The 55,458-nt window shown below is 63.0% G+C and carries 53 protein-coding genes, 3 tRNA genes and 1 pseudogene (1 of these 57 only partly in view); 26 read left to right on the top strand and 31 right to left on the bottom strand.

Annotated features, from left to right (window positions below; translation table 11 throughout):
- Both PVZ78_RS10400 and PVZ78_RS10395 read right to left on the bottom strand, forming a co-directional pair.
- A protein-coding gene (locus tag PVZ78_RS10400; protein ID WP_273828646.1) for a 1-aminocyclopropane-1-carboxylate deaminase/D-cysteine desulfhydrase crosses the window boundary here: on the bottom strand, positions 1-742 show its 5' portion. The gene continues 179 nt to the left of window position 1, outside the view; only the first 742 of its 921 coding nucleotides appear in the window; it begins with the start codon at positions 740-742; its stop codon lies off the left edge, out of view.
- 280 nt (positions 743-1,022) lie between these two features.
- Complete coding sequence (locus PVZ78_RS10395; protein WP_009049843.1) at positions 1,023-3,062, bottom strand: NADPH-dependent 2,4-dienoyl-CoA reductase; 2,040 nt, start codon at positions 3,060-3,062, stop codon at positions 1,023-1,025.
- A gap of 211 nt (positions 3,063-3,273) precedes the next feature.
- On the opposite strand from PVZ78_RS10395, the gene PVZ78_RS10390 reads away from it, so the two are divergent.
- Both PVZ78_RS10390 and PVZ78_RS10385 read left to right on the top strand, forming a co-directional pair.
- Entirely contained in the window at positions 3,274-4,404 is a 1,131-nt protein-coding gene (locus PVZ78_RS10390; protein WP_016701937.1) for a carbon-nitrogen hydrolase family protein, read from the top strand.
- A 4-nt stretch (positions 4,405-4,408) separates the two neighbouring features.
- Positions 4,409-5,446 (top strand): AraC family transcriptional regulator, encoded by a 1,038-nt coding sequence (locus PVZ78_RS10385; protein WP_053269488.1) that lies wholly within the window; start codon positions 4,409-4,411, stop codon positions 5,444-5,446.
- 354 nt (positions 5,447-5,800) lie between these two features.
- Here PVZ78_RS10385 and PVZ78_RS10380 read toward each other — a convergent pair whose 3' ends face one another.
- Positions 5,801-6,670 carry a DUF2242 domain-containing protein gene (locus PVZ78_RS10380; RefSeq protein ID WP_273828645.1) on the bottom strand — a complete coding sequence of 290 codons (870 nt, stop codon included), beginning with the start codon at positions 6,668-6,670 and terminating at the stop codon, positions 5,801-5,803.
- A gap of 91 nt (positions 6,671-6,761) precedes the next feature.
- Positions 6,762-7,661 (bottom strand): LysR family transcriptional regulator, encoded by a 900-nt coding sequence (locus PVZ78_RS10375; protein WP_038633698.1) that lies wholly within the window; start codon positions 7,659-7,661, stop codon positions 6,762-6,764.
- 125 nt (positions 7,662-7,786) lie between these two features.
- Between PVZ78_RS10375 and PVZ78_RS10370 the strand changes: the two genes are divergently transcribed.
- Positions 7,787-8,992, top strand: a complete 1,206-nt coding sequence (locus tag PVZ78_RS10370) for an MFS transporter (RefSeq protein WP_053269491.1) — start codon at positions 7,787-7,789, stop codon at positions 8,990-8,992.
- Positions 8,993-9,047: 55 nt separating this feature from the next.
- On the opposite strand, the gene PVZ78_RS10365 is transcribed toward PVZ78_RS10370, so the two are convergent.
- The 9 genes from PVZ78_RS10365 to PVZ78_RS10325 all read right to left on the bottom strand — a co-directional run bounded on the left by PVZ78_RS10365 (position 9,048) and on the right by PVZ78_RS10325 (position 18,329).
- Complete coding sequence (locus PVZ78_RS10365) at positions 9,048-10,919, bottom strand: SurA N-terminal domain-containing protein (RefSeq protein ID WP_273828644.1); 1,872 nt, start codon at positions 10,917-10,919, stop codon at positions 9,048-9,050.
- A gap of 233 nt (positions 10,920-11,152) precedes the next feature.
- A complete protein-coding gene (locus PVZ78_RS10360; protein ID WP_020296819.1) occupies positions 11,153-11,482 on the bottom strand; it encodes an HU family DNA-binding protein in 330 nt (109 codons plus the stop codon).
- Between the two features lie 93 nt (positions 11,483-11,575).
- Positions 11,576-13,972, bottom strand: coding sequence for an endopeptidase La (lon, locus tag PVZ78_RS10355; protein ID WP_016701944.1), 2,397 nt, complete (start codon positions 13,970-13,972; stop codon positions 11,576-11,578).
- A 163-nt stretch (positions 13,973-14,135) separates the two neighbouring features.
- Entirely contained in the window at positions 14,136-15,419 is a 1,284-nt protein-coding gene (gene clpX / locus PVZ78_RS10350; RefSeq protein ID WP_007927204.1) for an ATP-dependent Clp protease ATP-binding subunit ClpX, read from the bottom strand.
- Between the two features lie 106 nt (positions 15,420-15,525).
- Entirely contained in the window at positions 15,526-16,167 is a 642-nt protein-coding gene (gene clpP, locus PVZ78_RS10345) for an ATP-dependent Clp endopeptidase proteolytic subunit ClpP (RefSeq protein ID WP_007927205.1), read from the bottom strand.
- A gap of 93 nt (positions 16,168-16,260) precedes the next feature.
- Positions 16,261-17,571: a trigger factor gene (gene tig / locus PVZ78_RS10340; protein WP_009049851.1), complete on the bottom strand. Its 1,311-nt coding sequence runs from the start codon at positions 17,569-17,571 to the stop codon at positions 16,261-16,263.
- 424 nt (positions 17,572-17,995) lie between these two features.
- Positions 17,996-18,080, bottom strand: a tRNA-Leu gene (locus PVZ78_RS10335).
- Positions 18,081-18,136: 56 nt separating this feature from the next.
- Positions 18,137-18,212, bottom strand: a tRNA-His gene (locus PVZ78_RS10330).
- Between the two features lie 40 nt (positions 18,213-18,252).
- Positions 18,253-18,329 (bottom strand) — tRNA-Arg (locus PVZ78_RS10325).
- A gap of 280 nt (positions 18,330-18,609) precedes the next feature.
- Here PVZ78_RS10325 and folD point away from each other — a divergent pair.
- Together folD and pbpG are read left to right on the top strand one after the other, a co-directional pair.
- Positions 18,610-19,464 carry a bifunctional methylenetetrahydrofolate dehydrogenase/methenyltetrahydrofolate cyclohydrolase FolD gene (gene folD, locus PVZ78_RS10320; RefSeq protein ID WP_009049852.1) on the top strand — a complete coding sequence of 285 codons (855 nt, stop codon included), beginning with the start codon at positions 18,610-18,612 and terminating at the stop codon, positions 19,462-19,464.
- 283 nt (positions 19,465-19,747) lie between these two features.
- Entirely contained in the window at positions 19,748-20,686 is a 939-nt protein-coding gene (pbpG, locus tag PVZ78_RS10315) for a D-alanyl-D-alanine endopeptidase (protein WP_009049853.1), read from the top strand.
- Positions 20,687-20,776: 90 nt separating this feature from the next.
- On the opposite strand, the gene PVZ78_RS10310 is transcribed toward pbpG, so the two are convergent.
- Entirely contained in the window at positions 20,777-21,451 is a 675-nt protein-coding gene (locus PVZ78_RS10310; protein WP_273828643.1) for a PA2778 family cysteine peptidase, read from the bottom strand.
- Between the two features lie 222 nt (positions 21,452-21,673).
- On the opposite strand from PVZ78_RS10310, the gene PVZ78_RS10305 reads away from it, so the two are divergent.
- On the top strand, positions 21,674-21,841 hold the full coding sequence (locus tag PVZ78_RS10305) for a hypothetical protein (protein WP_009049855.1): 168 nt from the start codon (positions 21,674-21,676) through the stop codon (positions 21,839-21,841).
- Between the two features lie 79 nt (positions 21,842-21,920).
- Here PVZ78_RS10305 and PVZ78_RS10300 read toward each other — a convergent pair whose 3' ends face one another.
- Both PVZ78_RS10300 and PVZ78_RS10295 read right to left on the bottom strand, forming a co-directional pair.
- Positions 21,921-22,682 (bottom strand): TerC family protein, encoded by a 762-nt coding sequence (locus PVZ78_RS10300; RefSeq protein WP_009049856.1) that lies wholly within the window; start codon positions 22,680-22,682, stop codon positions 21,921-21,923.
- A gap of 31 nt (positions 22,683-22,713) precedes the next feature.
- Positions 22,714-22,962, bottom strand: a complete 249-nt coding sequence (locus PVZ78_RS10295) for a hypothetical protein (RefSeq protein WP_009044657.1) — start codon at positions 22,960-22,962, stop codon at positions 22,714-22,716.
- A 135-nt stretch (positions 22,963-23,097) separates the two neighbouring features.
- Between PVZ78_RS10295 and nhaR the strand changes: the two genes are divergently transcribed.
- On the top strand, positions 23,098-24,003 hold the full coding sequence (gene nhaR / locus PVZ78_RS10290; protein ID WP_009049858.1) for a transcriptional activator NhaR: 906 nt from the start codon (positions 23,098-23,100) through the stop codon (positions 24,001-24,003).
- A 6-nt stretch (positions 24,004-24,009) separates the two neighbouring features.
- On the opposite strand, the gene PVZ78_RS10285 is transcribed toward nhaR, so the two are convergent.
- A complete protein-coding gene (locus PVZ78_RS10285) occupies positions 24,010-25,164 on the bottom strand; it encodes an MFS transporter (protein ID WP_009049859.1) in 1,155 nt (384 codons plus the stop codon).
- A gap of 284 nt (positions 25,165-25,448) precedes the next feature.
- Between PVZ78_RS10285 and sstT the strand changes: the two genes are divergently transcribed.
- Entirely contained in the window at positions 25,449-26,681 is a 1,233-nt protein-coding gene (gene sstT, locus PVZ78_RS10280; protein WP_053269495.1) for a serine/threonine transporter SstT, read from the top strand.
- Positions 26,682-26,779: 98 nt separating this feature from the next.
- Here sstT and PVZ78_RS10275 read toward each other — a convergent pair whose 3' ends face one another.
- Positions 26,780-27,289: a DUF1993 domain-containing protein gene (locus PVZ78_RS10275; RefSeq protein ID WP_053269496.1), complete on the bottom strand. Its 510-nt coding sequence runs from the start codon at positions 27,287-27,289 to the stop codon at positions 26,780-26,782.
- A 137-nt stretch (positions 27,290-27,426) separates the two neighbouring features.
- Here PVZ78_RS10275 and PVZ78_RS10270 point away from each other — a divergent pair, with 137 nt between their 5' ends.
- Complete coding sequence (locus tag PVZ78_RS10270) at positions 27,427-28,077, top strand: YceH family protein (RefSeq protein WP_009049862.1); 651 nt, start codon at positions 27,427-27,429, stop codon at positions 28,075-28,077.
- A 75-nt stretch (positions 28,078-28,152) separates the two neighbouring features.
- On the opposite strand, the gene PVZ78_RS10265 is transcribed toward PVZ78_RS10270, so the two are convergent.
- The gene (locus tag PVZ78_RS10265; RefSeq protein WP_028682977.1) at positions 28,153-28,671 is read right to left on the bottom strand and encodes a cupin domain-containing protein; all 519 of its coding nucleotides are present in this window, start codon (positions 28,669-28,671) and stop codon (positions 28,153-28,155) included.
- Between the two features lie 108 nt (positions 28,672-28,779).
- Complete coding sequence (locus PVZ78_RS10260; RefSeq protein WP_038633703.1) at positions 28,780-29,598, bottom strand: shikimate 5-dehydrogenase; 819 nt, start codon at positions 29,596-29,598, stop codon at positions 28,780-28,782.
- 253 nt (positions 29,599-29,851) lie between these two features.
- On the opposite strand from PVZ78_RS10260, the gene PVZ78_RS10255 reads away from it, so the two are divergent.
- From PVZ78_RS10255 to PVZ78_RS10245, 3 genes are all read left to right on the top strand, one after another.
- A complete protein-coding gene (locus PVZ78_RS10255; protein ID WP_273828642.1) occupies positions 29,852-30,208 on the top strand; it encodes a hypothetical protein in 357 nt (118 codons plus the stop codon).
- A 249-nt stretch (positions 30,209-30,457) separates the two neighbouring features.
- Positions 30,458-30,652 (top strand): hypothetical protein, encoded by a 195-nt coding sequence (locus PVZ78_RS10250; protein ID WP_007927235.1) that lies wholly within the window; start codon positions 30,458-30,460, stop codon positions 30,650-30,652.
- A 108-nt stretch (positions 30,653-30,760) separates the two neighbouring features.
- Positions 30,761-30,943, top strand: coding sequence for a hypothetical protein (locus PVZ78_RS10245; RefSeq protein ID WP_007927236.1), 183 nt, complete (start codon positions 30,761-30,763; stop codon positions 30,941-30,943).
- Here PVZ78_RS10245 and PVZ78_RS10240 read toward each other — a convergent pair.
- Complete coding sequence (locus tag PVZ78_RS10240; RefSeq protein WP_009049865.1) at positions 30,940-32,007, bottom strand: AI-2E family transporter; 1,068 nt, start codon at positions 32,005-32,007, stop codon at positions 30,940-30,942. The two genes, PVZ78_RS10245 and PVZ78_RS10240, sit on opposite strands and share 4 nt — an antisense overlap.
- A 168-nt stretch (positions 32,008-32,175) precedes the next feature.
- Between PVZ78_RS10240 and trhP the strand changes: the two genes are divergently transcribed.
- Positions 32,176-33,513 carry a prephenate-dependent tRNA uridine(34) hydroxylase TrhP gene (gene trhP, locus PVZ78_RS10235; protein ID WP_273828641.1) on the top strand — a complete coding sequence of 446 codons (1,338 nt, stop codon included), beginning with the start codon at positions 32,176-32,178 and terminating at the stop codon, positions 33,511-33,513.
- Positions 33,514-33,618: 105 nt separating this feature from the next.
- Here the strand turns inward: trhP and PVZ78_RS10230 are convergent, their stop codons facing one another.
- Both PVZ78_RS10230 and PVZ78_RS10225 read right to left on the bottom strand, forming a co-directional pair.
- Positions 33,619-35,298, bottom strand: a complete 1,680-nt coding sequence (locus PVZ78_RS10230; protein ID WP_009049867.1) for a methyl-accepting chemotaxis protein — start codon at positions 35,296-35,298, stop codon at positions 33,619-33,621.
- Positions 35,299-35,511: 213 nt separating this feature from the next.
- Positions 35,512-36,828, bottom strand: coding sequence for a Na+/H+ antiporter family protein (locus PVZ78_RS10225; RefSeq protein WP_162096424.1), 1,317 nt, complete (start codon positions 36,826-36,828; stop codon positions 35,512-35,514).
- 404 nt (positions 36,829-37,232) lie between these two features.
- On the opposite strand from PVZ78_RS10225, the pseudogene PVZ78_RS31795 reads away from it, so the two are divergent.
- Positions 37,233-38,522: pseudogene (locus tag PVZ78_RS31795) on the top strand (HAMP domain-containing protein); the annotation flags it as partial.
- A 102-nt stretch (positions 38,523-38,624) separates the two neighbouring features.
- On the top strand, positions 38,625-39,380 hold the full coding sequence (locus tag PVZ78_RS31790) for a methyl-accepting chemotaxis protein (RefSeq protein WP_375538567.1): 756 nt from the start codon (positions 38,625-38,627) through the stop codon (positions 39,378-39,380).
- A 110-nt stretch (positions 39,381-39,490) separates the two neighbouring features.
- Here PVZ78_RS31790 and PVZ78_RS10215 read toward each other — a convergent pair whose 3' ends face one another.
- The 4 genes from PVZ78_RS10215 to PVZ78_RS10200 are packed head-to-tail and all read right to left on the bottom strand — an operon-like array spanning position 39,491 to position 42,094.
- A complete protein-coding gene (locus tag PVZ78_RS10215) occupies positions 39,491-40,807 on the bottom strand; it encodes a sensor histidine kinase (RefSeq protein ID WP_028682973.1) in 1,317 nt (438 codons plus the stop codon).
- Complete coding sequence (locus PVZ78_RS10210; RefSeq protein WP_016701954.1) at positions 40,804-41,472, bottom strand: response regulator transcription factor; 669 nt, start codon at positions 41,470-41,472, stop codon at positions 40,804-40,806. Before PVZ78_RS10210 ends, PVZ78_RS10215 begins: the two co-directional genes overlap by 4 nt.
- Positions 41,472-41,786 (bottom strand): PepSY domain-containing protein, encoded by a 315-nt coding sequence (locus tag PVZ78_RS10205; protein WP_016701955.1) that lies wholly within the window; start codon positions 41,784-41,786, stop codon positions 41,472-41,474. The genes PVZ78_RS10210 and PVZ78_RS10205 overlap by 1 nt, the downstream gene beginning before the upstream one ends.
- The gene (locus tag PVZ78_RS10200) at positions 41,786-42,094 is read right to left on the bottom strand and encodes a PepSY domain-containing protein (RefSeq protein WP_007930566.1); all 309 of its coding nucleotides are present in this window, start codon (positions 42,092-42,094) and stop codon (positions 41,786-41,788) included. The genes PVZ78_RS10205 and PVZ78_RS10200 overlap by 1 nt, the downstream gene beginning before the upstream one ends.
- A 160-nt stretch (positions 42,095-42,254) precedes the next feature.
- On the opposite strand from PVZ78_RS10200, the gene PVZ78_RS10195 reads away from it, so the two are divergent.
- From PVZ78_RS10195 to codA, 9 genes are all read left to right on the top strand, one after another.
- The gene (locus tag PVZ78_RS10195; protein WP_273828640.1) at positions 42,255-43,334 is read left to right on the top strand and encodes a patatin-like phospholipase family protein; all 1,080 of its coding nucleotides are present in this window, start codon (positions 42,255-42,257) and stop codon (positions 43,332-43,334) included.
- Positions 43,335-43,431: 97 nt separating this feature from the next.
- Positions 43,432-43,788: a 6-carboxytetrahydropterin synthase QueD gene (queD, locus tag PVZ78_RS10190; protein ID WP_063432120.1), complete on the top strand. Its 357-nt coding sequence runs from the start codon at positions 43,432-43,434 to the stop codon at positions 43,786-43,788.
- A gap of 98 nt (positions 43,789-43,886) precedes the next feature.
- Positions 43,887-44,021, top strand: a complete 135-nt coding sequence (locus PVZ78_RS10185; RefSeq protein ID WP_273828639.1) for a hypothetical protein — start codon at positions 43,887-43,889, stop codon at positions 44,019-44,021.
- A complete protein-coding gene (locus PVZ78_RS10180; protein ID WP_257373198.1) occupies positions 44,018-44,122 on the top strand; it encodes an acetyltransferase in 105 nt (34 codons plus the stop codon). Before PVZ78_RS10185 ends, PVZ78_RS10180 begins: the two co-directional genes overlap by 4 nt.
- Before the next feature lie 21 nt (positions 44,123-44,143).
- Entirely contained in the window at positions 44,144-44,980 is an 837-nt protein-coding gene (locus PVZ78_RS10175) for an alpha/beta fold hydrolase (protein ID WP_038633716.1), read from the top strand.
- Positions 44,977-45,489, top strand: a complete 513-nt coding sequence (locus tag PVZ78_RS10170; RefSeq protein WP_273828638.1) for a nucleoside 2-deoxyribosyltransferase — start codon at positions 44,977-44,979, stop codon at positions 45,487-45,489. Before PVZ78_RS10175 ends, PVZ78_RS10170 begins: the two co-directional genes overlap by 4 nt.
- A gap of 119 nt (positions 45,490-45,608) precedes the next feature.
- Entirely contained in the window at positions 45,609-46,232 is a 624-nt protein-coding gene (locus tag PVZ78_RS10165; RefSeq protein ID WP_273828637.1) for an NUDIX hydrolase, read from the top strand.
- Positions 46,233-46,459: 227 nt separating this feature from the next.
- Complete coding sequence (gene codB, locus PVZ78_RS10160) at positions 46,460-47,731, top strand: cytosine permease (RefSeq protein ID WP_041986367.1); 1,272 nt, start codon at positions 46,460-46,462, stop codon at positions 47,729-47,731.
- Between the two features lie 78 nt (positions 47,732-47,809).
- Positions 47,810-49,063, top strand: coding sequence for a cytosine deaminase (gene codA, locus PVZ78_RS10155; protein WP_016701963.1), 1,254 nt, complete (start codon positions 47,810-47,812; stop codon positions 49,061-49,063).
- A gap of 181 nt (positions 49,064-49,244) precedes the next feature.
- Here the strand turns inward: codA and PVZ78_RS10150 are convergent, their stop codons facing one another.
- From PVZ78_RS10150 to PVZ78_RS10140, 3 genes are all read right to left on the bottom strand, one after another.
- Complete coding sequence (locus PVZ78_RS10150; RefSeq protein WP_016701964.1) at positions 49,245-50,240, bottom strand: diaminopimelate epimerase; 996 nt, start codon at positions 50,238-50,240, stop codon at positions 49,245-49,247.
- 98 nt (positions 50,241-50,338) lie between these two features.
- Entirely contained in the window at positions 50,339-51,694 is a 1,356-nt protein-coding gene (gene gudD, locus PVZ78_RS10145) for a glucarate dehydratase (protein ID WP_016701965.1), read from the bottom strand.
- A gap of 23 nt (positions 51,695-51,717) precedes the next feature.
- Positions 51,718-53,070: an MFS transporter gene (locus PVZ78_RS10140; protein WP_009049882.1), complete on the bottom strand. Its 1,353-nt coding sequence runs from the start codon at positions 53,068-53,070 to the stop codon at positions 51,718-51,720.
- 352 nt (positions 53,071-53,422) lie between these two features.
- On the opposite strand from PVZ78_RS10140, the gene PVZ78_RS10135 reads away from it, so the two are divergent.
- Positions 53,423-54,139, top strand: a complete 717-nt coding sequence (locus PVZ78_RS10135; RefSeq protein WP_273828636.1) for a FadR/GntR family transcriptional regulator — start codon at positions 53,423-53,425, stop codon at positions 54,137-54,139.
- A gap of 32 nt (positions 54,140-54,171) precedes the next feature.
- Here the strand turns inward: PVZ78_RS10135 and PVZ78_RS10130 are convergent, their stop codons facing one another.
- Positions 54,172-54,957 (bottom strand): AraC family transcriptional regulator, encoded by a 786-nt coding sequence (locus tag PVZ78_RS10130; protein WP_028682961.1) that lies wholly within the window; start codon positions 54,955-54,957, stop codon positions 54,172-54,174.
- Positions 54,958-55,049: 92 nt separating this feature from the next.
- Here PVZ78_RS10130 and PVZ78_RS10125 point away from each other — a divergent pair, with 92 nt between their 5' ends.
- Positions 55,050-55,301, top strand: coding sequence for a hypothetical protein (locus tag PVZ78_RS10125; RefSeq protein ID WP_016701968.1), 252 nt, complete (start codon positions 55,050-55,052; stop codon positions 55,299-55,301).
- The last annotated feature ends 157 nt before the right edge of the window (positions 55,302-55,458 follow it).

The raw sequence follows: 55,458 nt of genomic DNA, 5'->3' as shown, positions 1-55,458 counted from the left end.
GCAGCGGATCGACCTTGGCGAAACCGCCGCGACTGCTGTCGAACAGCTCATAACCCCCGTCCTGCAAGCCCGCCTCCCGCACAATAGCCGCCACCTGTTGCGCGACACCGTGATCGTCCGGCACTGCCAGGGCGCCATACACCGGGTGGGCGCCGGCCTCCCCCAGCACCAGCCCGGCCAGGGTGGTGCCGGTGCCGGCGGCCAGCCACCAGCCGTGATAGTCGTCCCAGCCCAAGGCATTCAACTGGCTGCGCACCTGGTTCACCAGCGGCATGCAGCCGCTGGCCCCGAGCAAGCCGCCACCGCCCTCCGCCACCGGGAACAATTCAGGGTACTGGGCCTGCCAGGGCTGCCAGAAGCCTGGTTCATGCCGCGCTCGGTAGCCGCCGTAACCGAGCCAGTGCAGCTGCATGCCGAAGCCTTGCAGGTCGAGCACGGTGGGCGTGTCCTGCGGATGGCCGCGCAGCAGCCCCACGGTGGCGAAACCGAAACGTTTGCCGGCGGCCGCCAACGCATGCAGGTGATTGGAGTGAGCGCCGCCCAGGCTGATGATGCCCCGGGCGCCGGCGTCACGAGCCGCCGCCAGATGCGGGGCGAGCTTGAACCACTTGTTGCCGGAGATCAGCGGGTCGATCCGGTCCAGGCGCAGGACCGCCACTTCCACCCCGGCGCGGGACAGCCAGTCGAGGGCCAGGGTTTGCAGGGGCGCGCTCGGCAGCCAGTGAAAAGGTCCGAGGCTCATGGGCGGGCTGGAACGGCAGAGGGAAGGCAATGCATCGTGGGCGGGTTCTGGATGATCAAGGCGGCAAGTTTACCAGCCTCAGGGGCGCTATCGCGGGCAAGTCGGATCGCCGCCCACTCGCTCCTACAGACTCATGCTTCTGTAGGAGCGAGGCTTGCCCGCGATGGCGTCGGAACAGACGGCCCCATCCGCAGCCGAAAACGGCGACCTGCCAGACAACAGCCATAAAAAAGCCACCGGGATTCTGCGCAGAATCCCGGTGGCCTTGATTAGCGGTGGATCAGAGTTCCGCGGCCAGGCGCGAGCCCTGGTTGATCGCACGCTTGGCGTCCAGCTCGGCGGCCACGTCGGCGCCACCGATCAGGTGCACGTTCTGCCCGGCGGCCACCAGGCCTTCGTGCAGTTCGCGCAGCGGGTCCTGGCCGGCGCAGATCACGATATTGTCCACCGGCAACACCTGCGGCTCGCCACTCTCGCCGATGCGGATGTGCAGGCCGGCGTCGTCGATCTTCAGGTACTCGACGCTGTTGAGCATCTGCACCTGCTTGTTCTTCAGGCCGGTGCGGTGAATCCAGCCGGTGGTCTTGCCCAGGCCGTCGCCGACCTTGGAGGTCTTGCGCTGCAGCAGGAACACCTGGCGCGCCGGGGCATGACGCTCGGGCTTGATACCGGCGACGCCGCCACGGGCCTCCAGATGCGTGTCGATGCCCCATTCCTTCCAGAACGCTTCACGGTCCTGGCTGGTGGCCACGCCCTGATGCACGAGGAATTCGGAGACGTCGAAGCCAATGCCGCCAGCCCCGATCACCGCCACTTTCTGGCCCACTGGCTTGCGCTGCAGCAGCACGTCCAGGTAGCTCAGGACCTTGGCGTGGTCGACGCCCGGGATCGCCGGCGTGCGCGGGGCGATACCGGTGGCCAGGATGATTTCGTCATAACCGCCGGCCACCAGTTGCTCGACATCGACCCGACGGTTCAGGCACAGCTCGACGTTGGTGGTCTGCAGCTTGCGCTTGAAGTAGCGCAGGGTTTCGAAGAACTCCTCCTTGCCCGGCACGCGCTTGGCGACATTGAACTGGCCGCCGATTTCGCTGGCCGAATCGAACAGCGTCACCTGATGGCCGCGCTCGGCCGCCACGGTCGCGGCGGACAGCCCGGCGGGGCCGGCGCCGACCACGGCGATCTTCTTGATCTGCTGCACCGGCAGGTAGTTGAGTTCGGTCTCGTAGCAGGCCCGCGGGTTCACCAGGCAACTGGTGAGCTTGCCGCCGAAGGTGTGGTCCAGGCAGGCCTGGTTGCAGCCGATGCAGGTGTTGATTTCATCACCACGCCCCGCGGCCGCCTTGTTGACGAACTCCGGGTCGGCGAGGAACGGCCGCGCCATGGAGACCATGTCGGCGTCGCCTTCGGCGAGGATCTGCTCGGCCACTTCCGGAGTGTTGATGCGGTTGGTGGTGATCAGCGGGATGGACACCGAACCGCGCAGCTTGGCCGTGACCTTGCTGAAGGCGGCACGTGGCACCTTGGTGGCGATGGTCGGGATCCGCGCTTCGTGCCAGCCGATACCGGTGTTGATGATGGTCGCGCCGGCCTGCTCGATGGCCTTGGCCAGCTGCACGATTTCTTCCCAGGTGCTGCCGCCTTCCACCAGGTCGAGCATCGACAGGCGGAAGATGATGATGAAGTTCGGGCCTACCGCTTCGCGCACGCGGCGGACGATTTCCACCGGCAGGCGCATGCGGTTTTCGTAGCTGCCGCCCCAGCGGTCGGTACGGTGGTTGGTGTGCGCGGCGAGGAACTGGTTAATGAAGTAGCCTTCGGAGCCCATGATCTCGACGCCGTCGTACTCGGCCTGCTGCGCCAGGGTCGAGCAAGTGACAAAGTCGCGAATCTGCTTCTCGATGCCCTCTTCGTCCAGCTCCTTGGGCTTGAACGGGTTGATCGGCGCCTGGATCGCGCTCGGCGCCACCTGTTTCGGGCTGTAGGCATAACGCCCGGCGTGGAGGATCTGCATGCAGATCTTGCCGCCCGCCTCGTGGACCGCGCGAGTGACGATACGGTGCTTGAGCGCCTCTTCTTCGGTGGTCAGCTTGGCCGCGCCGGAGTACACGCCGCCTTCGTCGTTCGGGCCGATGCCGCCGGTCACCATCAGGCCGACGCCACCGCGGGCACGCTCGGCGAAGTAGGCGGCCATGCGTTCGAAACCGCCGGGCTTTTCTTCCAGGCCGGTGTGCATCGAGCCCATCAGGGTACGGTTGCGCAGGGTGGTAAAGCCCAGGTCCAGCGGGGCCAGCAAATGCGGGTAGTGAGCGGCGGCCATCGGTAACTCCACATCGAACGATCACGGAAAAAATGCGGAAGCTCTGCGGCTCCCGTCGGTCATGTTCGACAGACTAAGAGCAGCCCCCAAGGCGCTCAATGACCGTAACTGACAACTTATTGATCCAAATGCGCAGCCCGCCCTTGGCAATCGTGGACATGGGCCCTACCCTAGTCAGCGAATCCCGCACACGGCTGCCGACTGTCTTCCCATGCGCAAACTTCTTTACTTCACCTTCACCCTGGCCCTGATTGCCGCCCTGACCAGCTACACCCTGTGGACCCGCGAGCGGCCGATCGGTCATTACCTGTCCGACCTGCGTATCCAGCTCGCGGTGGACCAGGGCACCCCTGCCGACCATGGCAACCTGCTGGGCATCCAGCCCGAGCTGTTCCCCACCGATTACCAGAGCCCCGAGCGCCTGCACCGCAAGCTCGCGGCCTACCTGCAACAGGCCCGGGACCGGGGGCTACTGAACGAAAAGACCGTGGTGGTGCTGCCGGAGCACATCGGCACCTGGCTGATGGTCAGCGGCGAGAAAAACGAGCTGTATCAGGCCGCCAGCCTGAAAGAGGCGATGAACTGGCTGGCGGTAAGCAACCCCCTGCCCTTCCTGCGCGCCCTGATCACCGCCAAGGGTGACAATCGCCTGAACGACGCGCACCTGCGGATGAAGGCCAGGAGCATGGCCGAGCAGTACCAGCGGCTGTTCGGCGGCCTGGCCAAGGAATTTGGCATCACTCTGGTGGCGGGCTCCATTGTCCTGCCGGAACCGGTGATCGAAGGCAGTAACCTGCGCATCGGCAGCGGCGCGCTGTACAACACCACCCTGGTCTTCGGCAGCGATGGCCTGCCGATCGGCCAGCCGCAACGCCAGCTGTACCCGACCTTCGACGAGCGCGGCTTTATCCAGGCCAGCGCCGACCAGGCTGTCCAGGTGGTCGACACCCCGGCCGGCCGCCTGGGCGTGCTGATCGGCAGCGACAGCTGGTACCCGGACAACTACCGCAAGCTCAACGCCCAGGGCGCGCAACTGGTGGCGGTCCCGGCCTTCGTCATGGGTCGTGGTGCCTGGGACAGGCCATGGCGCGGCTACAAGAACCTCTCGACCCCAAGCGAGGTCAGCCTCAAGCCTGAAGAAGTCAGCGAAGGCGAGGCCTGGCGCCGCCTGACCCTGACCAGCCGCGCGCCCAGCAGCCTGGCCAGCGCCGGCGTCAGCGTGTTCCTGCGCGGCCAGTTCTGGGATCAGGGCAGCGCCGGGCAAAGCTTCATCAACAGCAACGGCGAGCACTTCGCCGATGGCGATGCCCGTGGCGCGCGTTTGCTGAATATCTGGTTGTAAGTCCATGAAGCCCCAGCCGATGCGCCTCGGAGACCTGTCGGTGGGCTTCGTCCATAGCCTGGCCGACGCCGTGCGCAGCCATGGCCTCGACCCGCAGCCGCTGCTGGAACAATACGGACTGGATGCTGCGCGCCTGGCCGAGGCCGGGGCGCGGTTGTCGATTCCTCGTTACATGCGCCTGGGCCACGCGGCGATTCAACTGACCGGCGATCCGGCGCTGGGGTTGCGCATGGGCCAGCTCAGCCGCCTGAGCCAGGCCGGGCTGGCGGGCGTCACCGCCGCCCAGGCGCCGACCGTACGCGAAGCCGCGCGCTGCCTGACCCGTTTCGAAGCTTTGTATGGCTCGAACTATCGCGGCCAGTCGAGCTTCCATGAAGACGCCGACGGCGCCTGGCTGCGCTTCTATTCCATCAGCCCCTACAACGCCTACAACCGCTTTGTGGTGGATTCGATCCTGGCCGGCTGGCTGCAGCAACTGGGCAGCCTCGGCTCGCCGGTCAAGGCTGAACGCATCGAGATCGAGTTTGTCCAGACCGATTACCGCGAACGCTACAACAGCCTGGGGGATTGCCCGATCCTGTTCGGCGCCGAGCACAATCAGTTGCGCCTGAGCCAGGCCACCCTGGCCCAGCGCAATGTCGAGCACTGCCCCAGTACCTGGCGCCATCTGCTGCAACTCTGTGAACGGGAACTGGAGCAACTGACCCGCACCCGCAGCCTGCGTGAACGCATCACTCAGTTGCTGGGGCCTTTGCTCAATGGTGGCCGGGAGCCCGACCTGGAAGAAGTGGCGGCACGCCTGAAGCTGCCAACCTGGACCCTGCGCCGCAAACTCGCCGAGGAAGGGACGCAGTTTCGCGCCATTCTCAACGACACCCGCCGCGATCTGGCCATGACCTACATTCGCGATACCGAACTGGCCTTCGGGGAAATTGCCTATCTGTTGGGGTTTGCCTCAGCCGAGGCCTTTCAACGCGCCTTCAAGCGCTGGAGCGGCCAGACACCGGGTGAATTTCGTCGCAGCCACCGGCAGTCAGCCTGAAAAAAACGCCACCGGCGTTACAGCTCGGTGGCGTCTTCTGCGGGTTCCAGCGGGTCCAGTTCAAAGGCCTGGAATTCCAGCAGTTCTTCTTGGTAATCGTCCATCGCGGACTCCTTGTGTGTGGCCTGTGGGTGGGGCTTAGGTAACCTGCGTGCTGAGTCGTCTTCTTACTGACTGAGCCGTCAGCATAAAGTGCCGATGTGACAGAAAAAAAACCGTGCGCAATCTCCGTCCCTCAGATGGAACGTAGCAGCTGGCAACGGATTTACCCGCGAGCTGGCAAAGAAATCTTCAGAGAGGACTGGCAACCGCGGGATCGACACCAGGGTCGATCTCGCAGCTATCCGCAGATGCTTACTGTGGCAGTGCCGGAATCGGCTCTGTCGGCGCCGGCAAGGTGCTGGCGGGAGGCGGGGTCACTATCTCGGTGGCCGGCGTCGGCTCGGCAGGTGCGCTCGGTGCGATGGGCGCCGCTTCCGCGGGTGGCGCTAGCGGTTGCGAGAGGTTCGAGGCGGGTGGCGCAACGGGCGAAGTGGCCGGAGTCGGCTCGGCAGCCGGTACAGCAGGCGGTACGACAGGTGCCGGTTGCGGCGTCACGGGCGCCGGGGCTGGTGCTGCGGCAGGCTCCGCGGGCTTGGGTTCGGGCATGCCCAGATCGGTCTTCGGCTTCTCGATGATATGCGCGGCCTTTTTCGCTTCCTGCGGCAGGAACAGCTCCACCAGGGCGAAATAACGCTCGTAGAACTTCGCCGAGGAAACCGTCTCGCTGGCGACCTTGACCATCGAGTCGTCGGTCGAGCCGATCGGCATCGACACCGAACCCAGCACGCCCACCCCCAGGCTCGCCGAGTTGTTGACCTTCTTCAGGGCATAACGGTCTTGCAGGGCATTGGCGAACACCGTGGAGCGGTGATTGGTGCTGCCGTCCTGGGCGCACACCACGCTGAAGCTGATCTCCATGTGGGTTTCGCCCGTCTGCTGGAAGCTCTTGTGACCACTGACCAGTTTCGGATCGCTGCTGGTGATGATGTAGCCCTGGCTGAGCAGGGCGCGACGGGCGGCCTCGCAGGACGCCGTGTCACTCACCGGGTAATTGCGCGAAAAGGTGCCGGAGTCATCGAAGTTTTCATGCTCGTAAATGGCGGTCTTCTGCGACGAACAACCGGCGACGGCCGCCAGCAGCAGCGTCAACCCGGCGGCACGCAGGTGAAATGATCTATGCATCGAAAATCCTGAGGAAAACGGTCCGGGGCGTATTGTGCAACAGTTCGAGGCCACAGGGCGCGCGGATTAGTGTCTTAAGGTGAATACAAGGTTACTGACCACGGTTTGCCGGAAAAAGTCGCGCGCACAGATGATCGATGAACACACGTAGCTTGGCGGCAGTGTGCCGGCTCGCAGGCCAGAGCAGCCAGAAGGTGCCGTTGTGTTCGAGATGCTCGTCCAGCACCCGCTGCAACTCGCCCCGCTCGACCGCTTCGTGAACCATGAAGTCGGGCAGGCAGGCGATCCCCAGGTCGCGCCGTACCGCGTGGTCCAGCGCTTCGATCGAGGTACTGACAAAACGTGTCGGCAGCAGCGGTTCCGGGGCGTCGACCGCTCGTCGCAATGGCCAGTGCTCGATTTTGCCCGTGTTGTGGAAGGTATGCCGCAAGCACCCGTGGTTAGCCAGGTCCGCGGGCGTCTGCGGAACGCCATGCTCGCGAAAGTACTCAGGCGTCCCCACCAGCACCAGGCGGTACTGCCCCAAGGACCGGGCCACCAGCCGTGAGTCACCGGGGCTGCCGGTACGTATCACGGCATCGAACCCCTCTTCCACGACATCCACTATGCGGTCCGTCAGCACGATATCCAGCTCGATCTCCGGATAACGCTGCATGAACTCCACCAACACCGGCATCACCAGGCCATGCACCTGCGGCAGGCTGACCCGCAGCTTGCCCCTCGGAGCATTGGAAGACTTGCACAGATCGAATTCGGCCGCCTCGACCTCGGCGACAATCCGGCGGCAGCGCTCGAGAAAACCTGCACCTTCGGCGGTCAGGGTGATGCTGCGGGTACTGCGATGAAACAGTTGGGTCTCCAGGCGCTCCTCGAGCCGCGCGATGCTCTTGCCGACAGCCGAAGACGATACCCCCAACAACCGCCCCGCCTCGGTAAAACTGCGGGTTTTCGCCACTTGCAGGAAGACTGAGATATTGCTCAACCAGTCCATCGTCAACCTCGCTATTGCGGACATGGATGTCCGATAAGTTCGGAACCTTAGCCTATTTTTCTCTTTATCACAGCGCCCTACCCTCAGCCTCCCTACTTCCTGAAACCTGTAGCGAGCCTGAGACCATGACCGAACCTCTTGCCACCGTCGACATACTGGACATTGAATCCAGACGTCACGACCGACTTCCGCTGAGCGGCCTGCTGGCGCTGGCGACCGCCGGGTTCATCACCATCCTTACCGAAGCCATGCCAGCCGGCCTGTTGCCACAGATGAGCCAGGACCTGGCGGTGTCCCCGGCGCTGGTGGGCCAACTGGTTACGCTGTACGCCATTGGTTCGCTCCTGGCGGCGATCCCGCTGGTGATCCTCACCCAGGGCTGGCGCCGCCGGCCCTTGCTGATGATCGCGATAGGCGGCTTTGCGCTGGTCAACAGTGTCACCGCGTTCTCCACCCAATACAGCCTGATCCTGGTCGCGCGCTTTTTTGCCGGGATATTCGCCGGGCTGCTCTGGGCCCTGCTGGCCGGATATGCCAGCCGCATGGTCGCACCGCACCTGCAAGGCCGGGCCATCGCCGTCGCCATGCTTGGCGCACCGTTGGCGCTGTCCCTGGGAGTGCCGGCGGGCACACTGCTCGGTGCATTGGTCGGCTGGCGGGCCAGCTTTGCCTTGATGACGGTGCTGACTCTGGTTCTGCTCGGCTGGGTGCGCTGGCAGGTGCCGGACTTTCCCGGCCTGCGCAGCGACAAGCGCCTGTCGCTGAAGAGCGTGTTTGCCTTGCCCGGGGTCAAGCCGGTGCTGTTCGTGACCTTCGCTTATGTCCTGGGCCACAACATCCTCTACACCTATATCGCGCCGCTCCTGGAGCCGGCCGGTATCACCGGGCAGATCGACCGGGTGTTGCTGGTATTCGGGTTGACCGCGGTGCTGAGCATCTGGGTCGTCGGCCTGCTGATCGATCGCTGGTTGCGGCGGCTGGTGCTGGTCAGTTGCATCCTGTTCGGCCTCTGTGCACTGCTGCTGGCGCTGCGCCCCGACGCGCCAGCCGCGGTCTACGCCTCAATGGTCCTCTGGGGCTTGTCGTACGGTGGCCTCGGCACCCTGCTGCAGACAGCCCTGGCGAAGACTTCCGGTTCCTCTGCCGACGCCGCGCAGTCGATGCTGGTGACCGCCTGGAACCTGGCCATCGCCGGTGGCGGGCTGGTGGGGGGCGTACTGCTGGAAGGTCCCGGGGTACTGTCGTTTCCCTGGGTGATCATCGGCCTGCTGCTGGTTTGCCTGGTAGTGGTCGTGAACGCCCGCCGCCATGGGTTTCCCGCCATAGGCTGAAAACAAAAACCCCGGCGCGTTGGCCGGGGTCTCTGTTTGTGACTTCAGTCAGGCATCAGAAGCGCTTGATGTCAGCCTGGTTTTCCAACTGCTTGCGGTACGCCGCGAAGTCTTGCTGCCCCATACGCGAGGCGAGGAAGCGGCGGTACTGAGCCTTTTCTTCGTCGCTCGGTGCAGCGGCTTCGTTCACACCATTGAGTTGCAGGACCACCAGGCTGCCGTTCGGCAGGGTCACGCTGCTGAAGGTCGGCTTGTCCTTGGCCGCTGGCTTGGCCATGCGGAACAGAGCCTGCAACACGATCGGCTCGACGCCTTCCTGACCGCGGGTCACTGCTTCGGAAACCTTCCAGTTCTGGCCATCGACTGGCGCCTTCAGCGCCGTCTTGCCTTCGCGCAGGCTGGCGATCAAGGCATCGGCCTTGGCCTTGGCGGCAGCACTGGCGTGCTCCTTGGCCAATTGCGTGCGGATGCTGCTGGCGACGCTTTCCAGCGGCAGTTGCTCTGGCTTGCGATGCTCTTTGGCGCGCAGGACCACTACGGTTTCCGGATCCAGTTCGATGGCGGTGCTGTTGGCACCTTCATCCAGCACTTCAGGGCTGAAAGCAGCCTGAATCACCGCACGGTTGGCAGCGATGCCCTCGCCTCCTTCACGCCCGAATGGAGCAGAAGTGTGCACGGTCAGTTTCAGCTCTTGAGCCGGCTGGGCCAGATCCGAGGCTTCGAACGAGGAGTCTTCCAGTTGCTTGGTCGCCTCGACAAAACGCTGCTCGACCTGCTGGGTTTTCAGCTCGCGGGTCAGCTTGTCTTTCAGGCTGGCGAAGCTCGGCACTTCAGGTGCCTCGACGCCCAGCAGCTTGATCAGGTGGAAACCGAAACCGGTGCGTACCGGCGCCGAAACCTGATCCTTGTTCAAGGCGTACAACGCTTCCTCGAAGGCCGGGTCATAGACGCCAGGGCCGGCATAACCGAGGTCACCACCGTTGTTCGCCGAACCCGGGTCCTGGGAGAACTCCTTGGCCAGCGCCTCGAAGCTTTCGCCCTTGGCCAGGCGCGCCTGGATCTCTTCGATCTTGGCCTTGGCCTGTGCTTCGTTCACCTTGTCGTTCACTTCGATCAGGATGTGTGCGGCACGGCGTTGCTCGGACAGGTTGGCGGTTTCTTTCTGATACAGCGCCTGCAGCTCTTCGTCCTTGACGCTGACCTGATCGAAGAAGGAAGCCTTCTTCAACTCCAGGTAGTCGATGACCACCTGGTCCGGCGACATGAATTCCTTGGCGTGTTCGTCGTAGTAAGCCTTGACCTCGTCGTCGGTCAGCTTGACTGCCGCCGGGTCGGCCTTGATGGTCAGGAAGGCATAATCGCGGGTCTGCTTTTCCAGGCGAGCGAATGCCAGCACCTGTGCATCGGTGACAAAACCGCTGCCAGCCAGACCGGCGCGCACTTGGCCAATCAGCATTTCCTGAGCCAGCATCTGACGGAACTGCATCCGGCTATAACCCAGCTGACGGATCACCTGGTCGAAACGCTCAGGGCTGAACTTGCCGTCCACCAGGAATTCCGGCGTTTGCAGGATCACCTGGTCCAGAGCGGCGTCAGAGAAGGCGAACTTGGAGTTTTCCGCGCCTTGCAGCAGCAGCTTGCGGTCGATCAGACCTTTGAGAGCCGCTTCACGCAGCAGCTTCTCGTCGAGCAAGGAAGCATCGAAATCCTTGCCCAGTTGTTGCATGAGCTGACGGCGTTGCATATCAACCGCCTGGCTCAACTCATTCTGGGTGATTTCTTCACCATTGACCTTGGCCGCGTCCTGACTGGTGGAAGTGGCTTGAAAAATGGCATCGAAACCGGTCAGCGCCATCAGTGCGACGATGACCCCGATAATGGTCTTGGCAATCCAGCCTTGTGAATTGTCCCTGATATTCTGCAGCATGCGTCCCCCAGAAACGGTTGTACTTCAAATTAAGCAACCGTGGAGCGTGGGTAGAGTCCGGATAGAAGAAAGGCGCATCCGAGGATGCGCCTTTCTCGTAACTGGCGAAGCGGACAGAGGTTCGAACCCTCGATCCCCGATGTGACAAACCGGATTTCTAACCGGCTGCCCTACCGCTCCGCTGCCAGGTCGGGAAAGACCCCGACCCGGGTAGGCAAAGGCTTGAAGGAAGCTTAGTTAACGGCTTCTTTCAGTGCTTTACCAGCTTTGAAACCTGGTTTTTTGGCTGCAGCGATTTCCAGCGTCTTACCGGTCTGTGGGTTACGACCAATGCGAGCAGGACGATCGGTAACAGAGAAAGTACCGAAACCAACCAGTACAACGGAGTCGCCAGCCTTAAGAGCGCCAGTGACGGATTCGATTACTGCATCCAGCGCACGGCCAGCAGCAGCTTTCGGGATATCAGCAGATGCAGCGATAGCATCAATCAGTTCCGACTTGTTCACTCTAAGTCCCCTTATATATCTATTTGAGTATGATTCTAAGTTTTTTGGTGAAAGCAAAAACCAGTGCTGAATGGCCTACAGACACTTAAGAGCCGCTTTATAACAAGGGCTCTAAAAAGCTGTCAAGGAAGCCCCCCAGGCTAATGCGTACTAATGCGTGCTAATTCTTTCCTTAGAGTCAGACTCGCGTTTTTCATCCTTTGCAACTATCTCGGGAGCCACATCCGGCAAGGGCTCCGGCGCGTATTGCAGCGCAATTTGGAGGACTTCGTCAATCCATTTAACTGGCTTAATTTGAAGATCCTGCTTGATATTGTCAGGAATTTCCTTCAAATCGCGCACATTTTCTTCTGGAATGATGACAGTCTTGATTCCACCACGATGTGCTGCAAGAAGTTTCTCTTTCAAACCACCGATCGCCAACACTTGGCCACGCAGGGTAATTTCCCCGGTCATGGCCACATCAGCCCGTACCGGAATGCCGGTCAATGCCGAAACCAGGGCCGTGCACATGCCTACGCCAGCACTAGGGCCGTCTTTCGGGGTCGCCCCTTCCGGCATATGGATATGGGTGTCGCGCTTCTCGTGGAAGTCCAGGGGGATCCCCAGGCTCTTCGCACGGCTACGCACCACCGTCAGCGCCGCAGTGATCGACTCGACCATCACGTCACCCAGCGAACCGGTCTTGATCAACTGACCTTTGCCAGGCACCACGGCCGCTTCGATGGTCAGTAGCTCACCACCGACCTGGGTCCAGGCCAGGCCTGTTACCTGACCGATCTGATCCTGCTGCTCGGCCAGGCCATAGCGGAATTTGCGCACGCCGAGGAAATGCTCCAGCAGGTCGGAAGTGACCTTCACCGAGAAGCGTTTTTCAAGCGCATGCTCCTTGACCGCCTTGCGGCAAACCTTGGCAATCTGGCGCTCCAGCCCACGCACACCGGCTTCGCGGGTGTAGTAACGGATGATGTCGCGAATGGCTTCTTCGTCGAATTCCAGCTCGCCCTTCTTCAGGCCGTTGGCCTGAATCTGCTTGGGCGACAGGTATTTGACCGCGATGTTGATCTTCTCATCCTCGGTGTAACCCGGCAGACGAATCACCTCCATCCGGTCCAGCAACGCTGGCGGAATATTCATCGAGTTGGAGGTGCAGAGGAACATCACATCGGAGAGGTCGTAATCGACTTCCAGATAGTGGTCGTTGAAGTTGTGGTTCTGCTCGGGGTCGAGCACTTCGAGCAATGCCGAAGCCGGATCGCCACGCATGTCGCTGCCCATCTTGTCGATTTCATCGAGCAGGAACAGCGGGTTGCGAACGCCCACTTTCGTCATCTTTTGAATCAATCTTCCTGGCATCGAACCGATGTAGGTACGACGATGGCCACGAATTTCCGCCTCATCACGCACGCCGCCGAGGGCCATGCGCACGAATTTACGGTTGGTGGCGTGGGCAATCGACTCCGCCAGGGAGGTTTTACCGACCCCAGGAGGCCCGACCAGGCACAGTACCGGGCCACGAATCTTCTTCACGCGCTTTTGCACGGCGAGGTATTCGAGAATCCGCTCTTTGACTTCTTCCAGGCCATAGTGATCCGCATCGAGGATATCTTCGGCGCGCGCCAGGTCCAGACGAACCTTGCTCTGCGCCTTCCACGGCACCTGAACCAGCCAGTCGATGTAGGAACGCACCACTGTGGCCTCGGCCGACATCGGCGACATTTGCTTGAGCTTGTTCAGCTCGGCCTGGGCCTTGGCCAGGGCGTCCTTTGGCAAGCCGGCGGCGTCGATGCGCTTTTTCAGCTCTTCGACTTCGTTATGACCTTCGTCACCGTCGCCCAGCTCTTTCTGAATGGCCTTCATCTGCTCATTCAGGTAGTACTCGCGCTGGCTGCGCTCCATTTGTTTCTTCACGCGACCGCGAATGCGCTTCTCGACCTGCAACAGATCGATTTCCGCATCCAGCAACGCCAGCACGTGCTCGACACGCGCCGACAGGTCGATGATTTCGAGAATTTCCTGCTTCTGCTCGATTTTCAGCGCCATGTGCGCAGCCATGGTATCTACCAGGCGGCTCGGCTCATCGATGCTGTTGAGGGACGACAGCACTTCGGCAGGGACTTTCTTGCCCAGCTGCACGTACTGCTCGAACTGGGACAACAGACTGCGGACGAAGACTTCCGACTCACGCTCAGGAGCGTCCACCTCGTCAATCAGGGCGACTTCGGCACGGCAGTGGCCATCCACTTCGCTGAAACGCTCCACAGCACCCCGCTGCTCGCCCTCGACCAGTACTTTGACGGTGCCGTCAGGCAACTTGAGCAATTGCAGAACAGTGGCAATGGTACCTACGCGATAGAGTGCATCTTCACCGGGATCATCATCAGCAGGATTTTTCTGAGCCAACAGAAGAATCTGCTTGTCGCCCGTCATCGCGGCCTCGAGGGCTTCGATAGACTTCTCGCGCCCCACGAACAGCGGGATAACCATGTGCGGATAAACCACGACATCACGCAATGGCAAGAGAGGCAATTCGATGGTTGTCTTCATGATTTCGCCTCTACGGCGGCCATAAGGCCGTAAACAGATGGAAGTAAGCTTGAAACCAAGATGGGGGCTGCCTCGAAAAAAAACAAGCTCAAAGACAGTACTTTAAAGGCAGTAAAAGCAAAGGGGCCCGAAGGCCCCTTCTGTCAAACCAGCAGTCCGGCGCTTAGGCGTCCGGGGCCGCCTTGGCAGTCGGCTCACTGTTTTCATAGATATACAGTGGCTTGGACTTACCTTCTATAACGCTTTCGTCGATCACTACTTTACTTACCTCGGACTGCGAGGGGATTTCGTACATAGTGTCGAGCAACACGCCTTCGAGAATCGAACGCAATCCGCGAGCACCAGTCTTACGCTCAAGCGCACGCTTGGCGACCGACTTGAGGGCATCGGTACGGAATTCCAGATCGACGCCTTCCATCTCGAACAACTTGGCATACTGCTTGGTCAAGGCGTTTTTTGGCTCGGTGAGGATCTGGATCAACGCTGCCTCATCCAGCTCGTCCAGGGTCGCAAGAACCGGCAGACGACCCACGAACTCCGGAATCAGGCCGAACTTGACCAGATCGTCCGGTTCGACTTCACGCAGGGATTCGCCGACCTTCTTGCCCTCTTCCTTGCTGCGTACTTCAGCATTGAAGCCGATGCCGCCGCGAGTCGAACGGTTCTGGATAACTTTTTCCAGACCCGAGAACGCACCACCGCAGATGAACAGGATGTTGCGCGTATCGACCTGCAGGAACTCTTGCTGCGGATGCTTGCGACCACCTTGAGGCGGAACGGAAGCCACAGTGCCTTCGATCAGTTTCAACAGGGCCTGCTGCACGCCTTCGCCCGAAACGTCACGGGTAATCGAAGGGTTGTCAGACTTGCGGGAAATCTTGTCGATTTCATCGATATAGACGATGCCCATTTGAGCTTTCTCTACATCGTAATCGCACTTCTGCAGCAGTTTCTGAATGATGTTCTCGACGTCCTCACCCACATAACCGGCTTCGGTCAGGGTGGTGGCGTCGGCAATGGTGAACGGTACATTCAACAGGCGCGCCAGGGTCTCTGCCAACAGAGTCTTGCCCGAACCTGTAGGGCCGATCAGCAAGATGTTGCTCTTGCCCAGTTCGACCTCGTCATTCTTTTTGTCACGTTGGTTGAGGCGCTTGTAGTGGTTGTATACCGCTACCGCCAGAACCTTTTTCGCACGTTCCTGACCAATCACATACTGATCAAGGATGCCGCTGATTTCTTTAGGCGAAGGCAATTTATGCGCGCTGCTTTCGGCCTGTGCTTCCTGCACCTCCTCACGGATGATGTCATTGCACAGGTCGACGCACTCGTCGCAGATAAAGACCGAGGGGCCGGCAATCAATTTGCGTACTTCATGCTGGCTTTTGCCACAGAAGGAGCAATAAAGCAGTTTGCCGTTGTCCTCGCCGTTGCGGGTGTCAGTCATTCGATCGATCCAAATCCGATAGGCTTGCAACACAAGATGAAGGCAATTGCGGGCTTTTTCAAGTCCGCAGGTGGCCGGTTAAACCAACCACCTACATTTGAGTTGCTTAGGCAGGCATTTGACGCTTGGTGATCACAGAGTCGATCAGGCCGTATTCAGCTGCACGCTCTGCGCTCATGAAGTTGTCGCGCTCGGTGTCGCGCTCGATGGTCTCGAGGCTCTGACCGGTGTGATGAGCCAGCAGCGAGTTCAGGCGCGAACGGATGTGCAGGATTTCCTTGGCATGGATGTCGATATCCGAAGCCTGGCCCTGGAAACCGCCCAAAGGCTGGTGAATCATCATCCGCGAGTTAGGCAGGCAGTGACGTTTGCCCGCTGCGCCACCGGCAAGCAGGAAAGCCCCCATGCTGCAGGCCTGGCCGATGCAGATGGTGGAAACGTCCGGCTTGATGAATTGCATGGTGTCGTAGATCGACATACCCGCAGTCACCGAACCGCCTGGCGAGTTGATGTAAAGATGGATGTCCTTGTCCGGGTTTTCCGCTTCAAGGAAGAGCAATTGTGCCGCGACCAGGTTGGCCATGTAGTCTTCTACCGGGCCAATCAGGAAGATCACCCGCTCCTTGAGGAGGCGCGAGTAGATGTCATAGGCGCGTTCGCCACGGGCGGACTGCTCGATAACCATCGGGACCAGGCCGCCTGCGGCCTGGATGTCAGAGCTCTGCTGATAATAAGAATTGCGGGACATGTCCTGCAGTCACTCCCAAATAGTCATGTCTTGAATACGCATAAGCCAGCACGAAGGCTGGCTTATGGTGTGTATTTTCGAACGAGTAAAAAATCAGTCGGCTTGTGGTGCTTCTACCGGCTTGACCGCTTCTTCGTAAGAGACCGATTTGTCGGTCACGCTAGCTTTCTGCAGAACAGTATCCACAACTTGTTCTTCCAGCACAACCGAACGGACTTCGTTCAGTTGCTGCTCGTTCTTGTAGTACCAGGACACGACCTGCTCCGGCTCTTGGTAAGCAGAAGCCATTTCCTGGATCAGCTCACGCACGCGGGCTTCGTCAGGCTTGAGGTCGAATTGCTTGACCACTTCGGCCACGATCAGACCCAGTACGACACGACGCTTGGCTTGTTCTTCGAACAGCTCGGCCGGCAGTTGATCAGGCTTGATGTTGCCACCGAACTGTTGAACGGCCTGAACGCGCAGACGGTTCACTTCGTTGTCCAACAGAGCCTTAGGCACTTCGATCGGGTTGGCAGCCAGCAGGCCGTCCATTACCTGGTTCTTGACCTTGGACTTGATGGCCTGACGCAGTTCACGCTCCATGTTCTTGCGAACTTCGGCACGGAAACCTTCCAGACCGGCTTCCTTGATGCCGAATTGAGCGAAGAACTCTTCGGTCAGTTCTGGCAGCTTAGGCTCGGAAACAGTGTTGACGGTCACGGTGAACTCGGCAGCTTTGCTAGCCAGGTCCAGGTTCTGGTAGTTCTCAGGGAAAGTCAGGTTCAGAACGCGTTCTTCACCAGCTTTGGCGCCGACCAGGCCTTCTTCGAAGCCCGGGATCATGCGGCCGGAACCCAGCACCAGTTGAGTACCCTTGGCGGAACCGCCAGCGAACACTTCACCGTCGACCTTGCCGACGAAATCGATATTCAGTTGGTCTTCGTTTTGAGCGGCACGGTCGGCCACTTCAAAGCGAATGTTCTGCTTGCGCAGGATTTCCAGCATGTTGTCCAGGTCGGCATCAGCCACGTCAGCGCTCAGACGCTCAACGGCGATGGACTCGAAACCGGCAACGGTGAACTCAGGGAACACTTCGAACGTTGCAACGTATTCCAGATCCTTGCCCTTCTCCAGAACCTTTGGCTCAACCGAAGGAGCGCCAGCCGGGTTCAGCTTCTGCTCGACAACAGCTTCGTAGAAGGAAGCTTGGATCACGTCGCCCACAGCTTCTTGACGCGCATCAGCTTCATAACGCTGACGGATCACGCTCATTGGGACTTTGCCAGGACGGAAGCCTGGAATCTTGGCCTTTTGGGCAGTCTGCTGCAGACGCTTGTTGACCTGTGTCTCGATGCGCTCAGCCGGCACGGTGATGCTCATGCGGCGCTCAAGAGCAGAAGTATTTTCAACAGAAACTTGCATGGATATTCCTCGTTGCACAGACGTTAGCCGGCCGTTTCCGACCCCAGAATCAAGGGCATGCATTCTAGTGGGTCAAACTCAAGAAGTCACCCTACTGAAAACGGGTAAAAAAACAGCTGGCGATTTAAAGGCGGGGACCAACGGTTGAGCCTCGCCCTGAGAGCAAATACAGCGAATCAAACCAGGGCCTCTGCACCAACGCTTCTATATATAGAAGGAATGGCGCATCACCTCCCCGATAGCCGGACCAAACCACAGCCCGACCGGTAAACCTTCAGCATTCCAGCGACAAAAGGACGAGTGTTTCGTCGCTTCCTTGGTCCACCACCTGCGACCCGCTGGAAATACAGACTTCTGAAACGAAAACGGCGCAGCCCTTTTCAGGTGCTGCGCCGTTATCTGCTATATAAGATAGCTACTTAATTGGTGCGGACGAAGAGACTCGAACTCTTACACCTTGCGGCGCTGGAACCTAAATCCAGTGTGTCTACCAATTCCACCACGTCCGCGTATCAAGCTTTTAAAGCAAAGGCGCCAGACTATTAATCTGGCGCCTTTCGGAATATGGGGTGGACGATGGGGATCGAACCCACGACAACAGGAGTCACAATCCTGTGCTCTACCAACTGAGCTACGCCCACCATATTGCGTTGTTGCGTTACTTGTGCCAAAGCTGCCTAATGGCGCACCCGGCAGGACTCGAACCTGCGACCATCCGCTTAGAAGGCGGATGCTCTATCCAGCTGAGCTACGGGCGCCTTATTAATCTGTATTCTTTAATGATTACAAACTAAGTGCTTTCAGTCGTTACGAGCTAAACATCAACTCTGCCCGACCTTCTTAACCAGTGCTAGGCTGTGCCCGACAAGTGCGACGAATGTTATAGACGAGCCGTTAGGTCGTCAACTCTTTTTTGAAAAAAATTCATTTAATTAAAGGAGTTAGGGGAATTTGCAGACCAAGCGCCTTTGCCCTCACGTCCTGGCATGCGAGAATGCGTTCTCTTTTTCTCTCCCTCTCGATGGTTAATCACGCGTCATGACTGCACAACTAATCGACGGCAAAGCGATCGCCGCTAGCCTGCGCCAGCAGATCGCCAAACGTGTCGCCGAGCGTCGCCAGCAAGGCCTGCGTACTCCAGGCCTCGCGGTGATCCTGGTCGGCAGCGACCCGGCCTCTCAGGTTTATGTCTCGCACAAGCGTAAAGACTGCGAAGAGGTCGGCTTTCTTTCAAAAGCCTATGACTTGCCTACAGGCACCACTCAAGAAGAACTGGCCGGCCTGATCGACCGCCTCAACGATGACCCGAACATCGATGGCGTCCTGCTACAGCTGCCACTGCCCGAACACCTCGATGCCTCCAAACTGCTGGAACGCATCCGCCCGGATAAAGACGTGGATGGTTTCCATCCTTATAACGTCGGCCGCCTGGCCCAACGCATCCCCCTGCTGCGTCCATGCACCCCGAAAGGCATCATGACCCTGCTGGAAAGCACCGGTGCCGATCTGTACGGCATGGATGCAGTCGTGGTCGGCGCTTCCAACATCGTCGGTCGCCCGATGGCGATGGAGCTGCTGCTGGCCGGCTGCACCGTTACCGTCACCCACCGCTTCACCAAGGATCTGGCCGGCCACGTCGGGCGTGCCGATCTGGTGGTCGTGGCCGCCGGCAAGCCGGGCCTGGTCAAGGGTGAATGGATCAAGGAAGGCGCCATCGTCATCGACGTCGGCATCAACCGCCAGGAAGACGGCAAGCTGGTGGGCGATGTGGTCTACGAGACCGCCCTGCCCCGCGCTGGCTGGATCACCCCGGTACCGGGGGGCGTCGGCCCGATGACGCGTGCCTGCCTGCTGGAAAACACCTTGTACGCGGCAGAAACGCTGCACGACTGACCCTGGGAAACATCCCGGATAAAAAGAACCCCGCCATTGGCGGGGTTCTTTGTTTCTGCTCGCCGAAGACCTGGACCGAATACCCCGCTTGCAGCGGACGATCTACTCATCAGAAAGAAGAGGATCGAACTGGTACAAATCTGGTACAGGATGAAATTTAATTTACCTGGAGCCCTTTACCTACGGGCGTGTAGCTCTTTCCTGACACATACTCATAAAATGTAACGTTTTTCTGAAAGCAGCCCGTTGCAGAACGGCATATCCACTTCATGAGTCCGCCCGCGTGAAAATCCGTCTTTCTATCCTGAGCCTATTTTTTGCACTTACAGGCACCTTTATCACGCAGAGCGCCGTCGCTCGCGAAACCACCGAAGCGCCGCGCGATCCCTCCCAACTGCATATTGCCTCCGGCAGCGCCCTGCTGCTGGACCTGCAGACCAACAAGGTCATTTATTCCAGCAATCCCGACGTGGTCGTGCCCATCGCGTCGGTGACCAAGCTGATGACCGGTCTGATCGTACTCGACGCCAAACAACCGCTGGATGAATACATCTCCGTGGACATCAGCAACACCCCGGAAATGAAAGGTGTGTTTTCCCGGGTCAAGCTCAAGAGCGAGCTGCCGCGCAAGGAGATGCTGCTGATCGCCCTGATGTCGTCGGAAAACCGTGCCGCCGCCAGCCTCGCCCACCACTACCCGGGCGGGTATGCAGCCTTTATTGCCGCCATGAACGCCAAGGCCAAGGCACTGGGCATGACCAGCACGCACTATGTCGAGCCGACCGGCCTGTCGGTCCATAACGTGTCCACCGCACGGGACCTGAGCAAACTGTTGCTGGCGGCGCGCAAATACCCGCTGCTGAGCGAGCTGAGCACCACCAAGGAAAAGACCGTGGCGTTCCGCAAACCCAACTACACCCTGGGCTTTCGCAACACCGATCACCTGGTCAACAGGGCCAACTGGGACATCAAGCTGACCAAGACCGGCTTTACCGATGAAGCAGGCCACTGCCTGGTACTGGTGACCAGCATGAGCAACCGCCCGGTCGCCCTGGTGATTCTCGACGCCTTCGGCAAATACACGCACTTCGCCGATGCCAGCCGCATCCGCCAGTGGCTGGAAACCGGTAAAAGCGGCTCGGTACCGAATGCCGCCTTGAGCTACAAAGCCGGCAAAAACCTGAAAAGCCGTCAGAGCGGCGTCGCCCAGACTGCCGAATAGAAGCTGGCGGACCCAAAAAAGGCCGCGGATCTGTCGATCGCGGCCCTTTCAAAGACGGCGCCCCTGGGCGCCGTCAGCGTTTCTGCAACCTCAGTTGGCACTCAACGCCTTGGTCGCCCGTGCTGCCGCGTTCTCCTGCCCGGCCTGGGCCAACTCATCGGCCGCCTTCAGCCAACGCTGGCGATCGACCTGGGCGGGTACCTGGGTCGGCCCCTGAATCAGCACCGCCCAGTGTCCCGCACCGCTCCAGGCCGATTCGAACTTGGCAAAGTCCATCAACAGACGACGATTCATTCCCGCTCGCAGCAACACCGTCTGCTTGTGCCGGTTATAGCCTGCCAACACGGCATAGCGAGGTTCGGCCCAGAACGCCGAGCCTTCGGTGTAACGCACCATCACCGGGTATCCCGCGGCAACCTGGGTCAGCAGCGCCGCTAAATTGTCGTCCAGCGGATAGACCACCATCCCGTACTCACGCGCCAGGGTCAGCATGTTCTGCTGCAACTTCGCCTCGGCGCCTGGCAGGTGCAACGGCTTGTCCAGTAGGCCCGGGGTGATCACGATACCTTGCTGGGACAGCATGCTGGCCAGGGTGCCCGGGCCGCTCTGATAGGTTTCGCCGCGGAAAAACGGTACGCCGTTGAGTTCCACCCGCTCGGGCAGGCGCTGAATCTCCGGCTGCACGCTGCTGGCGCAACCGGCCAGCGTCAGGGCGCAGGCGCCCGCCAACAACAGTGTTCGAAATCGCAGAAACATCCGTTCCATCATGACTCTCTTGTGCAGACGCCAAGCCAGGAGCCCCGGCCGAAACGCTGATCATAGGGCGCCACGAGGCAAGGGTATAGCGTCAAGCCGCAGTAATTTGCGCCTCATAGAGCAAACCGTTTGATGACACTCGACTATTGGTCAATGGCTTGAAACACAACCGCGACTAGACTGTCCATTGCAACGAGTGTGTGCCCCGGACAGGGCAAAAAGGAAGCATGTATGAGCCTGACAACGACAATTCTGATGCTGATCGGCGGCTGGCTGGCCGTCGCCGCTGCCATGCTCTGGGGCGTCCTGCGGATCGCTCGCCGGCACCATCATCCGCGCTTGCCGACTCCCGCCGCGAAAACCGCAAAACCGGCCCGGCATCACGCCACCGCGCACTGACTGGCGCTTTTTCTCCCACCCAATAAAAAACGGCGGCCTGTGTCCTTGAACACAGGCCGCCGTCGGTTGTTGCCGCGAATCAGGCTTCGACTTCCGCCTCCGCCGTCACGCGCTTCTGCCGGGCACGACGGGCCAGCATGTTCAGCCCCTCGATGGCCGCCGAGAAAGCCATGGCCGCGTACACATAACCTTTTGGTACATGGGCACCGAAACCTTCGGCGATCAGCGTCATGCCGATCATGATCAGGAAGCCCAGGGCCAGCATGACCACCGTCGGGTTGTCATTGATGAACTTGGCCAGAGGCTCGGCCGCCAGCAGCATCACCAGTACCGACACCACCACCGCGATGATCATGATCGGCAAGTGCTCGGTCATGCCGACGGCAGTGATGATGCTGTCGATGGAGAACACCATGTCCAGCATCAGGATCTGGCCGATCGCCGCGGCGAACCCCAGGGACACGCCAGCGGTCTCGCTTTTGCTGTCCTGCGGCTCCGGGTCCATGCTGTGATGGATCTCCGTGGTGGCCTTCCACAGCAGGAACAGGCCGCCGGCAATCAGAATCATGTCCTTCCAGGAGAAGACCTGGCCGAAGATATCGATCACCGGCTCGGTCAGCTGCACGATAAAGGCGATGGTGCTGAGCAACGCCAGACGCAGGATCAGGGCCATGCCGATACCGATCCGCCGGGCCTTGGCCCGATGCTGCTCGGGCAGCTTGTTGGTCAGGATCGAAATGAAGATCAGGTTATCGATGCCGAGCACGATTTCCATGACCACCAGGGTTGCCAGGGCGACCCAGGCGGTGGGGCTGGCAGCGAGTTGTAAAAGATATTCCATGGCTCAGTCCTGAGTCGGGGGTATGGGGGAATCAGATTTCCTGGGACGACGAGGTGGCTTCTTTGGCCTCGTCCGCCGGCTTTTCCTGCTTGCTGATCAAGCCTTGGGTCGCGTCGCTGATCGCCTGTTCGGCGGCCTTGTGCGTGTCGTCGATCGCCTGCTTGGCGTTTTCCGCGGCCTTGCCCAACAGCTGCTGCGCGCTTTTTTCCGCCTGCTCGCAACCGGCAAGGGTGATCAACGACAACGCCAGCAACGATGCGGCGATGGATTTATAGGTCATTGCGCTTTCCTCGTTAGAACGGACCGGGCCGAGACGATGGCCCGTCAATAGCGAGGCATTCTATGGAAGCGAACACTTCAGGAAAATTCGTATTTTTAACGGCTATACTTCGATTTTTACGAATCAAAGCCAGCCATGCTCAATTACCGTCAACTGCATTACTTCTGGGTCGTCGCCAAGACCGGCAGCATCGTCCGGGCCTGCGAGCAACTGAACCTGACCCCGCAAACCATCAGCGGGCAGATCACCCTGCTCGAACAAACCTATGGCATCGAGTTGTTTCGCCGGGTCGGCCGGCAACTGGAGTTGACCGAAGCCGGGCGCCAGACCCTGCCCTACGCCGAGCAGATGTTCCAACTGGGCGGCGAACTGGAAGCCATGCTCCAGGCCCAGCCCAACGAGCAGCAGATCCTGTTCCGGGTCGGCGTGGCCGATGTGGTGCCCAAATCGATCGTCTATCGCCTGATCGCCCCGACCATGGAGCTGAGCGAACCGATCCGCATCACCTGCCGCGAGGACAAGCTCGAACGCCTGCTGGCCGACCTGGCCATCCAGCGCCTGGACCTGGTGATCTCCGACAGCCCCATGCCCTCACATCTTGATATCAAGGGCTACAGCCAGAAACTCGGCGAGTGCGGCATCAGCTTTTTCGCCACCGAAGAACTGGCCGAGCGCTATGGAACGAACTTCCCCCATAGCCTGCATGGCGCTCCGCTGCTGATTCCCGGGCAGGAAACCGTGGTGCGCAGCCGCCTGCTGCGCTGGCTGGCCGAGCAGCAGATACAACCCAGGATCATCGGTGAGTTCGACGACAGCGCCTTGATGCAGGCATTCGGTCAGTCGGGCAGCGGGATCTTCATCAGTCCCAGCGTGATCGCCGACGAAGTGCGACGCCAATACGGCGTGCAACTGATCGGCCAGACCGACGCGGTCAGCGAGTCGTTCTACGCCATTTCGGTCGAACGCAAGGTCAAGCACCCCGGCATCGTGGCGATCACCGAAGGCGCCCGCCGCGAGCTGTTTACCGCCATGGGCGCCTGAGGAGGATCAGGCGCAGCTGGCCTGTGGCTTGAGGGTCATCAACAGCAGGGCCAGCAGGATCGACACCAGGATAAAACCAGCGGCGGCAAACCCCAGGCTACCCAGCCCCAGGGTATCGATGACCCGGCCGCCGACCATGGCGCCCAGGCCGATCCCCAGGTTGGCCCCGGCGATGTTCAACGACGCGGCAAACGCCGGCGCCTGAGGCGCGGCCTTGATCAGACGGACATGGCTGACCAGAAACAGCGCCGCCTGGGTCACGCCCCAGACACCCATGGCCGCCGCCAGGCCCAGCGGCGAGTGGATGCTCGGCACCAACGCCACCATGCCGCCAATCATCAAGGCGCAGAAGCCCATGGACGCCAGCAACGGATGACGGTCCACCGCGCGGCCGCCCAGCGAGTTGCCGATCAGCCCCACCGCGCCGAAGCCCATCAGGCACCAGCCGACCAGCGTGCCGTTGAAACCGGCCAGGCGCTCGAGGATGTCCGCCAGGTAGGTGTAGGCGGTGAACATGCCACTGAACACCAGGATCGACAGCAGCACATGCCCCTGCATCAAGGGGCTGCGCAGGATGCCGAACTGCGAGCGCAGGCTGGCCTGCTCGTTGTGCACGCGGGTCTGCGGCAGGTAGACATACAGCAGCAGCGCCTTGGCAAACGCCACCAGCGCCAGGATGCCGAACGCGCTGCGCCAGCCGAAGGCATCGGAAATCAGCGTACCCACCGGAATGCCGAACACCGTGGCGCAGACGATGCCGAAGCCGATCTTGGCGATGGCCCGCCCGGCATAGTCAGGGCCGACGATGTCCACCGCGGTTTCGCTGGCCAGGGCCCAGAACACCGGCAAGCCCAGCGCCGGGATCAGCCGCGCCACCGCCATCACCCAGATATTCGGCGCCAGCGCCGCCAGGGTATTGGCCAGGCCGAACATCACCAGTACCGAGATGAACAGGCGCTTGCGCTGGAAACGGGCGAAATAGGCCGTCAGGAACGGCCCGAACGCCGCCACGGTGAAGGCGAACAAGGTCACCAGCAGGCCGGCCTGCGGCACGCTGACCGCAAGATCCCGGGCAATCGAAGGCAGCAGGCCGACAATGATGAACTCCGTCGTCAGCACGGTAAAACCGGCGGCTGACAACAGCAGAATGGGCAACAGCATGGAAAACTCCGGAAACGACGACATCAGCGATGGCCTGGGGGCCCGCTGACTGGAGATGAGAAGAGGATGGCGAATCCTAACAGAATGTGTCCGCGCATGTCTGGGGTAGCGGCGAAAAAACCGCAGGCTACTCTAGAAGGCTCGGGTGGCAGATCGTCACATCCGTGGGCGAACCCCGTGTGATAAAGTCCGCCCCCTGCCGCAACACCCCGTACCTCCAGCAACTCACCAGCACGGCGTCCCCCGTCGACGCACGGCATATTAAAAAAATCAGAGATACCGCTATGACTGCTTCACCCCCGTCGCTCCTGGAAAAACTCAAACGCACCAGTCTGGTCACGCAGATCGTCATTGGCCTGGTCGCCGGTATCGCCCTGGCGTTGCTGGCCCCCGAACTGGCGAAATCCACCGCCTTTATCGGCAAGGTCTTTGTCTCGGCACTGAAAGCCGTCGCGCCGATCCTGGTGTTCGTGCTGGTGATGGCCTCCATCGCCAACCACAAGCACGGCCAGGAAACCCATATCCGCCCGATCCTCTGGCTCTACCTGCTGGGCACTTTCGCCGCGGCGGTGGTGGCGGTGATCGCCAGCAGCCTGTTCCCCTCCTCCCTGGTGCTGAGCACCCATGACGTCGCCATCTCCGCCCCCGGCGGCATCAGCGAAGTCCTGCAAAGCCTGCTGCTGAGCGTGGTGGACAACCCAGTCAGCGCGCTGATGAACGCCAACTTCATCGGCATCCTGGCCTGGGCCATCGGCATGGGCGTGGCCATCCGCCATGCCGGCAACACCACCCGCACCGTGCTGGACGACCTGTCCAATGGCGTGACCCTGATCGTGCGAGTGGTGATCCGCTTCGCCCCGCTGGGCATCTTCGGCCTGGTGGCCTCGACCCTGGCGACCTCGGGCTTCGGCGCCCTGCTCGGTTATATGCATCTGCTGGCGGTGCTGATCGGCTGCATGCTGTTCGTCGCGCTGGTGATGAACCCGCTGATCGTGTTCTGGAAGATCCGCCGCAACCCGTTCCCGCTGGTGCTCATGTGCCTGCGCGAAAGCGGCATCACCGCGTTCTTTACCCGCAGTTCGGCGGCCAACATTCCGGTCAACCTGGAACTGAGCAAGCGCCTGGGCCTGCATGAAGACACCTATTCGGTGTCGATCCCGCTGGGGGCCACCATCAACATGGCCGGCGCCGCCATCACCATCACCGTGCTGACCCTGGCCGCCGTGCATACCCTGGGCATTGCCGTCGACCTGCCCACCGCCGTGCTGCTCAGCGTGGTCGCCGCCATCTGTGCCTGTGGCGCTTCCGGCGTGGCTGGCGGTTCGCTGCTGTTGATTCCGCTGGCCTGCAGCCTGTTCGGCATCCCCAGCGAAATCGCCATGCAGGTGGTCGCCGTCGGCTTCATCATCGGCGTGCTGCAGGACTCGGCGGAAACCGCGCTGAACTCCTCCACCGACGTGCTCTTCACCGCCGCCGCGTGCATGGCCCAGGAAGAGAAGGTCCGCCAGACCGCCTGAGCCTGCATGCACAGCGCGCACTAAAAAGCCCGGCAAGGCTCGCACCTTGCCGGGCTTTTTTATCGGCTTAGCAGCCGGCTACATCAGAAGGCGCTATTTCAGAAAGCACCCATGTAGTCGCGCTTGCCGATTTCCACGCCGTTGTGACGCAGGATCGCGTAGGTGGTGGTGATGTGGAAGAAGAACTGCGGCAGACCGTAGGTCAGCAGGTAGGACTGGCCGCTGAAGCGCTTCTCTTTCGGGGTGCCCGGACGGGTGACGATCTCGATGCCTTCCTTGCCATCGATCTGCGCCGGCTGGATGCCGTCGATAAAGGCCAGGACCTTGGCCAGCAGCGCCTGCAGCTCGGCAAAGGTGGTTTCAGTGTCGTCGTACTTCGGCACTTCGACTTCGGCCAGGCGGGCCGAAACGCCCTTGGCGAAATCGACGGCGATCTGCACCTGACGGATCAGCGGGAACATGTCCGGGTACAGGCGGGCCTGCAGGAAGGCATTCGGGTCGATGTTCTTCGCCGTGGCGTGGGCTTCGGCCTTGTTCAGGACATCGCTCAGGGCGTTGAGCATTTGCTTGAAGACAGGAACGGAGGCGGCGTACAGGGAAATGGTCATGGTGATCTCGACAGGCTGACGGAAAAAAGCGGAAACAAAGGTGGCGCGATTATAGACCTGCCTGAGCCTCGCCGGCGGCTTGTCTTTTATCCAGCAAGGATTAGGCTAGTCGCCTTCGACAGCATAGGGAAAGCGCGATGAGCATCGAGCAAGAAACCTCCAGCGAGCAATTGCAACTGACCAGCACCGAACTGCGCATTCTCGGGTCGCTGATCGAGAAGCAGGCAACCAGCCCGGAAACCTATCCGCTGACCCTCAATGCCCTGGTCATCGCCTGCAACCAGAAAACCAGCCGCGAACCGGTGATGAACCTCACCCAGGGCCAGGTCGGCCAGAGCCTGCGCGCCCTGGAAAACCGCGGCTTCGCCCGCCTGGTAATGGGCAGCCGCGCCGACCGCTGGGAGCATCGCCTGGACAAGGCGCTGGAACTGGTGCCGGCGCAAGTGGCACTGGCCGGCCTGCTGTTCTTGCGCGGCCCGCAGACCGTCAACGAACTGCTGACCCGCAGCGGTCGCATGCACGATTTCGAAGACAGCGAACAGGTGGTGCATCAACTGGAGCGCCTGATCGCACGCGGCCTGGCGCTGCTGATTCCGCGCCAGGCCGGCCAGCGCGAAGATCGCTACATGCACGCCCTGGGAGACCCGGCGGATATCGAGGCGATCCTCGCCGCCCGGCAGAACCCGGTGGAACGCAGTTCGGGCAGCGGCGTATCGGCGGAGCGCATCGAAGAGCTGGAAGCGCGCATCGCCGCCCTCGAAGAGCGCCTGGCGAAACTCGAAGGCTGATCGCCCCCGCCTCTGTGGCAGCGCCTGGTAGCCGCTGCCGCAGTCGGCGCAACGTCTCAAAGACTACAAAAGCCCCTACTCCCCGTCCCAGTAATCCACCCCGTCCGCATGCCGCGCCACCGCGACGAATCCCGAGGCGTTGCCCTCATCGTCGATCTTGAAGTCCTTCATCACCACATACTTGCCGGAATCCGGGTATTCGCAGATATCCGGCGCCTCCTGGGTGCTGACCGCCAGATAGCGCAGCTCGCCCTGGCTGGTGTTGATGATCTGGTGCGCGGTGTCCATGTCGCCCGGCGGGCAGGCAATCACATCGCCGGCGCGGATGGCAAAACGCTCGGCGCCGAGACGGATCTCGCCCTCGCCGGCGACTATGTAGAACATCTCTTCGTTGACGCGATGGTTATGGAAGGGGCTGGCGCGCATCCCCGGGCCCAGGGCAATCAGCCGGTAGCCGAGCTTCCGGGCACCCAGTTGCTGACCGATACGGGCGATGCGCTGGACATAACGGCCGGCGGTGTCGCCGGTGGGGCTCAGGGCTTCAGGCAGCGGCTGAAGGTCCGCCTGATCCAGATTGAGAATGGCAGGTGGCATAACGGTCCTCGATCACGGTGACGTGGAACAGGGGCAAGTCTTGGCTTGCTGGCGACCAGTATAGGCAGGGCTTCGCGCGCCACCGACCTGCCCTGCTCCACCCACCGATCAGGCCCGGGCGAAGGCCACCGCCTGCTGGAACTGCTCGGCGCTGGGGCGCACGCCGGTGTACAGCACGAACTGCTCCAGCGCCTGGATGGCGATCACTTCCAGGCCGGTGATCACCTGTTTGCCTTCGGCCCGGGCGCGCAGGATCAGCGGGGTTTCCGCCGGCACCGCCACCACGTCGAACACGGTGCGCGCGGCCTGGATCGCCTCGACCGGGAACGCCAGCTGGTCGGCCTCGGGACCGCCGCTCATACCGATCGGGGTGACGTTGATCAGCATCTGCGGGCGCAGTTCGCCCAGTTCCGCCTGCCAGGCATAGCCCAGGGAGTCGGCGAGGGCCTGCCCGGCTTGGGCATTGCGGGCAACTATCACGCCATCGTGGTAGCCACCATCGCGCAAGGCGCTGGCCACCGCCTTGGCCATGCCGCCGCTGCCGCGCAGGGCAAAGCGGGTGTCCTTGGGGATCCGGTGGCTGTCGAGCAACTGGGCGACGGCGATGTAATCGGTGTTGTAGGCCTTGAGGTGGCCGTTGGTGTTGACGATGGTGTTGATCGACTGGATCGCGCTGGCCGAGGCGTCCAGTTCGTCCACCAGGGCAATGCAGGCCTCCTTGAACGGCATGGACACGCCACAGCCGCGAATGCCCAGGGCGCGGATCCCACCGACGGCGCCTGGCAGGTCCTGGCTGCTGAACGCCTTGTAGTAGAAGTTCAGGCCCAGCTGTTCATACAAATGATTGTGAAAGCGCAGGCCGAAATTCCCCGGACGCCCTGACAGCGACATACACAACTGGGTGTCTTTGTTGGGGTTCATCTGCATGTTGATCTCCTTGGAACGCACTTTCGGATAGACGGGATTAGCCAGTCATCGGGTTCTGTCCGATCATATCGACAGCGCCTGAAAGACGGGCCTGTCGCCTACGGACGAGGGTAAAGAAGCCGGTACAGACCTTACACAAAATTTACCCGGCGGCTGTGCAGTTTTTCAGAAAAAAGCTGTCTTAGAAGTATCCCCGCGACAGTCCTCGCGTCTATTGCAGACCGAGCGCTGGGGTCGGAACCGAGGAATAGCCATGATGCGTAAAATCCCCAAGATAGCCTTGCTCATTGGTGCACTTGCTGTCGCCGGTCAAGCGTCCGCCCACGGTGGCGGTGGTTGGGGTGGCCCGGCGGTAGTCGGTGCCGTGGTCGGCGCAGCGGTGGTGGGTTCGGTGATCGCCAGCCACAGTCGCCCGGTCTACGTGCAACAACCGATCTATGTTCAGCCGCAACCGGTGTATGCCGCGCCGCCACCGGTCTACTACCAGCCACAGCCGGTGTACGTGGAAGGCCCGCCGGTCTATTACCGCCCGGCCCCGGTGTATTACGGCCCGCCTCGCGGCTACTACGGCCCGCCACGCCATTACTACTATGGCCCTGGCCGCTGGTAATTCCGGCGACCGCACACCCACAGGCCCCGCCTTCACCAGTGGGGCCTGTTGCGTTTGAAACAACCCTGAAACGTCTGAATAAATCTTGCAGAGGTCGCTGCCGGGACAGCTTTTGCGATTCAATCCGGCAATAGTGTTGCCAAAGGCAGCCCCTACGCTGAAGCCTACAATTGTCATATTTATGTCATGTCAGGTCCGCAAGATCGGATCTGTCCACAAAACGGCCCCATAACAACAAGGACGACGCCCATGCCGACACAAAACCCCCATCACTCCCCCACCCTGGGTACCGCGAGCAAGGTGTATAGCGCCCTGACCGAACTCAAGCACCTGGAAGGCCACCGCAGCGCCAAGTTCCTGGCCTTGCTGGCCGAGCACCTGGTGCGCAAGGGCCTGTTGCACGACCCGGAAGTGGTCTACATGCTCGATCAGGTCGTCGACTGATCGGGCTGGCGCTTTTTTCGCCGGTATCGATGTCCACTATCGAGCGCGGTGATTTTTCGTCGAACCTCTCGGTCCGTAAGGTAGCCCCATTGATTGATGGAGGTACTTATGCCCAAGGTTCAGATCATGTCCGTTATCGGTAGCGCCGTTCCCACCTCGCTCAGGGAGCTGGGGTTGCTGGCGTGTTGGTACCTGGTGCGCGACGGCGAGCCGGTCAGCGGCCCGCTCACTTCGCTGACCGCCGCCCAGGCCCTGTCGCAAAAGATCGAGCAGCGCGTCCTGCATGCCTAAGGCAGCGGCAGCTGTGTCCGCGGCCGGGTATCGACGAACAGGTCCCAGCTCGAGATGAACAGCGCGGCGATCAACGGCCCGATGACAAAGCCGTTCAGGCCGAAGATCGCCAGGCCCCCCAGGGTCGAAATCAGAATCAGGTAGTCCGGCATCCTGGTGTCCTTGCCCACCAGGATCGGGCGCAGCACGTTGTCCACCAGGCCGATCACGAACACCCCGTACAAGCCCAGCAACACGCCTTGCCAGATCGCCCCGCTGAGCAGGAAGTACAGGGCCACCGGGCCCCAGACGATCGCCGCGCCCACCGCCGGCAACAACGACAGCAAGGCCATCAGCACTGCCCACAGCAGCGGGCTGGGAATCTCCAGAAACCAGAAAATCAGCCCGCCCAGCACCCCCTGGCTGACCGCCACCAGCACGTTGCCCTTCACCGTGGCCCGCACCACCCGACTGAACTTGAGCTGCAACCGGCGCTTCTGGTGCTCGGCCAACGGCACCGCGATGCGCACCTTGCGTACCAGTTCGGCGCCATCGCGCAAAAAGAAGAACAACAGGTACAGCATCACGAAAAAGCTCACCACGAACTTGAAGGTGCCCTGGCCGACGCTGAAAGCCTGGGTGGCGAAGAACTGGCTGCCTTGCAGCGCGCTCTTGACGATCTTCTCGCGCACGCTCTCCAGCTCACCCAGGCCGAAGCGGTCCAGCAGCTGCTGGAAGTACAGCGGCAGGCTGTGCTTGAACCGGTCCAGCTGACCGGCGATGTCCAGTTCGCCGCTTTCGATGCTCTGGTAAAGGTTGGCGCCCTCCTGCACCAGCAGGGTGCTGATGATGACCACCGGCAGAATGGCGCTCACCAGGCAGATGCTCAGGGTGCAAAAGGCCGTCAGGTTGCGTGGCCAACCGAACTTGATTTGCAGGCGCCGATGCAGCGGGTCGAACAGGATGCCGAGAATCACCGCCCAGAACACCGCGCCGTAAAAGGGCAGCAGGATCCAGATGAAGGCGACGGTCACCAGGGTCAGCAGAAGCAACAGGCTTTTGTGTTGCATGAGGTGCTGGTTCATGTCCGCTCCCCGTCAATAAGGTCCAGGGCGCCGCAAAGCGCCCCTAAAGCGTTAGTCCGCCGGTGTTCGGCCAAGTGCCCTGTTTTATTCGTCGAGCATAGATCCAGATCAATGAAGTCTGTTGGCCCAGGCCTTACCCTCGCGACCTTTTGCCATCGACAAACCGCCATGACGCCCCTGACCCGCCCCGAACTGCTCGCCCCCGCCGGCACTCTGAAAAACATGCGCTACGCCTTCGCCTATGGCGCCGATGCGGTATACGCCGGCCAGCCGCGCTACAGCCTGCGGGTGCGCAACAACGAATTCGACCACGCCAACCTGGCCCTCGGCATTCGCGAGGCCCAGGCCCAGGGCAAGCGCTTCTACGTGGTGGTCAACATCGCCCCGCACAACGCCAAGCTCAAGACCTTCCTCAAGGACCTGGAGCCGGTGATCGCCATGGCTCCGGACGCGCTGATCATGTCCGACCCGGGGCTGATCATGCTGGTGCGCCGGCACTTCCCGCAGATGCCGATCCACCTGTCGGTGCAGGCCAATACGGTGAACTGGGCCAGCGTCGAGTTCTGGCAGCAACAGGGCCTGAGCCGGATCATCCTGTCCCGCGAACTGTCCCTGGAAGAGATCGAGGAAATCCGCCAGCAGGTGCCGGCCATGGAGCTCGAGGTATTCGTCCATGGCGCCCTGTGCATGGCCTACTCCGGGCGCTGCCTGCTGTCGGGCTACATGAACAAGCGCGACGCCAACCAGGGCACCTGCACCAATGCCTGCCGCTGGAAATACCAGGCAGAAGAAGCGACGGAGAACACCCTCGGCGAGATCGTCCAGCAGTTCCAGCCGGAGCCGACCCTGGGCCTGGGGGCGCCGACCGAGCAGGTGTTCCTGCTGCGCGAGGCCAATCGCCCGGACGAAGCGATGCCGGCCTTCGAGGACGAGCACGGCACCTACATCATGAACGCCAAGGACCTGCGTGCGGTGCAGCACGTCGAGCGCCTGACGCGCATGGGCGTGCACTCGTTGAAGATCGAGGGCCGCACCAAGTCGCACTTCTATTGCGCCCGTACCACCCAGGTCTATCGCCGGGCCATCGACGACGCGGTAGCCGGCCGCGAGTTCGACCGCAGCCTGATGAACGACCTGGAGTCCCTGGCCCAGCGTGGTTACACCGAAGGTTTCCTGCGCCGCCATGTGCACGACGAATACCAGAACTACCTGAACGGCAGCTCGGTATCGGAACGCCAGCAGTTCGTCGGCGAACTCACCGGCGAGCGCCGTGACCGGCTGGCGGAAGTGAAAGTGAAGAACCGCTTTGCCCTGGGCGACCATATGGAGCTGATGACCCCCAAGGGCAACTTCCACTTCGACCTGCATCAGTTGCAGAACATCCATGGCGAGCCGATCGAGGTCGCACCGGGAGACGGGCACAGGGTGTACCTGCCGATCCCGGACGCGGTGGATCTGCGCTTTGCCCTGTTGATGCGCGACGTGACGCCGAACAGCGCGGTGTAATCCTGATTGCGGTGGCGTCTCTGATGACGCCATCGCGGGCAAGTCGGATCGCTGCCCGCTCGCTCCTACAGAGGATAACGAGCTACCCGCGATACGCTTGAACGCTTAGATACGGAACTGCCCCACCAGCTTGCCCAGGCGCTGGCCGAGGTCGGCCAGGCTGCGTGAGGTCTGGGCGCCGAGCTGGGTTTCGTCGGCGACGCTGTCCACCGCCACTGCGATCTGGTGCACGCTGCGGTTGATCTCTTCGGCCACCGCGGTCTGTTCTTCCGCGGCGCTGGCGATCTGCGCGTTCATCGAGTTGATGGTGCCGATCAGTTGCGCCATGGCATCCAGCGAAGCCCCGGCTTCGTTGGCCTGGTGCGAGGTGCCGTCGCCGGCATCGCTGGAGCGGCGCATGGCCTCCACGGCGGTGCGCGTGCCCTGTTGCAGGCGGTCGATCATGCCCTGGATTTCCTGGGTGCTCTGCTGGGTGCGGCTGGCCAGTGCCCTGACCTCGTCGGCCACCACCGCGAAGCCACGCCCGGCCTCACCGGCCCGCGCTGCTTCGATGGCCGCGTTGAGAGCCAGCAAGTTGGTCTGTTCGGCGATGGAACGGATCACGTCGAGCACACTGACAATCGACGCCACGTCTTTCTGCAGGCTGTCCAGGGAGGTGCCGCTGCTGCGGATATCGCTGACCAGCGCATGAATCTGCTGGATGCTGCCATCCACCACGCGCTTGGCCGCCTGGCCTTCCTCGTCGGTCTGCTGCGCCGCCACCGCCGCGCCCTGGGCGCTGCGTGCCACTTCCTGGGCCGCCGACGACATTTCATTGATCGCCGTGGCCACCTGATCGGTCTCGTGGCGCTGGCGCTCCATGGCCTGCTCGGAACGCTGGGCCTGTTCGGACACCTGGGTCACCAGGCCGGTGAGCTGGCCGGTCATCTCGGTGATCTGCCGCACCAGGCCGTGGATCTTGTCGACGAAACGGTTGAAGGAGCCGGCCAGGTCGCCCAGTTCGTCCTGGCTGGTGATGGCCAGGCGGCGGGTCAGGTCGCCTTCGCCGGCGGCGATATCGTCGAGGTTGAGCTTCATCAGGTTCAGCGGCCGCAGGATGGTATTGGCCACCAGCATGCCGATGGCGGCGATCACCAGCAGCACCACCACGGCGATACCGATGATACTCAGGACCATGCCCCGCATGCGCTGGTTGACGCTGGCCTCGACCTCGGCCACCTGGGCGTCGATGCCGTCCAGGTTCACCGAGGAGCCGACGATCAGGTCCCACTTGGGCAGGTATTCGGTGTAACCCAGTTTCGGCACCAGCACGTCGCTGCCCGGCTGGGTCGAGCTGTACTGCACATAGTGCGTGCCGTCCTTGCCGACCTTGACCAGCTCGCGGTTGACGTACACGCCGTTGGGGTCGCGGTTGTCCTTGAAGCTCTTGCCGACGCCGTCCGGGCTGTTGCCCTTGAACAGGCGCACGGTCTCGGAGTCGTAGCCGAAGAAGTAACCGTCCTTGCCGTAGGTGATGTTCGACAGCAGCTTCACCACCTGGGCGCGGGCCGCGGTATCGCCGGGCGCCGCCGCGTCGTAGAGCGGCTTGACCGTGCTCAGGGCCACCTCCACATAGCTTTGCAGCGTGGTCTTGGCCTCGCCGAGCAGGCGCTGTCTTGTCTCGTCCACTTCGTTCTGCGCCTGCTGCTTGAGCATGACGACCGTGGTCAGGCTGATCACCAGCGCAAACAACAGCACCGGGAGGACCGCGAGGGACAGGACTTTGCCCTTCAGACTTAAGCGCATAGGAGGTTCACTCTTGATTTTATTGGCGTGATACAGCCTTAACGGCACGCCGCCACAAAAGTTGAGCCCGCGGGAAGATGAAGGGAATCTGGGGCCACGCAGCGCCCTTGAGATTTATCGCGAGCAAGCTTCGCTCCTACAGATACGACGCTTCTGTAGGAGCGAAGCTTGCTCGCGATAAGGACAACACAGTACAGCTGAAACCCCGCGGCCTCAGAGCACCATCGCCGCGACCCAGCCGAACGCCAGCAGCGGCAGGTTGTAGTGCAGGAAGGTCGGGACCACGGTGTCCCAGATGTGGTGGTGCTGGCCGTCGATGTTCAGGCCGGAGGTCGGGCCCAGGGTCGAGTCCGAGGCTGGCGAACCGGCGTCGCCCAGGGCACCGGCGGTACCGACGATGCAGACGATCGCCAGCGGGCTGAAGCCCAGTTGCACGCACAGCGGCACGAAGATGGTCGCCAGGATCGGCACGGTGGAGAACGACGAGCCGATGCCCATGGTCACCAACAGTCCCACCAGCAACATCAACAAGGCGCCGACGCCCTTGCTGTGGCCAATCCAGCTGGCCGAAGACTCCACCAGGCTCTTCACCTCGCCGGTGGCCTTCATCACCTCGGCGAAACCGGCGGCGGCGATCATGATGAAACCGATCATCGCCATCATCTTCATGCCTTCGGTGAACAGGTCGTCGGTCTCGCGCCAGCGCACGATGCCCGACACCGAGAAGATCAGGAAGCCGGACAGCGCGCCGATAATCATCGAATCCAGCAACAGCTGGATGACAAAGGCCGCGACAATCGCCAGGCCCGCCACCAGCAGCGTGCGCGGGTTGTATTGCACCGTCACCTGCTCGACTTTCTCGATCAGTTCCAGGTCATACACACGCTTCTTGCGGTAGCTGACAAAGGCCAGCAGCAGGCCGAAGACCATGCCCAGCGCCGGAATGCCCATGGCGTGGGTGACATTGATATTGCTGATGTCCACGCCACTGCGGGCGACGTTGGCCAGCAGGATCTCGTTGAGGAAGATATTGCCGAACCCCACCGGCAGGAACATGTACGGGGTGATCAGGCCGAAGGTGATGACGCAGGCGATCAGCCGCCGGTCCAGCTGCAGTTTGCTCAGCACATACAACAGTGGCGGCACCAGCAGCGGGATGAAGGCGATATGGATCGGCAGGATGTTCTGCGAGGCGATCGCCACCACCCACAACAGGCCGATCAGCAGCCATTTGACGTTGCCGCCGCCATTGGCGTCCTGGCGGTCCACCAACAGCAGGATCTTGTCCGCCAGGGCGTGGGCCAGGCCGGACTTGGCGATCGCCACCGCAAAGGCGCCGAGCAAGGCGTAGGACAGGGCCACAGTCGCTCCGCCGCCGAGGCCGTTGTTGAAAGCCTTGAGGGTCGCCTCGATGCCCAGGCCACCGGTCAACCCTCCCACCAGCGCGCCTACGATCAGCGCGATCACCACATGCACGCGGGACAGGCTGAGGACCAGCATGACGCCAACCGCGGCAATTACTGCATTAATCATCGTTACCTCATGGCACTGCGACGGGAAAACGCCGCAAAAGGAATGAGTCCGGCCAGAGGGCATGACTGCCGACGCCGGATTGAAAAAGGAGGGTCTTATTAGAGGGCGCGCACTTTGCAGCAGCGGGCAACGCTTGTCAAAACCCGCCCCCTGCCAACACGTTCCCTGTAGCCGCTGGCGCAGCCTGCGATAAGGTCCGAAGGACCTTCCGAGGCCCTCAAAAGCAGCGCCCACTTCGTGGTCGAGCGCAGCCTGCGGCAGCGGCTACAGGAGACGGTGGCTTAGGGGCGAGTCCGCAACGAGCCAGCCCCCGGGGGAAATTCGAACGAGCGTTTAAAGAAGGCCGTTCTGCGGCCGATACGTTGCAAAGTCTCAAATAAATATCGAATAAGGACGTCTCCATGTCGCTCAGACAACTTTCCATCCAGTGGAAAATCACCTTGCTCGCCGGACTCTGCCTGGCCGGCATCGTGACCCTGCTGGTGGGGCTTTCGCTGTACCGCATGGAGCACAGCTCCGCACTGGTGAAGGCTTCGAGCATGGAGATGCTCAACGAAGCCGCCCAGGCCCGCATCGAGGCCCAGGGCGAAGTCCAGGCGCTGGGCATCCGCCAGCAGTTCATGGACGCCTATCAATACGGCCACGGTTTCTCGCGCCAGGTGCTGTTCCTGCGCGAGCAGGCCGAGAAGCGCTTCCTCGATGCCTTCGACCTGCGCGAGGACCTGACCCGCCAGGTGAAGTCGGCGTTGCAGGCCAACCCCGACCTGCTCGGCCTGTCGCTGGTGTTCGAGGCCAATGCCCTGGACGGCAAGGACGAACTCTTCAGCGGCCAGGGCGAACTGGGCAGCAACGACAAGGGCCGTTTCGCCCTCTACTGGTCACAGCCGACCCCGGGCAAGCTGACCTCCATGGCGCTGCCGGAAAGCGACATGAGCGACACCACCACCGGCCCCAGCGGCCAGCCGGCCAACGCCTGGTTCACCTGCCCGCGCAGCACCCTCAAGCCCTGCGTGATCGAGCCCTACTTCTATGCGATCGACGGCCAGAACGTGCTGATGACCAGCATCGTGTTCCCGCTGCTGGTGAACGGCAAAGTCATCGCCTCGCTGTCGGTGGACATCAACCTCAACAGCCTGCAATCGGTCAGCCAGCAAGCGAGCAAGGAACTCTACGACGGCCAGACCACGGTCAGCATCATCAGCCCGGTCGGCCTGCTCGCCGGCTACAGCGCCGACGCCAGCAAGCTCAGCCAGCGCCTGGACCAGCTGGACCAGGCCAACGGCGGCGAACTGATCCGCCTGCTGTCGGCCAGCCCCCAGACCCAGAGCCTGAACGACGACAGCGAACTGAAAGTGCTCGCGCCCTTCACCCCGATTCCCGGCGGCAAGCCCTGGGGCGTGCTGCTGCAAGTGCCGGAGCGGGTCCTGGTGGGCCCGGCCGAAGCGCTGAAGAACCAGCTGGACCAGAGCAATAAGGCCGGCACCCTGGTCGAGCTGGGCCTGGGCCTGCTGGCCGCGGTGCTCGGCCTGCTGCTGGTGTGGCTGATGGCGCGCAGCGTGACCCGGCCGATCCTCGGCGTGGCACACATGCTGGAAGACATCGCCAGTGGCGAAGGCGACCTGACCCGGCGCCTGGCCTACGACAAACAGGACGAACTGGGCCAGCTGGCCGGCTGGTTCAACCGCTTCCTCGACAAGCTGCAACCGATCATCGCCGAGGTGAAACGCTCGGTGCAGGACGCCCGCGGCACCGCCGACCAGTCCTCGGCCATCGCCACCCAGACCAGCGCCGGCATGGAGCAGCAGTACCGCCAGGTCGATCAGGTGGCCACTGCCTCCCATGAAATGAGCGCCACCGCCCAGGACGTCGCCCGCAGCGCGGCCCAGGCCGCGCAAGCCGCCCGCGACGCCGACCAGGCCACGCGCCAGGGCCTGAGCGTGATCGACCGCACCACCGCGAGCATCGACCACCTGGCGGCCGACATGAGCACCGCCATGACCCAGGTCGAAGGCCTGGCCGCCAACAGCGAGAAGATAGGTTCAGTGCTGGAAGTGATTCGCGCCATCGCCGAGCAGACCAACCTGCTGGCCCTCAACGCCGCCATCGAGGCCGCCCGCGCCGGCGAGGCCGGGCGCGGTTTCGCGGTGGTCGCCGACGAAGTGCGCAACCTCGCCCGCCGTACCCAGGAGTCGGTGGAGGAAACCCGCCAGGTCATCGAGGAGCTGCAAAGCGGCACCCAGGAAGTGGTCGGTTCGATGGGCAACAGCCATCGCCAGGCCCAGGGCAGCGTCGAGCAGGTCGGCCAGGCGGTCACCGCCCTGCGGCAGATCGGCGACGCGGTGACGGTGATCAGCGACATGAACCTGCAGATCGCCAGCGCCGCCGAAGAACAAAGCGCGGTGGCCGAGGAGATCAACAACAACGTGGCGACCATCCGCGACGTCACCGAGTCGCTGTCGGAGCAGGCCAACGAATCGGCGCGGGTCAGCCAGTCGCTGAACAGCCTGGCCAACCAACAGCAGAGCCTGATGGATCAGTTCCGGGTCTGAAGAATCTCATCGCGAGCAAGCTCGCTCCTACACTGACGGCGCCGTCTCTGTAGGAGCGAGCTTGCTCGCGATAGCGATCTGCCTGTCACCGCAAGGCTCGGTCCCAACCACTACTGGCGCCCAGGCAACTCGATCAACACCCGCAGGCCGCCCTGCGGGCTTTCCAGCAAGCGCAGCACCCCGCCCCAGCTCTCGACGATATCGCGCACGATGCCCAGACCCAGGCCATGGCCATCGGTCTGTTCGTCCAGGCGCGTGCCACGGCTGAACACCTGGCTGCGCTGTTCCTCGGGAATCCCCGGCCCATCGTCGTCCACCGCCAGGCCATAACCCTGGGCGGTCTGCCAGACGCTCAGCGCCACTTCGGCATCGGCCCACTTGCAGGCGTTGTCCAGCAGGTTGCCCAGCAACTCCAGCAGGTCTTCCCGGTCCCAGGGCAGTTGCAGGCCGGGGGCCGCCTGATAGCTCAGGTCCAGGTGCTCGCCATGGATCATGTTCAGGGTCGCCAGCAGTCCCGGTAGCTCGGCGTCGCAATCGAACAGCGCGCCGGGCAAGGCATCGCCGGCCAGGCGCGCGCGGTTCAGCTCGCGATTGAGCCGCTGCTGCACCTGCTCCAGCTGCTCCTCGAGCAACTGGCGCAACTCCGGGTGCGCTTGCAGCTTGGGGTTGGAAGCCAGGCTCAAGAGCACCGCCAGCGGGGTCTTCAGCGCATGCCCGAGGTTGCCCAGGGCATTGCGCGAACGCTTGAGGCTGTCTTCGGTATGGGCCAGCAGATGGTTGATCTGCGCCACCAGCGGCTCCAGCTCTAGCGGCACCTGTTCGTCCAGTTGCGAACGCTGGCCGCGTTGCAATTGGGCGATCTGTTCGCGGGCCTGTTCCAGCGGGCGCAAGGCGCGGCGCACGGTAAGCCGCTGCAGGATCAGGATCAGCAGCAGGCCGGCCAGGCCCAGGCCCAGGCCAACCTGCTGCATGCGCAGGAAGCTCTCGCGCACCGGGGTGTAATCCTGGGCGACGCTGATGGAAATCGACTGCCCGAGGCGCCGGTAGTCGGTGCGCAGCACCAGCAGGCGCTGGCCTTCCGGTCCCAGTTGCAGGTTGCTGTGCAGGCCGGTCTGCGCAAGTGCGGGCAGGTCCTGGTCCCACAACGAGCGGGAGCGCCAGTGCACGTCATCGAAATCGATGCGGAAGTAATGCCCGGAAAACGGCCGCTGATAGGCCGGCGACAGACGTCGCTCGTCCAGCTGCAAACCCTGCGGGCCACGCACCAGCGCCACCAGCAGGCTTTCGCTGTCGTTGCGCAGGCCGGCTTCCAGGTAGCGTTGCAAGCCCATCTCGAACAGCCACAGGCTGGTCTGCGCCAGCACCAGGCCGACAATCACCATCACGCTGATCAGGCCCAGGCTCAGGCGGCGCTGGATCGACCTCACTGGGCGCTCCCGCCGAACAGGTAGCCCTGGCCGCGACGGGTTTCGATCACGCTGCGCCCGAGCTTGCGCCGCAGGTGGTTGACGTGGACTTCCAGCACGTTGGAATCGCGCTCGGTCTCACCGTCGTAGAGGTGCTCGGCCAAATGGCTTTTCGAGAGGATCTGCTCCGGGTGCAGCATGAAGTAGCGCAGCAGGCGGAACTCGGCGGCGGTCAGCTGGATATCCACGCCGTCGCGCACCACGCACTGGCGGCCTTCGTCGAGGTGCAGCCCGGCGGCCTGCAGCGTTGGCTGGTTGGCCTGGCCATGGGAACGGCGTAACAACGCCTGGATGCGCAGGTGCAACTCTTCCGGGTGGAAGGGTTTGGTCAGGTAGTCGTCGGCACCGGCCTTGAGGCCTTCGATGCGTTCGGCCCAGGAACCGCGGGCGGTAAGGATCAGCACCGGGGTCGCCAGGCCGCCGGCGCGCCACTTGGCCAGCACTTCCAGGCCCGGCACTCCCGGCAGGCCGAGGTCGAGCACGATCAGGTCGTAGGGCTCGCTGGCGCCCTGGTACAGCGCGTCACGGCCGTCGGCCAGCCAGTCCACGGCGTAGCCCTGGCGGTTGAGCCCGGCCAGCAGTTCGTCGGCCAGGGAGACGTGGTCTTCCACCAGGAGCAGGCGCATCAGTCATCTTCCTTGTCTTTCAGTAAGCGGCCGGTGGCGGCCTCGAGGTCCAGCTCGCGGACCACGCCCTCGGCGGTCAGCAGCTCGACTTCATAGATGTAGACGTCGTGTTTTTCTTCCAGCTCGGCTTCCAGCAACTTGGCCCCGGGGTAACGGTCCAGGGCCTGTTGCAGCAACTGTTCCAGCGGCAGGATCACCCCTTGCTGGCGCAGGCGCAGGGCTTCGTCCTGGTCCAGGTCGCGGGCCAGCGCCACCGAGCAAAAAGCCAGAAGCGCCAGGGCCACCCTGCTGCCGGCGCGTAGATTCACCTTCATTACGTATCCTGATGATCCTTGAGCACCTGGCCGCTCACCGCGTCCAATTCCAGGTCCCACTCAACCCCTTGAGGGTCGCGCATCTCGATCTGGTAGATGTACTTGCCGTACTCCTCTTCCAGCTCGGTTTCGGTGATGGTCGCGCCCGGGTGCTTGGCCAATGCCGTGGCATTGAGTTTTTCAAAGGACACAATGGTACCAGCGTCGCGCAGTCTCAGGGCCTCGTCGGGCCCCAGGTCGCGAGCATGGGCCAGGCTGGCGGTCATGCCGATGAGGGTCGCGGTGAACAGGGCAGTCAGGGTTTTCATGGGGTGTCTCCGGTTTTCTCGTTATGTGTTGCTACGCGGCTCACGATAGCGGGTCGAACTTAATTGAAACTGAATGGCCATCATCGCCAGCGTGCAGGTTTCATTCGGCGCCGCTGGCACGAGCTTTTATACTCACCCGTCGCTCGAGATTGAGGCCGGTATGACCGCCATCCACATCAAGTTTCCCGCCCTGACCCTCAAGGCCGGCCCACGCGCCCTGGCCCGTATCCGCGCCAACGGCCTGAGCGCGGCCGAAGTCGGCACCCTGCCCGGCGCCGCCGGCGGGCCAAAAGCCCTGGGCATCCAGGGGCTGGACCTGGCGCTGTTCGGCGAATGGCTGCCGGCGGCGCCACGGGAGCGTTCGCTGATCGGTGCCTCGGTGGGTTCCTGGCGCTTCGCCAGCGCCTGCCTACCGGACGCCGCCGAAGGCATCCGCCGCCTGGGCCAGCTGTACAACGCCCAGAGTTTCGCCAAGGGCGTGACCATGGCGCAGATCAGCCAGAGTTCGCAGCGCATGCTGCACGAGCTGCTCGATGGCCGCGACGCGAGCATTCTCGACAACCCGCACTACCGGCTGAACATCATGGTGGTGAAAAGCCACGGCCTGCTCGCCGACGACCATCGCGGGCGGCTGGGCCTGGGATTGTCCTCGGTGATCGCCGACAACCTGCGTGGCCGCGCGCGCCTGTCGCGGCACTTCGAACGCCTGGTGCTGCACGACCCGCGCCTGGCGCCGCCGCTGCAGGCTCTCGACGACTTCCCCTCGCGCTTCGTGCCGCTGGACATTGGCAACCTGCGCCAGGCCCTGCTCGCCTCGGGTTCGATCCCGATGGTCATGCAAGGCGTGCGCGACCTGCCCGGCGCCGGGGCCGGCACCTTCCGCGACGGCGGCCTGCTGGACTACCACCTCGACCTGCCCTACAGCGGCGAGGATATCGTGCTCTACCCGCATTTCACCGACCGAGTGATTCCCGGCTGGTTCGACAAGACCCTGCCCTGGCGCCGCGGCAACCCGGGCCGCCTGCAGGACGTGTTGCTGCTGGCGCCGTCGAAGGAATACCTGGCTCGCCTGCCCTACGGCAAGCTGCCGGACCGCAACGACTTCAAGCGCTTCATGGGCGACGACGCCAGCCGCCAGAAATACTGGCGCAGCGCGATGGACGAAAGCCGGCGCCTGGGCGACGAGTTCCTCGAGCTGGCCGGCAGCGGTCGTCTCGGCGAGCGTCTGCTGACCCTTTAGTCAGTGTTTTCCCGCACCCGCACAACCAAGCTGGTAAACTCGCTGCCTGCCTTACATCGCCCGCGGCGATAGCCACCTGACCGAGCTGACCGACACTGTGGAAATCTTCAAAGAATTTACCTTCGAATCCGCCCACCGCCTGCCCCACGTACCTGAAGGCCACAAATGCGGACGCCTGCACGGCCACTCGTTCAAGGTGGCCATCCACCTGAGCGGCGATGTCGATCCGCACACCGGCTGGATTCGTGACTTCTCCGAGATCAAGGAGATCTTCAAGCCGCTCTACGAGCGCCTGGACCACAACTACCTGAACGACATCCCCGGCCTGGAAAACCCCACCAGCGAAGTGCTGGCCAAGTGGATCTGGAATGAGCTCAAACCCCTGCTGCCGGAGCTGAGTGCGATCCGCATTCACGAGACCTGCACCAGCGGCTGCATCTATCGCGGCGAATAAACCGTCGCCCGCTTGAAAAAAACCACCGCCCGCGGTGGTTTTTTTATGCCTGTGCCTGCCCGCTCGGCCCTCGCGCCTTGAGCGGAGAACGCCCCCTCATGCCCTCGATCATTCGCCCGGCCACCGTGGCCGACCTGAGCCTGATCGAGGCCGGCAATGGCCGGACTTCGCTGAACGACAAGTGCTCGCCGCCGGTCATAGCTGCATCCGGCTTTACACCCACGAAGCCATGAGCGAAAACATTGTCCTGTACACGCGCCGCGGTCACACCAAGAGCCACCGCGCCGAGGAGCACGGGCTGCGCCAGGCCTACATGAGCAAGGCGCTGGACTGATCACCCGCAGAGGACCACAGCATGAGCGATTGGCCGCTGGATCGAACCTACAGCTTCAATGGGTACACCGTTCGCTACGCCATTCACGGTGAGGGCCCGCCCCTGGTATTGGTGCACGGCACCCCCTTCTCTTCCTACGTCTGGCACCGCATCGCCCCGCACTTGCGCGCCAGCCACCGGGTGCATTATTTCGACCTGCTGGGCTACGGCCAGTCGGAACAGGCCGCCGGCCAGGATGTGTCCCTCGGCGTGCAGAACCAGCTGCTGGCCGAACTGCTGGAGCACTGGGGCCTGGAGCGCCCGGACGTGGTGGCCCACGACTTCGGCGGCGCCACCGCCCTGCGCGCCCACCTGCTCAATGGCAAGGACTACCGCAGCCTGACCCTGATCGACCCGGTGGCGCTGTCGCCCTGGGGCTCGCCGTTCGTGCAGCACGTGCGCCAGCATGAACAGGCCTTCAGCGGCGTGCCGGACTACATCCAGCGCGCCATAGTGCCGGCCTACATCCGTGGGGCGATCCAGCGCGAGATCCCCGACCAGGAGCTGGCGCCCTACGTCCAGCCCTGGCTTGGCGCCAGCGGCCAGGCCGCCTTCTACCGGCAGATCGCGCAGATGGACGAGCGCTACACCACGGAAGTGGCCGGGCTCTATCCGAGCATCCGTTGCCCGACCCAGATCCTCTGGGGCGAGGACGATCAGTGGATTCCCATCGAGCGCGGGCGCCAGTTGCACCAGCTGATCCCCGGCTCGCGGTTCCAGGCCGTGCCCAACGCCGGCCACCTGCTGCAGGAAGACGCACCGGAAGCCATCATCGCCGCGCTGTTGCGTTTTCTACCCCAGGCCGGGAGCGAGACATGAGCCCACGCATCTACCTCGCCGGCTTCGATGTATTTCGCCGCGATGCCATCGCCCGCGGCGAATACCTCAAGCGCCTGTGCCAGGCCCAGGGCCTGCAAGGCCTTTACCCTTTCGATCAGCAGGTGCCGGCCCAGCCGACGCCGGAGCAGACCGCCCAACTGATCTGCCAGCAGAACATGCAGATGATCCGCGACTGCGACGCGGTGCTGGCCAACCTCAACGACTTTCGCGGCCTGGAGCCGGACTCCGGCACCGCCTTCGAGGTGGGCATGGCCATCGCCCTGGGCAAACCGGTGTGGGCCTGGTTCGAGGCGCCCGCGACCCTGCGCGAACAAGTGCCCCATGACGCCGACGGCCGCGACGCCGAAGGTTTCCTGGTGGAGGACTTCAAGCTGCCGCGCAACCTGATGCTGGCCTGTACCTGGGCCGGCCACAGCCGCAGCGCCGAAGACGCCTTGCCGCGCCTGGCCGCTTACCTCGCACGACAACGGCCGGCACCCCCACTGTAGGAGCGAGCTTGCTCGCGATAAATCTTCAAGGTCGATGCAATGCTCAGGGGCCTCATCGCGAGCAAGCTCGCCCCTACAGTGACGGATTCAGCCCCAGCGATTACTTGAGGACAGCCACCATGGAAAACACCTGGCTCACCCACGCCAAACGCTTGCAGGCCCTCGCCTCCACCGGGCTGCATTTCTGCAAGGACCCCTTCGATCGCGAGCGTTACCAGGAAGTCGCCGATATCGCCCAGAGCATGCTCGCGCAACTGGCCGACGTGCCCCTGGAACGTATCGCCGGCCTGGTGTCGGACTTCGCCAAACGCTACTCGACACCCCTGGTGGATGTGCGCGGCGCCTTGATCGAAGACGAGCGCATCCTGCTGGTCCGCGAGCGGACCGACGGCCGCTGGGCCATGCCCGGCGGTTATGCCGATATCGGCCTGTCGGCCGCCGAAAACATCATCAAGGAGATCCACGAAGAAGCCGGGCTCAGCGTCTCGGCACACGCCCTCTACAGCGTCCGGCACAAGGCCAAGGGCCCCTTCACCCCCGACACCCGGGATTTCTACAAGCTGTATTTTCTCTGCGAGCGCAACGACCGCAGCGCCCCGGTGGCCGGCTCGGAAGTCAGCGACGCCGGGTTCTTCGCCCTCGACGCCCTGCCCGAATTGTCCCGCGGCCGCACCGTGGAAGGCGATATCGAAGCGGCCTTTGCCTTCCATCGCGGCGAAACCCGCCTGACCCTGTTCGATTGAGCCCGCGGCCAGTGATCCAATTTGTCTCACCGGCGCACCGCTTTCGCGCCTGAGCCGGCCAATCGGACACGCCACAAAGCAAAAATCCGCTGCTTGTCTATAAATCTCCTGCAGGTTGCACAACGCCGGCTGGGCGCCCCTGACGCCGAGGGCGTTGGCACGGCGACTGCAATGGGCCTGCGTCGCTTACGCACCAGGCCCGGCCTGGGCCAATCAGGGGAAGGCAGATGACGCAGAACGATCCAGGCAACGACTACCCGCTCAGCGAAGTCCCGATGCACGCGCGCAAGGGCCTGGCCTCCACGGCCATGGTGCTGCTGGGCTTCACCTTTTTCACCGCCACCATGTTCGCCGGTGGCAAGCTCGGCGTGGCCTTCAGCTTTGGCCAGATGCTCGGGGTGATCGTCCTCGGCAACCTGCTGCTGGGCCTGTACGCGGCGGGCCTGGGCTATATCGCCTTCAAGAGCGGCCTGAACTCGGTGCTGATGGGGCGCTTCTGTTTCGGCGAGGTGGGCAGCAAGCTCAGCGACCTGATCCTCGGTTTCACCCAGATCGGCTGGTACGCCTGGGGCACCGCCACCGCCGCGGTGGTGCTGGGCAAGTATTTCGAGCTGGGCCAGGGCACGGTGCTGGGGCTGATGGTGCTGTTCGGTATGGTGTTCTGCGCCACCGCCTACGTCGGTTACCGCGGGCTGGAAATCCTCTCTTATATCGCGGTGCCGGCCATGGCCCTGCTGCTGTTGCTGTCGATGTGGGTGGCCACGGTCAAGGTCGGCGGCCTCGATGGGTTGCTGGCCGTGGTGCCGAGCGCCAGCCTCGACCTGTCCACGGCCATCACCCTGGTGTTCGGCACCTTCGTCAGCGGCGCCACCCAGGCCACCAACTGGACACGCTTTTCGCGTTCGGCCAGGGTCGCGGTGCTGGCCAGCCTGATCGGCTTTTTTATCGGCAACGGCCTGATGGTGCTGATCGGGGCTTACGGCGCCATCGTCTACCAGCAGCCGGACGTGGTCGAAGTGCTGCTGTTGCAGGGGTTCGCCATGGCCGCCATGGCCATGCTCCTGCTGAATATCTGGAGCACCCAGGACAACACCATCTACAACTTCGCCGTCGCCGGCTGCAACCTGCTGCGCACTGGCCGGCGCAAGACCGTGACCCTGGTCGGCGCGGTGATCGGCACCCTGCTGGCGCTGCTGGGCATGTACGACATGCTGGTGCCCTACCTGATTCTGCTGGGCACGGTGATCCCGCCGATTGGCGGGGTGATCATGGCCGACTTTTTCTATCGCTACCGCGGCCAGTACCCGCGCCTGGCCGACAGCAAGCTGCCGGCGTTCAACTGGGCCGGCCTGGGCGCCTACGCCATCGGCACCGTGGCGGCCTTCGGCTCGCCCTGGGTCGCGCCGCTGGTGGGCATCGCGGCCGCCGCCCTGAGCTACATGCTGCTGAGCAGCCTGTTCGGCGCACGCACCACCACCGCGGCGGACATCCAGGCATGAGCCCGGGCCACGCGACGTTGCGGCCGCCGGCCCGAGCGCCGTACCCTGACCGCCTGGATTGAAAAAGGAATCGCTCCGATGCTCATCATCAACGCCCGCCTGCGCAACCGCGAAGGCCTGCACGAACTGCACCTGGAGAACGGTCGCATCGCCAGCATCGCCCGGCAGACCGAAGCCCAGACCCTGGGCCCCGACGACCTCGACGCCGGCGGCAACCTGGTGGTACCGCCCTTCGTCGAGCCGCACATTCACCTGGACGCCACCCTCACCGCCGGCGAGCCGCGCTGGAACATGAGCGGCACCCTGTTCGAAGGCATCGAATGCTGGGGCGAGCGCAAGGTCACCATCACCCAGGAAGACACCAAGGCCCGCGCCCGCAAAACCATCCGCGCCCTCGCCGCCCACGGCATCCAGCATGTGCGCACCCATGTCGACGTCACCGACCCGGAGCTGACCGCGCTCAAGGCCATGCTCGAAGTACGCGAGCAAAGCGCGCACCTGGTGGACATGCAGATCGTCGCCTTTCCCCAGGAAGGCATCGAAAGCTACCGCAACGGCCGCGAACTGATGGAGGAGGCAATCCGCCTCGGCGCCGATGTGGTGGGCGGCATTCCGCACTTCGAGTACACCCGCGACCAGGGCGTGAGCTCGGTGAAGTTCCTCATGGACCTGGCCGAACGTACCGGCTGCCTGGTGGACGTGCATTGCGACGAAACCGACGACCCGCATTCGCGCTTTCTCGAAGTGCTGGCCGAAGAAGCCCGCAGCCGCGACATGGGTTCGCGGGTGACCGCCAGCCACACCACCGCCATGGGCTCCTACGACAACGCCTACTGCGCCAAGCTGTTCCGCCTGCTCGGCCACTCGGGCATCAGCTTCGTTTCCTGCCCCACCGAAAGCATCCACCTGCAGGGGCGCTTCGACAGCTTCCCGAAACGCCGCGGCGTGACCCGGGTCAACGAGCTGCTGGAAGCCGGGATGAACGTGTGTTTCGGCCAGGACTCGATCGTCGACCCCTGGTACCCCCTGGGTAACGGCAACATCCTGCGGGTGCTGGAAGCCGGCCTGCACATCTGCCACATGCTCGGCTACCGCAACCTGCAGAGCGCCCTCGACCTGGTCACCGACAACAGCGCCAAGGCCCTGGCCCTGGGCGAGCGTTACGGCCTGGAAGAAGGCCGGCCGGCCAACCTGCTGATTCTGTCGGCCGACAGCGATTACGAAATGATCCGCAGCCAAGGCCTGCCGCTGTACTCGATCCGCGACGGCAAGGTGCTGATGAAACGGCAAATGGCCCAAGTGGAACTGCCGGGCGATGCGGGGTTTGTGTAACGGCCGCTGACGTCATCGCGGGCAAGCCTCGCTCCTACAGACGCACGTCAGTCGTGCTGTTGCGACCAACCCGATCCCTGTACGGCTAAGTCATCGCAGCAAGCCTCACTCCGAAACCAAGATCGCGGTCTTCTGTAGGAGCGAGGCTTGCCCGCGATGGCGTACTTGAATACACCTCGATCTAAGCAATACCCACCGCCGTACCGAACAGGCTCACCCGCACCAGTTCCCCACCCCGCTCCTCCAGGCGCAGTGGCGCGGTGCCGCCAGGCATCAGCACCGCGACTTCGCCGGCCTTGACCCAGCCGACCCGCCACGCCGCGCTGGCCACCGCACTGGCACTGGTGCCGGAGGATGCCGTGGGGCCTTCGCCGCGCTCGAACACCCGGGCGGCGATACGCTGTGGGCCTTCCAGCCACGCCCATTGCAGGTTCACCCCCGCCGGGCAGGGCTCGCCGCTGCCGGTGGGCATGGCGTAGGCAATGCGCGTCAGCGCCTCGGCCAGGGGCGCTTCATTCATCTGCCGGTTGCTTGGCAAGGCGCTGGCATCGCCGACCAGGGTCACGCAATGGGGGTTGCCGATGCGCACGAACTGGCTGCGAGCCCATTCTGGGTGCAGCCGCGCCAGCCCGCGCACCCGACTCAGCTCGACGCAGCGCGAACCGTCATTCTCGACCCCGTGTTGCGCACCCACGGCTTGTGCACCGAACGCCGGTTGCCCGAGGTCCAGCCAGAAGCCGGACACCCCGGCGACCTGTGCCGGCTCGACCACCGTTGCCACCGGCGACACCCCATCCGGTTTGTCGTGATGCACCCGCAACTCCGTAGGCCCCTGGGCCGGCAGCAGCCCTTGCTCGGTCAAGGCCTGGGAAAAGATGGTCAGGCCGTTGCCGCTGCGCTCGGCCAGGGTGCCGTCGGTGTTGACGATCAGCAGGTCGAACGGCGGCGCGTCCTGGAACGGCCCGACCAGCAAGCCGTCGCTGCGATGGGCCTTGGCCCCAGCCGGCCGGGTGCCGGGCGCCCAGCCGCACAGGGCCTCGATAACCTGTTCGCTCCAGCTGGCCCGGGCCAGCGCCGCCTCGGCCGCGCTGGCCGGCAAGGCAATCCCCAGCTCACGTACCGTGGCAGGCGCCACCACACCGTAAAGATTGCCGCGGGCATCGTAGAAAGAGGTCATTGCGAGGTTCCAAAAGCAGACGGGCCGCTGACATTACTGTGAATGCAGCGGCCCGGCCAAGCCCTGTGCCAAGCCTCCTAACAGGGTCGGCGCCTGGCTCAGCGCACCAGGCACGGCCGCTTGTTGTCGAAGCGCCAGCCCGGGATCAGGCACTGCATGGCCACGCTGTCGTCCCGGGCGCCCAGGCCGCGGCTGTTGTACAGCTCGTGGGCGCGGGCCAGCGCGTCCAGGTCCAGCTCGACGCCCAGCCCCGGCGTCTGCGGCACCGCCACACAGCCCTCGACGATCTGCAGCGGATTGCGGGTCAGGTGCTGGCCGTCCTGCCAGATCCAGTGGGTGTCGATGGCGGTGATCTCGCCCGGCGCCGCGGCCGCCACATGGGTGAACATGGCCAGGGAAATATCGAAGTGGTTGTTGGAATGCGAGCCCCAGGTCAGGCCCCATTCATGGCACATCTGCGCCACCCGCACCGAACCCTGCATCGTCCAGAAATGCGGATCGGCCAGGGGAATGTCCACCGCTTGCAGCTGGATCGCGTGGCCCATTTCCCGCCAGTCGGTGGCGATCATGTTGGTCGCCGTAGGCAACCCGGTGGCACGACGGAATTCGGCCATCACCTCGCGCCCGGAGTAACCGTTTTCCGCGCCGCAGGGGTCTTCGGCATAGGCCAGCACCTGGTGCTGGTCGCGGCACAGGGCGATCGCCTGCTTCAGCGACCAGGCACCGTTGGGATCGAGGGTGATGCGCGCCTTGGGAAAACATTCGGCCAGGGCGGTGACCGCCTCCATTTCCTCTTCGCCGCGCAGCACGCCGCCCTTGAGCTTGAAGTCGTTGAAGCCATACCGCGCCTTGGCCGCCTCGGCCAGGCGCACGATACTCTCGGCGTTCAGCGCCGGTTCATGGCGCAGGCGCAGCCAGGCATCGTCGGCCTCGGCTTCGTTGCGGTAGGCCAGGTCGGTCTGGCGCCGGTCGCCAATATAGAACAGGTAGCCGAGCATCTTCACCGATTCGCGCTGCTGGCCTTCGCCGAGCAACGCCGCCACCGGCACGCCGAGGAACTGGCCGAGCAGATCGAGCAGCGCCGCTTCCAGCGCGGTCACCGCATGGATCGCGATGCGCAGGTCGAAGGTCTGCTGGCCGCGGCCGCCGGCATCGCGTTCGGCAAAGCGCTGGCGCACCTGGTTGAGCAGCTTCTGGTAGTGGCCGATGGGCTGGCCGACCAGCAGTTCGCGGGCCTCCTCGAGAGTCGTGCGAATCCGCTCGCCCCCCGGCACTTCACCGACCCCGGTGTTACCGGCGCTGTCGCTGACGATCACGATATTGCGGGTGAAGAACGGGCCGTGGGCGCCGCTGAGGTTGAGCAGCATGCTGTCATGCCCGGCCACCGGCACCACTTGCAGTCGGGTGATGAGTGGTGTCTGGCCAGGGTGATGGTGGGTGGATTCAAGCGTCATGGGTCGGTTCCTGTCGGCAAAAGTCAGTGGGATTTGTCCAGCAGCGGGCGGGCAGCGCCCAAGGGTGTCGGCGTGGTAGGGGCCTTGGGCCGGGTGCGGGCGAAAAACACGATGATCGCGGCGATGATCGAGGTCGCCGCCAGGCCGTACAGGCCGCCCTGGATCGACCCGGTGCGCTGCTCCAGCAGGCCGAAGGTGGCCGGGGCGACGAAGCCGCCGAGGTTGCCGATGGAGTTGATCAGGGCGATCACCGCGGCGGCGATGCGTGCATCCAGGTAAGCCTGGGGAATCGGCCAGAACAGCGCGGACGCCGACTTGAAGCCGATGGCGGCGAAGCACACGGCGACGAAGGCGAACACCGGCCCGCCGGTGGTGGACAGGAACATCCCGGCCGCCGCCACCAGCAAGGCGCTGGCGACCCAGGCCTGCTGGAACTTCCATTTGCCGGACGCCGCGGCGAAGGCGTACATGGCGATGATCGAGATCAGCCAGGGAATGGAGTTGAAGAAACCCACCTGCAGGTCGCTGAGGTCGCCCATCTTCTTGATGATGCTCGGCAGCCAGAAGGTCGCGGCGTAGATGGTCAGCTGGATGCAGAAGTAGATCAGGCAGAACAGCAGGATCTGCCGGTCCTTGAGCAGGGTCCAGAGCGACGGCTTGACCGGCATCGCCGCTTCGCGCTCGCGCTGTTCGCTGTCGATCGCCTGCACCAGCGCCTCCTGTTCGGCGGGGCTCAGCCACTTGGCGTCACGGGGCGTGGAGTCGAGCCAGAACCAGACAAAACCGCAGAGCAGCACCGAGGCCATGCCCTCGACGATGAACATCCACTGCCAGCCGTGCCAGCCCAGGCCTTCGATCTGCAACAGCGCTCCGGACAGCGGGCCGGAGACCAGCGAGGCCACGGCCGAACCGCTTAGGAAAATGGCGATCGCCTTGCCCCGCTCCACACCGGGCAGCCAACGGGTGAAGTAATAGATCACCCCGGGGAAGAACCCGGCCTCGGCCACCCCCAGCAGGAAGCGCAGCACATAGAACTGGGTTTCGTTCTGCACGAAGGCCATGGCCGTGGCCACCAGCCCCCAGGTGAACATGATGCGGGTCAGCCAGATCCGCGCGCCGACCCGCTGCAACAGCATGTTGGACGGCACCTCGAACAGCGCGTAGCCGATGAAGAACAGCCCGGCGCCAAAACCGTAGGCTGCGGCGCCGATGCCCAGGTCATGTTCCAGGTGGGTGCGGACGAAGCCGATGTTGACCCGGTCGATGTAGTTGACGATGAACATGATGACGAACAGCGGCAGCACATGACGCTTGACCTTCGCCACGGCGATGGCCAGCAGGGAATCGTCCCCGGATGGATCAAGGGTGGTATTCACGATGCCTCTCCCACTTGTTTGTTGTTGTGTGCGGGTGACTGGGCGAGCGCCCTAGTTGACAGTCATCATACAAGTAGAAAAATAGCGTCACAAGCGCAGACTCATTACCGAGGCCGGTCTGCAAGGCAATCTTGATCGAGAAAGGCGTTGAAAAATAATCACAACTAATTGATTTTAATTGGATAAATAAAAATTCTTTTAGCTGGAATATTTTTCAGGCCGCACTCACGCAAAGAACCCGCACTGAATCCGGAAGCGACTTATCCGACAACTTGTCATACATGTCAGACAAGTTGAGCGCTACCCGGCCACTTCGGTGATAAGCTTTTTGCTTTCCCTGCGCGACCTTGCCATGAGCACCGAATCCGATATCGCCCCGGGCTGCCGTCGCCCTTCCACCAACCTGGCCCATGACCTGGTCAGCGACCTGACCCGGCAGATCATGCGCGGCCTTCTCAAGCCCGGCGACAAGCTGCCGTCGGAAAGCACCATCGTCCGCGCCCATGGCGTCAGCCGTACCGTGGTGCGCGAAGCCATCTCCAAGCTGCAGGCCGCCGGCTGGGTGGAAACCCACCACGGCGTCGGCAGCTTCGTGCTGGAACGCCAGGACACCCACGGCCTGCGCCTGAATGTCGATACCGCCCTGAGCGTGCGCGACATCCTCGAACTGCGCCTGGGCCTGGAAACCCAGGCGGTGGCCCTCGCCGCCCGCCGGCGCAGCGCCGAGCAACTGGCGCAGATGCGCCAGGCGCTGGACGACTACCAGCAGTTGCTGGCCAACAACGACAGTTGCGTGGAGGCCGACCAGCGCTTCCACCTGCTGATCGCCGAAGCCACCGGCAACCCTTATTTCGTGCAGATCCTGCAATCCCTGGGCAACGCCCTGATCCCGCGGACCCGGGTGCGCGACGCCGAGCGCGGCGATGTCGACCTGGCGCAACTGGCGACCCTGGCCAACCAGGAACACGAAGCCATCTACGCCGCCATCCGCCGCCAGGACCCGGATGCCGCGCGAGCAGCGATGTGGACCCACCTGAGCAACAGCCGGGAGCGGTTTTCGACGGGATGACGGGAGGCCATCGTCAGCCGAGATCACGGTACTCAGCCGTTTTCGTGCCGGGCGAAGTAACGCCCCGGCGTCACCCCGAACTGACGGCGGAACATGGCGATAAAGGCGCTGACATTGTCATAGCCCAGGTCCAGCGCCACCCGGGTTACCGCGTCGCCCGCCGCCAGGCGCTCCAGGGCCCGCAGCAAGCGCGCCCGTTGTCGCCACTGGCTGAAGGCAAAGCCAGTCTCGCCGACAAACCGCCGGGCCAGGGTTCGCGGCGAGATCCCCGCCCACCGAGCCCAGGCTTCCAGGCCGCGGTTGTCCGCCAGGTCATCGGCCAGCGCCTGGCAGATTCGCCGCAACCGCGGCTCCACCGGCAATGGCAGGCCGAAGGGTTCCACCGGCAGGCTGCCCAGCTCATCGAGGATCACCCGGGCGATGCGCGATTGCGGCTCGTCCAGCGCGCCTTGTGGCCAGCTCGCCGCGCGCATCACCGCCTCCCGCAACAGCCCGGAGGTGGCAATGATCCGTGGTTGCGCCGGTAGTTCGTGGCAGGCGTCAGGCTCGATATAGACACTCCAGCCGTCGAACGGGCCATGGGAACGCAAGGCGTGTTCGCAGCGGGGCGGCACCCACACCGCATGGGTCGCCGGCACCACCCACTGGCTGTCGGCCGCCGTCACCGACAGCAGGCCGCGGCGGGCGCCGAGCAGTTGGCCGCGGGCATGGCTGTGAGCGGCGGTCTGTCGTTCGATCGGGCTGTGTTGCCACGCCGCGAACAGTAGCGGGCCGCCCTGGGCTTGAGCGAGCAAGGGGGAAACCAAAGGTAGGGACATTGGCTGTTTCACGTCATTCAACGGCAAGAACCAGGCAGTTTAGCCAATCCCCAGGCCGCAGACTGAAGGCTCATTCACACGAGGATTGCTCCATGCGCGCCGAAGACCTGTTACCCGATCAACTCAACCATGGCGATTTCAACGGCACCCGGGTGCGCAAGGGCACGGTGGGGGCCTTCCTGATCAATGCCCGGCTGTGGGCCGATCCGCGCACCTCGGCGCAGCAGCGGCGCATAGCCGAGGAAGATCTGCTGGCCGCCCTGCCCGCACTCCAGGCCCTGGGGCTGTTCGAGCTGATGCAATTACGCGACCCGGCCCTGCGGGCATTGTGCGGGCAAGACTAGCGCCCCCACTAACGCCGACATCCCCTGTAGCCGCTGCCGAGCCCCGCGAGGCTGCGATAGACCCGCAGGGTCTCCAGCGCCCACAAGATCCCCACGAGCGTGCCGCTCGATCGCAGCCTGCGGCAGCGGCTACACAAACATCGGGCCCGGCCGGAAT

The organism is Pseudomonas sp. SBT1-2, from assembly GCF_028640875.1.
Lineage (GTDB): Bacteria > Pseudomonadota > Gammaproteobacteria > Pseudomonadales > Pseudomonadaceae > Aquipseudomonas > Aquipseudomonas chlororaphis_I.
This window is presented reverse-complemented; position numbering and strand designations above follow the sequence as displayed.

Coding starts and splice junctions, on each gene's coding strand:
- PVZ78_RS10395 (WP_009049843.1), bottom strand. CDS start 3,062: ATGGCCGCCGCTCACTACCCGCATTTGCTGGCCCCGCTGGACCTGGGC.
- PVZ78_RS10390 (WP_016701937.1), top strand. CDS start 3,274: ATGCGCAAACTTCTTTACTTCACCTTCACCCTGGCCCTGATTGCCGCC.
- PVZ78_RS10385 (WP_053269488.1), top strand. CDS start 4,409: ATGAAGCCCCAGCCGATGCGCCTCGGAGACCTGTCGGTGGGCTTCGTC.
- PVZ78_RS10380 (WP_273828645.1), bottom strand. CDS start 6,670: ATGCATAGATCATTTCACCTGCGTGCCGCCGGGTTGACGCTGCTGCTG.
- PVZ78_RS10375 (WP_038633698.1), bottom strand. CDS start 7,661: ATGGACTGGTTGAGCAATATCTCAGTCTTCCTGCAAGTGGCGAAAACC.
- PVZ78_RS10370 (WP_053269491.1), top strand. CDS start 7,787: ATGACCGAACCTCTTGCCACCGTCGACATACTGGACATTGAATCCAGA.
- PVZ78_RS10365 (WP_273828644.1), bottom strand. CDS start 10,919: ATGCTGCAGAATATCAGGGACAATTCACAAGGCTGGATTGCCAAGACC.
- lon (WP_016701944.1), bottom strand. CDS start 13,972: ATGAAGACAACCATCGAATTGCCTCTCTTGCCATTGCGTGATGTCGTG.
- clpX (WP_007927204.1), bottom strand. CDS start 15,419: ATGACTGACACCCGCAACGGCGAGGACAACGGCAAACTGCTTTATTGC.
- clpP (WP_007927205.1), bottom strand. CDS start 16,167: ATGTCCCGCAATTCTTATTATCAGCAGAGCTCTGACATCCAGGCCGCA.
- tig (WP_009049851.1), bottom strand. CDS start 17,571: ATGCAAGTTTCTGTTGAAAATACTTCTGCTCTTGAGCGCCGCATGAGC.
- folD (WP_009049852.1), top strand. CDS start 18,610: ATGACTGCACAACTAATCGACGGCAAAGCGATCGCCGCTAGCCTGCGC.
- PVZ78_RS10310 (WP_273828643.1), bottom strand. CDS start 21,451: ATGGAACGGATGTTTCTGCGATTTCGAACACTGTTGTTGGCGGGCGCC.
- PVZ78_RS10305 (WP_009049855.1), top strand. CDS start 21,674: ATGAGCCTGACAACGACAATTCTGATGCTGATCGGCGGCTGGCTGGCC.
- PVZ78_RS10300 (WP_009049856.1), bottom strand. CDS start 22,682: ATGGAATATCTTTTACAACTCGCTGCCAGCCCCACCGCCTGGGTCGCC.
- PVZ78_RS10295 (WP_009044657.1), bottom strand. CDS start 22,962: ATGACCTATAAATCCATCGCCGCATCGTTGCTGGCGTTGTCGTTGATC.
- nhaR (WP_009049858.1), top strand. CDS start 23,098: ATGCTCAATTACCGTCAACTGCATTACTTCTGGGTCGTCGCCAAGACC.
- PVZ78_RS10285 (WP_009049859.1), bottom strand. CDS start 25,164: ATGCTGTTGCCCATTCTGCTGTTGTCAGCCGCCGGTTTTACCGTGCTG.
- sstT (WP_053269495.1), top strand. CDS start 25,449: ATGACTGCTTCACCCCCGTCGCTCCTGGAAAAACTCAAACGCACCAGT.
- PVZ78_RS10275 (WP_053269496.1), bottom strand. CDS start 27,289: ATGACCATTTCCCTGTACGCCGCCTCCGTTCCTGTCTTCAAGCAAATG.
- PVZ78_RS10270 (WP_009049862.1), top strand. CDS start 27,427: ATGAGCATCGAGCAAGAAACCTCCAGCGAGCAATTGCAACTGACCAGC.
- PVZ78_RS10265 (WP_028682977.1), bottom strand. CDS start 28,671: ATGCCACCTGCCATTCTCAATCTGGATCAGGCGGACCTTCAGCCGCTG.
- PVZ78_RS10260 (WP_038633703.1), bottom strand. CDS start 29,598: ATGCAGATGAACCCCAACAAAGACACCCAGTTGTGTATGTCGCTGTCA.
- PVZ78_RS10255 (WP_273828642.1), top strand. CDS start 29,852: ATGATGCGTAAAATCCCCAAGATAGCCTTGCTCATTGGTGCACTTGCT.
- PVZ78_RS10250 (WP_007927235.1), top strand. CDS start 30,458: ATGCCGACACAAAACCCCCATCACTCCCCCACCCTGGGTACCGCGAGC.
- PVZ78_RS10245 (WP_007927236.1), top strand. CDS start 30,761: ATGCCCAAGGTTCAGATCATGTCCGTTATCGGTAGCGCCGTTCCCACC.
- PVZ78_RS10240 (WP_009049865.1), bottom strand. CDS start 32,007: ATGAACCAGCACCTCATGCAACACAAAAGCCTGTTGCTTCTGCTGACC.
- trhP (WP_273828641.1), top strand. CDS start 32,176: ATGACGCCCCTGACCCGCCCCGAACTGCTCGCCCCCGCCGGCACTCTG.
- PVZ78_RS10230 (WP_009049867.1), bottom strand. CDS start 35,298: ATGCGCTTAAGTCTGAAGGGCAAAGTCCTGTCCCTCGCGGTCCTCCCG.
- PVZ78_RS31790 (WP_375538567.1), top strand. CDS start 38,625: ATGGAGCAGCAGTACCGCCAGGTCGATCAGGTGGCCACTGCCTCCCAT.
- PVZ78_RS10210 (WP_016701954.1), bottom strand. CDS start 41,472: ATGCGCCTGCTCCTGGTGGAAGACCACGTCTCCCTGGCCGACGAACTG.
- PVZ78_RS10205 (WP_016701955.1), bottom strand. CDS start 41,786: ATGAAGGTGAATCTACGCGCCGGCAGCAGGGTGGCCCTGGCGCTTCTG.
- PVZ78_RS10200 (WP_007930566.1), bottom strand. CDS start 42,094: ATGAAAACCCTGACTGCCCTGTTCACCGCGACCCTCATCGGCATGACC.
- PVZ78_RS10195 (WP_273828640.1), top strand. CDS start 42,255: ATGACCGCCATCCACATCAAGTTTCCCGCCCTGACCCTCAAGGCCGGC.
- PVZ78_RS10185 (WP_273828639.1), top strand. CDS start 43,887: ATGCCCTCGATCATTCGCCCGGCCACCGTGGCCGACCTGAGCCTGATC.
- PVZ78_RS10180 (WP_257373198.1), top strand. CDS start 44,018: ATGAGCGAAAACATTGTCCTGTACACGCGCCGCGGTCACACCAAGAGC.
- PVZ78_RS10175 (WP_038633716.1), top strand. CDS start 44,144: ATGAGCGATTGGCCGCTGGATCGAACCTACAGCTTCAATGGGTACACC.
- PVZ78_RS10170 (WP_273828638.1), top strand. CDS start 44,977: ATGAGCCCACGCATCTACCTCGCCGGCTTCGATGTATTTCGCCGCGAT.
- PVZ78_RS10165 (WP_273828637.1), top strand. CDS start 45,609: ATGGAAAACACCTGGCTCACCCACGCCAAACGCTTGCAGGCCCTCGCC.
- codB (WP_041986367.1), top strand. CDS start 46,460: ATGACGCAGAACGATCCAGGCAACGACTACCCGCTCAGCGAAGTCCCG.
- codA (WP_016701963.1), top strand. CDS start 47,810: ATGCTCATCATCAACGCCCGCCTGCGCAACCGCGAAGGCCTGCACGAA.
- PVZ78_RS10150 (WP_016701964.1), bottom strand. CDS start 50,240: ATGACCTCTTTCTACGATGCCCGCGGCAATCTTTACGGTGTGGTGGCG.
- gudD (WP_016701965.1), bottom strand. CDS start 51,694: ATGACGCTTGAATCCACCCACCATCACCCTGGCCAGACACCACTCATC.
- PVZ78_RS10135 (WP_273828636.1), top strand. CDS start 53,423: ATGAGCACCGAATCCGATATCGCCCCGGGCTGCCGTCGCCCTTCCACC.
- PVZ78_RS10130 (WP_028682961.1), bottom strand. CDS start 54,957: ATGTCCCTACCTTTGGTTTCCCCCTTGCTCGCTCAAGCCCAGGGCGGC.
- PVZ78_RS10125 (WP_016701968.1), top strand. CDS start 55,050: ATGCGCGCCGAAGACCTGTTACCCGATCAACTCAACCATGGCGATTTC.